Source organism: Kribbella hippodromi (assembly GCF_039531045.1).
Taxonomy (GTDB): domain Bacteria; phylum Actinomycetota; class Actinomycetes; order Propionibacteriales; family Kribbellaceae; genus Kribbella; species Kribbella hippodromi.
Genome location: NZ_BAAAPH010000005.1, coordinates 296143 through 352265, shown reverse-complemented (window position 1 = coordinate 352265; position 56123 = coordinate 296143). Strand labels below are relative to the sequence as shown.

55 protein-coding genes (2 of these 55 only partly in view) are annotated in these 56123 nt (G+C 68.0%); 38 read left to right on the top strand and 17 right to left on the bottom strand.

Translation table 11 applies throughout. From position 1 onward, the window contains the following. Both ABD260_RS10510 and ABD260_RS10505 read right to left on the bottom strand, forming a co-directional pair. Positions 1 to 564, bottom strand: partial view of a dihydrodipicolinate synthase family protein gene (locus ABD260_RS10510; RefSeq protein ID WP_344233205.1) — the 5' portion only. Its footprint begins 384 nt before the window's first position; the window shows 564 of its 948 coding nt (coding positions 1-564); the start codon lies at positions 562 to 564; its stop codon lies off the left edge, out of view. A 14-nt stretch (positions 565 to 578) separates the two neighbouring features. Next, a complete protein-coding gene (locus ABD260_RS10505) occupies positions 579 to 1643 on the bottom strand; it encodes a sialidase family protein (RefSeq protein ID WP_344233204.1) in 1065 nt (354 codons plus the stop codon). A gap of 47 nt (positions 1644 to 1690) precedes the next feature. Here ABD260_RS10505 and ABD260_RS10500 point away from each other — a divergent pair, with 47 nt between their 5' ends. From ABD260_RS10500 to ABD260_RS10480, 5 genes are all read left to right on the top strand, one after another. Then, a complete protein-coding gene (locus tag ABD260_RS10500) occupies positions 1691 to 3319 on the top strand; it encodes a type 2 periplasmic-binding domain-containing protein (RefSeq protein WP_344233203.1) in 1629 nt (542 codons plus the stop codon). Then, the gene (locus ABD260_RS10495) at positions 3320 to 4264 is read left to right on the top strand and encodes an ABC transporter permease (protein ID WP_344233202.1); all 945 of its coding nucleotides are present in this window, start codon (positions 3320 to 3322) and stop codon (positions 4262 to 4264) included. Then, a complete protein-coding gene (locus tag ABD260_RS10490; protein ID WP_344233201.1) occupies positions 4261 to 5163 on the top strand; it encodes a carbohydrate ABC transporter permease in 903 nt (300 codons plus the stop codon). Before ABD260_RS10495 ends, ABD260_RS10490 begins: the two co-directional genes overlap by 4 nt. Positions 5164 to 5272: 109 nt before the next feature. Further along, a complete protein-coding gene (locus tag ABD260_RS10485) occupies positions 5273 to 6067 on the top strand; it encodes a phosphatase PAP2 family protein (RefSeq protein WP_344233200.1) in 795 nt (264 codons plus the stop codon). A 36-nt stretch (positions 6068 to 6103) separates the two neighbouring features. After that, complete coding sequence (locus ABD260_RS10480) at positions 6104 to 8119, top strand: HelD family protein (protein ID WP_344233199.1); 2016 nt, start codon at positions 6104 to 6106, stop codon at positions 8117 to 8119. On the opposite strand, the gene ABD260_RS10475 is transcribed toward ABD260_RS10480, so the two are convergent. From ABD260_RS10475 to ABD260_RS10465, 3 genes are read right to left on the bottom strand one after another with little or no spacing between them, the layout of a single operon-like run. Further along, positions 8105 to 9520: a hypothetical protein gene (locus ABD260_RS10475; RefSeq protein ID WP_344233198.1), complete on the bottom strand. Its 1416-nt coding sequence runs from the start codon at positions 9518 to 9520 to the stop codon at positions 8105 to 8107. The two genes, ABD260_RS10480 and ABD260_RS10475, sit on opposite strands and share 15 nt — an antisense overlap. Beyond that, on the bottom strand, positions 9517 to 10527 hold the full coding sequence (locus ABD260_RS10470) for a hypothetical protein (RefSeq protein WP_344233197.1): 1011 nt from the start codon (positions 10525 to 10527) through the stop codon (positions 9517 to 9519). The genes ABD260_RS10475 and ABD260_RS10470 overlap by 4 nt, the downstream gene beginning before the upstream one ends. Positions 10528 to 10558: 31 nt before the next feature. Continuing rightward, positions 10559 to 11749: an MFS transporter gene (locus ABD260_RS10465; protein WP_344233196.1), complete on the bottom strand. Its 1191-nt coding sequence runs from the start codon at positions 11747 to 11749 to the stop codon at positions 10559 to 10561. A gap of 87 nt (positions 11750 to 11836) precedes the next feature. Between ABD260_RS10465 and ABD260_RS10460 the strand changes: the two genes are divergently transcribed. From ABD260_RS10460 to tuf, 4 genes are all read left to right on the top strand, one after another. After that, complete coding sequence (locus ABD260_RS10460; RefSeq protein WP_344233195.1) at positions 11837 to 12148, top strand: ArsR/SmtB family transcription factor; 312 nt, start codon at positions 11837 to 11839, stop codon at positions 12146 to 12148. Positions 12149 to 12245: 97 nt separating this feature from the next. Then, entirely contained in the window at positions 12246 to 14519 is a 2274-nt protein-coding gene (locus ABD260_RS10455; RefSeq protein WP_344233194.1) for an outer membrane protein assembly factor BamB family protein, read from the top strand. Positions 14520 to 14674: 155 nt separating this feature from the next. Beyond that, positions 14675 to 17074, top strand: a complete 2400-nt coding sequence (locus ABD260_RS10450) for a hypothetical protein (protein ID WP_344233193.1) — start codon at positions 14675 to 14677, stop codon at positions 17072 to 17074. A 294-nt stretch (positions 17075 to 17368) separates the two neighbouring features. Then, a complete protein-coding gene (gene tuf / locus ABD260_RS10445) occupies positions 17369 to 18556 on the top strand; it encodes an elongation factor Tu (protein WP_344233192.1) in 1188 nt (395 codons plus the stop codon). 31 nt (positions 18557 to 18587) lie between these two features. On the opposite strand, the gene ABD260_RS10440 is transcribed toward tuf, so the two are convergent. After that, positions 18588 to 18860 carry a DUF4031 domain-containing protein gene (locus tag ABD260_RS10440; RefSeq protein WP_344233191.1) on the bottom strand — a complete coding sequence of 91 codons (273 nt, stop codon included), beginning with the start codon at positions 18858 to 18860 and terminating at the stop codon, positions 18588 to 18590. Beyond that, the gene (locus tag ABD260_RS10435; RefSeq protein ID WP_344233190.1) at positions 18857 to 19561 is read right to left on the bottom strand and encodes a copper homeostasis protein CutC; all 705 of its coding nucleotides are present in this window, start codon (positions 19559 to 19561) and stop codon (positions 18857 to 18859) included. The genes ABD260_RS10440 and ABD260_RS10435 overlap by 4 nt, the downstream gene beginning before the upstream one ends. A 111-nt stretch (positions 19562 to 19672) precedes the next feature. On the opposite strand from ABD260_RS10435, the gene ABD260_RS10430 reads away from it, so the two are divergent. From ABD260_RS10430 to ABD260_RS10385, 10 genes are all read left to right on the top strand, one after another. Beyond that, a complete protein-coding gene (locus ABD260_RS10430) occupies positions 19673 to 20710 on the top strand; it encodes a LacI family DNA-binding transcriptional regulator (RefSeq protein WP_344233189.1) in 1038 nt (345 codons plus the stop codon). Between the two features lie 74 nt (positions 20711 to 20784). After that, positions 20785 to 21003, top strand: a complete 219-nt coding sequence (locus ABD260_RS10425) for a hypothetical protein (RefSeq protein WP_344233188.1) — start codon at positions 20785 to 20787, stop codon at positions 21001 to 21003. A 132-nt stretch (positions 21004 to 21135) separates the two neighbouring features. Next, the gene (locus ABD260_RS10420) at positions 21136 to 21480 is read left to right on the top strand and encodes a hypothetical protein (protein WP_344233187.1); all 345 of its coding nucleotides are present in this window, start codon (positions 21136 to 21138) and stop codon (positions 21478 to 21480) included. Between the two features lie 91 nt (positions 21481 to 21571). Beyond that, positions 21572 to 21943 carry a hypothetical protein gene (locus ABD260_RS10415; protein ID WP_344233186.1) on the top strand — a complete coding sequence of 124 codons (372 nt, stop codon included), beginning with the start codon at positions 21572 to 21574 and terminating at the stop codon, positions 21941 to 21943. Then, positions 21940 to 22365: a hypothetical protein gene (locus tag ABD260_RS10410; RefSeq protein WP_344233185.1), complete on the top strand. Its 426-nt coding sequence runs from the start codon at positions 21940 to 21942 to the stop codon at positions 22363 to 22365. Before ABD260_RS10415 ends, ABD260_RS10410 begins: the two co-directional genes overlap by 4 nt. After that, entirely contained in the window at positions 22362 to 23897 is a 1536-nt protein-coding gene (locus ABD260_RS10405) for a multicopper oxidase domain-containing protein (RefSeq protein ID WP_344233184.1), read from the top strand. The genes ABD260_RS10410 and ABD260_RS10405 overlap by 4 nt, the downstream gene beginning before the upstream one ends. A 129-nt stretch (positions 23898 to 24026) precedes the next feature. Beyond that, the gene (locus ABD260_RS10400; protein WP_344233183.1) at positions 24027 to 24365 is read left to right on the top strand and encodes an ArsR/SmtB family transcription factor; all 339 of its coding nucleotides are present in this window, start codon (positions 24027 to 24029) and stop codon (positions 24363 to 24365) included. After that, a complete protein-coding gene (locus ABD260_RS10395; protein WP_344233182.1) occupies positions 24362 to 24832 on the top strand; it encodes an SRPBCC domain-containing protein in 471 nt (156 codons plus the stop codon). Before ABD260_RS10400 ends, ABD260_RS10395 begins: the two co-directional genes overlap by 4 nt. A 2-nt stretch (positions 24833 to 24834) precedes the next feature. Continuing rightward, positions 24835 to 25434, top strand: coding sequence for a dihydrofolate reductase family protein (locus tag ABD260_RS10390; protein WP_344233181.1), 600 nt, complete (start codon positions 24835 to 24837; stop codon positions 25432 to 25434). Positions 25435 to 25436: 2 nt separating this feature from the next. Further along, on the top strand, positions 25437 to 26024 hold the full coding sequence (locus tag ABD260_RS10385; protein ID WP_344233180.1) for a dihydrofolate reductase family protein: 588 nt from the start codon (positions 25437 to 25439) through the stop codon (positions 26022 to 26024). 145 nt (positions 26025 to 26169) lie between these two features. Here ABD260_RS10385 and ABD260_RS10380 read toward each other — a convergent pair whose 3' ends face one another. Continuing rightward, complete coding sequence (locus tag ABD260_RS10380) at positions 26170 to 26421, bottom strand: hypothetical protein (RefSeq protein ID WP_344233179.1); 252 nt, start codon at positions 26419 to 26421, stop codon at positions 26170 to 26172. Between the two features lie 115 nt (positions 26422 to 26536). Next, on the bottom strand, positions 26537 to 27211 hold the full coding sequence (locus ABD260_RS10375) for an aminoacyl-tRNA hydrolase (protein ID WP_344233178.1): 675 nt from the start codon (positions 27209 to 27211) through the stop codon (positions 26537 to 26539). 36 nt (positions 27212 to 27247) lie between these two features. Here ABD260_RS10375 and ABD260_RS10370 point away from each other — a divergent pair, with 36 nt between their 5' ends. From ABD260_RS10370 to ABD260_RS10315, 12 genes are all read left to right on the top strand, one after another. Beyond that, complete coding sequence (locus tag ABD260_RS10370) at positions 27248 to 28039, top strand: thymidylate synthase (RefSeq protein WP_344233177.1); 792 nt, start codon at positions 27248 to 27250, stop codon at positions 28037 to 28039. Continuing rightward, a complete protein-coding gene (locus tag ABD260_RS10365; protein WP_344233176.1) occupies positions 28036 to 28491 on the top strand; it encodes a dihydrofolate reductase in 456 nt (151 codons plus the stop codon). The genes ABD260_RS10370 and ABD260_RS10365 overlap by 4 nt, the downstream gene beginning before the upstream one ends. 121 nt (positions 28492 to 28612) lie before the next feature. Next, positions 28613 to 29938 (top strand): toxic anion resistance protein, encoded by a 1326-nt coding sequence (locus ABD260_RS10360; protein WP_344233175.1) that lies wholly within the window; start codon positions 28613 to 28615, stop codon positions 29936 to 29938. Between the two features lie 29 nt (positions 29939 to 29967). Next, entirely contained in the window at positions 29968 to 30588 is a 621-nt protein-coding gene (locus ABD260_RS10355; protein WP_344233174.1) for a hypothetical protein, read from the top strand. Continuing rightward, a complete protein-coding gene (locus tag ABD260_RS10350) occupies positions 30585 to 32030 on the top strand; it encodes an AAA family ATPase (RefSeq protein ID WP_344233173.1) in 1446 nt (481 codons plus the stop codon). The genes ABD260_RS10355 and ABD260_RS10350 overlap by 4 nt, the downstream gene beginning before the upstream one ends. Beyond that, positions 32027 to 33352: a hypothetical protein gene (locus tag ABD260_RS10345; RefSeq protein WP_344233172.1), complete on the top strand. Its 1326-nt coding sequence runs from the start codon at positions 32027 to 32029 to the stop codon at positions 33350 to 33352. The genes ABD260_RS10350 and ABD260_RS10345 overlap by 4 nt, the downstream gene beginning before the upstream one ends. Then, positions 33349 to 34320: a glutamate ABC transporter substrate-binding protein gene (locus ABD260_RS10340; RefSeq protein ID WP_344233171.1), complete on the top strand. Its 972-nt coding sequence runs from the start codon at positions 33349 to 33351 to the stop codon at positions 34318 to 34320. The genes ABD260_RS10345 and ABD260_RS10340 overlap by 4 nt, the downstream gene beginning before the upstream one ends. Continuing rightward, the gene (locus ABD260_RS10335) at positions 34317 to 35432 is read left to right on the top strand and encodes a hypothetical protein (protein WP_344233170.1); all 1116 of its coding nucleotides are present in this window, start codon (positions 34317 to 34319) and stop codon (positions 35430 to 35432) included. Before ABD260_RS10340 ends, ABD260_RS10335 begins: the two co-directional genes overlap by 4 nt. Next, a complete protein-coding gene (locus ABD260_RS10330) occupies positions 35429 to 37795 on the top strand; it encodes a serine/threonine-protein kinase (protein ID WP_344233169.1) in 2367 nt (788 codons plus the stop codon). The genes ABD260_RS10335 and ABD260_RS10330 overlap by 4 nt, the downstream gene beginning before the upstream one ends. Next, positions 37780 to 38844 (top strand): protein phosphatase 2C domain-containing protein, encoded by a 1065-nt coding sequence (locus ABD260_RS10325; RefSeq protein WP_344233168.1) that lies wholly within the window; start codon positions 37780 to 37782, stop codon positions 38842 to 38844. The genes ABD260_RS10330 and ABD260_RS10325 overlap by 16 nt, the downstream gene beginning before the upstream one ends. 33 nt (positions 38845 to 38877) lie before the next feature. Next, the gene (locus ABD260_RS10320; RefSeq protein WP_344233167.1) at positions 38878 to 40155 is read left to right on the top strand and encodes a vWA domain-containing protein; all 1278 of its coding nucleotides are present in this window, start codon (positions 38878 to 38880) and stop codon (positions 40153 to 40155) included. A 536-nt stretch (positions 40156 to 40691) separates the two neighbouring features. After that, positions 40692 to 41180, top strand: coding sequence for an FHA domain-containing protein (locus tag ABD260_RS10315; protein ID WP_344233166.1), 489 nt, complete (start codon positions 40692 to 40694; stop codon positions 41178 to 41180). A gap of 170 nt (positions 41181 to 41350) precedes the next feature. Here the strand turns inward: ABD260_RS10315 and ABD260_RS10310 are convergent, their stop codons facing one another. Both ABD260_RS10310 and ABD260_RS10305 read right to left on the bottom strand, forming a co-directional pair. Then, positions 41351 to 41806 (bottom strand): hypothetical protein, encoded by a 456-nt coding sequence (locus tag ABD260_RS10310; protein WP_344233165.1) that lies wholly within the window; start codon positions 41804 to 41806, stop codon positions 41351 to 41353. A gap of 167 nt (positions 41807 to 41973) precedes the next feature. After that, positions 41974 to 42900: a GNAT family N-acetyltransferase gene (locus tag ABD260_RS10305; RefSeq protein WP_344233164.1), complete on the bottom strand. Its 927-nt coding sequence runs from the start codon at positions 42898 to 42900 to the stop codon at positions 41974 to 41976. 217 nt (positions 42901 to 43117) lie between these two features. Here ABD260_RS10305 and ABD260_RS10300 point away from each other — a divergent pair, with 217 nt between their 5' ends. After that, entirely contained in the window at positions 43118 to 43537 is a 420-nt protein-coding gene (locus tag ABD260_RS10300) for a guanyl-specific ribonuclease (RefSeq protein WP_344233163.1), read from the top strand. 65 nt (positions 43538 to 43602) lie between these two features. Beyond that, positions 43603 to 44634 carry a glycoside hydrolase family 6 protein gene (locus ABD260_RS10295; RefSeq protein ID WP_344233162.1) on the top strand — a complete coding sequence of 344 codons (1032 nt, stop codon included), beginning with the start codon at positions 43603 to 43605 and terminating at the stop codon, positions 44632 to 44634. A 166-nt stretch (positions 44635 to 44800) separates the two neighbouring features. On the opposite strand, the gene groL is transcribed toward ABD260_RS10295, so the two are convergent. The 4 genes from groL to ABD260_RS10275 all read right to left on the bottom strand — a co-directional run bounded on the left by groL (position 44801) and on the right by ABD260_RS10275 (position 48367). Then, positions 44801 to 46426: a chaperonin GroEL gene (gene groL, locus ABD260_RS10290; protein ID WP_344233161.1), complete on the bottom strand. Its 1626-nt coding sequence runs from the start codon at positions 46424 to 46426 to the stop codon at positions 44801 to 44803. Between the two features lie 247 nt (positions 46427 to 46673). Continuing rightward, positions 46674 to 47009 (bottom strand): MmcQ/YjbR family DNA-binding protein, encoded by a 336-nt coding sequence (locus ABD260_RS10285; RefSeq protein ID WP_344233159.1) that lies wholly within the window; start codon positions 47007 to 47009, stop codon positions 46674 to 46676. 39 nt (positions 47010 to 47048) lie between these two features. Further along, positions 47049 to 47879 carry a PASTA domain-containing protein gene (locus tag ABD260_RS10280; RefSeq protein ID WP_344233158.1) on the bottom strand — a complete coding sequence of 277 codons (831 nt, stop codon included), beginning with the start codon at positions 47877 to 47879 and terminating at the stop codon, positions 47049 to 47051. After that, positions 47876 to 48367 carry a SigE family RNA polymerase sigma factor gene (locus ABD260_RS10275; protein ID WP_344233157.1) on the bottom strand — a complete coding sequence of 164 codons (492 nt, stop codon included), beginning with the start codon at positions 48365 to 48367 and terminating at the stop codon, positions 47876 to 47878. Before ABD260_RS10275 ends, ABD260_RS10280 begins: the two co-directional genes overlap by 4 nt. A gap of 129 nt (positions 48368 to 48496) precedes the next feature. On the opposite strand from ABD260_RS10275, the gene ABD260_RS10270 reads away from it, so the two are divergent. Further along, the gene (locus ABD260_RS10270) at positions 48497 to 48844 is read left to right on the top strand and encodes a PspC domain-containing protein (RefSeq protein WP_344233156.1); all 348 of its coding nucleotides are present in this window, start codon (positions 48497 to 48499) and stop codon (positions 48842 to 48844) included. 81 nt (positions 48845 to 48925) lie between these two features. On the opposite strand, the gene ABD260_RS10265 is transcribed toward ABD260_RS10270, so the two are convergent. Next, complete coding sequence (locus ABD260_RS10265; protein WP_344233155.1) at positions 48926 to 49891, bottom strand: glycerophosphodiester phosphodiesterase; 966 nt, start codon at positions 49889 to 49891, stop codon at positions 48926 to 48928. A 133-nt stretch (positions 49892 to 50024) separates the two neighbouring features. On the opposite strand from ABD260_RS10265, the gene ABD260_RS10260 reads away from it, so the two are divergent. Next, complete coding sequence (locus ABD260_RS10260) at positions 50025 to 51782, top strand: ABC transporter ATP-binding protein (RefSeq protein ID WP_344233154.1); 1758 nt, start codon at positions 50025 to 50027, stop codon at positions 51780 to 51782. After that, positions 51779 to 53515, top strand: a complete 1737-nt coding sequence (locus ABD260_RS10255; protein ID WP_344233153.1) for an ABC transporter ATP-binding protein — start codon at positions 51779 to 51781, stop codon at positions 53513 to 53515. Before ABD260_RS10260 ends, ABD260_RS10255 begins: the two co-directional genes overlap by 4 nt. Before the next feature lie 55 nt (positions 53516 to 53570). Here the strand turns inward: ABD260_RS10255 and ABD260_RS10250 are convergent, their stop codons facing one another. Then, a complete protein-coding gene (locus ABD260_RS10250) occupies positions 53571 to 54113 on the bottom strand; it encodes an rRNA adenine N-6-methyltransferase family protein (RefSeq protein ID WP_344233152.1) in 543 nt (180 codons plus the stop codon). Between the two features lie 149 nt (positions 54114 to 54262). Here ABD260_RS10250 and map point away from each other — a divergent pair, with 149 nt between their 5' ends. Then, positions 54263 to 55030 carry a type I methionyl aminopeptidase gene (gene map / locus ABD260_RS10245; RefSeq protein ID WP_344233151.1) on the top strand — a complete coding sequence of 256 codons (768 nt, stop codon included), beginning with the start codon at positions 54263 to 54265 and terminating at the stop codon, positions 55028 to 55030. Between the two features lie 791 nt (positions 55031 to 55821). Next, positions 55822 to 56123, top strand: partial view of a hypothetical protein gene (locus ABD260_RS10240; RefSeq protein WP_344233150.1) — the start only. It continues 670 nt past the right edge of the window; the window shows 302 of its 972 coding nt (coding positions 1-302); it begins with the start codon at positions 55822 to 55824; its stop codon lies off the right edge, out of view.

Genomic DNA, 56123 nt, shown 5'->3' with positions numbered 1-56123 from the left:
ACGCCGCGAGATCACCAGCTGCCGCAGACTGGTCTCCTGCCCCGACGAGTCCTTCACCCCGGCGATCACCCCCTGCTCCCCCAGCGAAAGCATCAGGGACGCGGACAGCTTCGTACCCACCCGGGACGGGATGTCGTACGCATAGATCGCCGTGTCACCGGCCAACGACTTCAGCCGTACGAAGTGCCGCTCGATCTCCGCCGGATGTGTCGCCGCGTAGAACGGCGCCGTCGCCACCAGTGCGTCCACACCTGCCTTCAGTGCAGCCGAAACGTGGGAAGCGACCCGGCCGGTCGATGTGTCGATCACACCAGCCAGCACCGGTACCTGCCCGGCCACCTCCGCGACAGTGGTCTCCAGCACGACCTGTCGTTGTTCGTCGGTCAGGAACGTGCCTTCGCCGGAGGTGCCGAGGACAAACACCCCATCCACACCCCCGGCCAGCTGGTACTGGATCAGCCGGACCAGCGATGCGGTGTCGACGTCGTACTCGGGTGTCAGCGGAGTGACCAGCGGCGGTACGACACCAGTCAAGGGAGCGGGGTTCTGGGCGGGTGCGGTCAAGGGGTCTCCCAACCTCAAAGGGCGAATGTGGCGAAGCGCAGGGTTGCGAAGGACGAGGTCTCACCGGCCTCGTAGAAGATGCCGACCGAGCCGTCGGCGAGCAGTACCAGGTCGGAGTACCCGGCCATGCCTTCGTGCACGACCAGGGCCGGCTTCCACGACGTACCGGCGTCCTCGGACACGAAGACGGTCAGCTCGCGGCGCGACGTCGGGTTCACCGGTGTGGACAACAGCAACCGCCCGTCCGGCAGACAGAGCACACTGCCCTGGATACCCGGTGCGGTGATCTCTGGGATGCCTGCGTACGGCGCATCGAGCGTCTGACCGCCGTCCGACGACCAGGCGTGTACGCGAGCCGGGCCGGTGCCCTGGTGGTTGCGGGCGTTGAAGTACAACCGCCCATCAGGCAGCTCAGCCACTGTGGTCTCGTTGGCGTTGATCTCCGGCCCGTCGTTGCGGTCCACGAAGCCAACCGCCCAGGTACGGCCGCCGTCGTCGCTGTAGATGCAGTGACCGCCGTTAAGCCGGATCAGGTCCTCCACCGGCTCACTGGGTACGTGCGAGTGGTTGGCCGGGACAACCAGCCGCCCCGAGCGCAATGTGATGCCGTGACACGGTCCAGTCGCGTACCAGCCCCAGTCAGCCGGCTTGACCTCCCCACTGATCTCCGCAGTGTCGCTCCAGGTCGCACCGTCATCAGAAGACCGCTGCACGAACACGCGCCGCCCGTCGACCGGATCAGTGCCGCGAGCTAGTGACATCTCCACTGCGTCGGCACCGTTCTGCACGGTCACCAGCACGATGTCCCCGGACAGCGGGTCCAGCAACGGCACCGGGTTGCCGCAGGTCTTGCCGGGCGCTGCGGACACCACCTGCAGGGGCAGCCAGGTCCGGCCGCCGTCGAGGGAGCGCCGCAGCACGATCTCGATCTCGCCGGCGTCACCAGCTCCGTGCAGCCGCCCCTCGGCGAACGCCAGCACCAGCGGACCGTTCGCCAGCACCGAGGGGATGCGGAACGTGTGATAGCCGCTCCCGGCGGGGTCGAAGACGATTTCCGTCGCGCCGACTCTTGAAGACATAGGACGTACTATGTCATGGTGTGGCCCTCCGATGGAAGTGAGGCCTCATGCCAGTCAGCAGAAGATCTTTCCTCGGCGGCGGTCTGGCCGCCGCCGCCGCCGCTGTCGCGGTCACGGGTACGCCGCTGCTGGCGGGGTGCGCGTCGGACAAGAAGAACGCCGCCGCGGCGAACGCGGCCGTCAAGCTGCCCACGTACACGAAGTACGGCGAGATCAAGCCGGACCTGCCGGGTACGGACGTGGTGCTGGACGGCTTCCTGAAGTACCCGGCGAACCCGGTCAAGGCGATCACCGAGGTGCCCGGCGACGGCAAGCCGATCACCTTCATGACCAACATCCCCGGCGCGATCCCGCCGGCCGCCGACCAGAACCAGTTCTGGCAGGAGGTGAACAAGCGCCTCGGCTCCGAACTGCAGATCAGCATGGCGTCCAACGACGAGTACAAGGACAAGTTCGCCACCCGGATCGCCGGCGGTGACCTGCCGGACATCCTGAACATCCCGACCGACACCCCGCAGATCCCCGGCCTGGTGAAGTCCAAGTGCATGGACCTGACCGAGCACCTATCCGGCGATGCCGCGAAGAAGTACCCGTTCCTGGCGAACATCCCGTCCGAGTACTGGAAGGGCTGTGTCTTCAACGGCGCGATCTACGGCGTACCGGTGCCGCGCGGGATGTCGCGTACGTCGCTGGCGCTCTACCGCGAGGACCTGCTCGCCGCGAAGGGCATCAAGAACCCGGCACCGAAGAACTTCCAGGAGTTCTTCGACCTGGCCAAGGAGATGACCGCGCCCAAGCAGAACAAGTGGGCTTGGACCCGGGTGCCGATCTCGACGATCCGGATGATGCTGGGGATCCCCAACGTCTGGAAGCAGGACGGCGGCAAGTTCAGCTCGATGCACGAGCACGAGGCGCAGCAGCAGGCACTGGAGGCCGCGCGCAAGATGGTCGCCGCCGGGGTGATCAATCCGGACGCGTTCAACGACAAGGCGAGCGCCCGCAAGCAGTGGTTCAACGGCGGGATCGCGGCCTTCGACTACGACAGCTTCGTGGCCTGGAACCAGTACTACGCCGACAACACCGGCGATCCGACCTTCGGCGTGAACATGATGGACGTCCCCGGCTTCGACAGCGGGGACGGCAAGCCGTGGATGGGTTCGGCGCTGAACAACGTGACCTCGTTCAGCAAGGACAGCAAGCACTCGGCCGAGACGCTGCTGAAGGTGGCCAACTGGATGGCCGCGCCGTTCGGCACCGAGGAGTACCTGTTCCGCAAGTACGGCGTGGCCGGCCGCCACTACACGCTGCAGGGCACCGACCCGATACCGACCAAGGTCGGCACTGTGGAGACCGGTATCGGCCTGCAGTACATCAGCGACAGCACGCTGGCGCTCTACTGGGCCGGCAAGCCTGACGTACCGCAGAAGCAGCACGCGATCCAGCAGAAGGTCGCGGACCGGCTCGTGTACGACGCCTCGTACGGCCTGTACTCCGACACGTTGTCGAAGAAGCAGGCGCAGCTGAACAAGACCATGCTCGACCTGGAGAACCAGATCGTGCAGGGCAAGAAGCCGGTGTCGGCGTGGGCGGCGGGCGTACAGGACTGGAAGTCCGCCGGTGGCGACAAGATCCGGACCGAGCTCGAGCAGGCTCACGCAGACACGGCAGGGAAGTAGATGCTGCAAAGGACCACGAAGCAGCCGGGGCAGCAGCTCAGTCTGGGCCGGCGGCTGGTACGGGACCGGGTGCTGCTGCTGTTCGCACTACCCGGTACCGCGCTGATCATCGCGTTCCACTACGTGCCGCTGCTCGGCAACGTGATCGCGTTCAAGGACTACCAGCCGTTCCTCGGCATCGGCGGGAGCGACTGGTCCGGCTGGGCGAACTTCAGCGTCATCTTCAACGGCGATCCGGCTTTCCTGCGGGCGCTGAAGAACACGCTGATCCTGACCAGTCTGCAGTCGGTGTTCGTGTTCCCGGCGCCGATCCTGCTCGCTCTGCTGCTGAACTCGTTGTTCTCGGAGCGGATCAAGCGGATCGCGCAGAGCATCCTGTACCTGCCACACTTCATGTCCTGGGTGATCGTGGTCGCGCTGTTCCAGCAGATGCTCGGCGGCAGCGGCCTGCTGAACAACTACCTGCGTTCACATGACCTGACCACGATCAACATCATCGGGAACTCCGAGCTGTTCCACGTACTGCTGACGTCGCAGATCATCTGGAAGGACACCGGGTGGGCAACCATCCTGTTCCTGGCCGCGCTGTCCCAGATCGACTCCCAGCTGTACGAGGCGGCGAGTGTCGACGGTGCGAACCGGATGCGGCAGCTGTGGCACGTCACGCTGCCCGGTCTGCGCGGAATCATCATTCTGCTGTTCATCCTGCGGCTGGGCGACTCACTGACCGTCGGGTTCGAGCAGATCATCCTGCAGCAACAGGCGGTCGGCCGGGACGTCAGTGAAGTACTGGACACGTACGTCTACAACAACGGCGTGCTGGGCGGTGCCTGGGGCGTGGCGGCCGCGGTCGGCCTGGTGAAGGGCGTTGTCGGCGTGATCCTCGTACTGACCGCGAACAAGGTGGCGCACATCTTCGGAGAGCAGGGGGTGTACTCCCGATGAGTCGCAAGATCGTGCCCAGGAGAATTGTTCAGGGCGTACCGATGCCGTCGTGGCCGATGCGCATCTTCAAGGGGCTCGTACTGCTGGTGTTCTGCGCGGTCGTGATCATCCCGTTCGTCGGCGTGATCTCGACCAGCGTGGCACCGAACAAGCAGATCAACGAGTCCGGCGGGCTGGTGCTCTTCCCGAAGTCGGTGAACTTCGCCGCGTACCAGTCGCTGTTCTCCGGCGGCGTGGTCACCAGGGCATTGTTCGTCAGCATCTTCGTGACCGTCATCGGTACGCTGCTCAGCCTGACCGTGTCGTGCCTGCTGGCGTACGCGCTGGCCCGGCCCGGGTTCACCGCCGGACGCCCGATCCTGCTGGTGGTGCTGTTCAGCATGCTGTTCTCCCCCGGCATCATCCCGACGTACCTGACCGTGAAGGGCGTCGGCCTGCTGGACAGCATCTGGGCGCTGATCGTGCCGACGATGATCAGTGCGTTCAACGTGGTCGTGCTGCGGGCGTTCTTCATGAACCTGCCGGCCGAGATCACCGAAAGCGCCCGGATCGACGGTGCGGGTGAGTTGAAGACGTTCTCGTACATCGTGCTGCCGCTGTCCAAAGCCGTACTGTCCGTGATCGGCTTGTTCTACGCCGTGGCGTACTGGAACGCGTTCTTCTCCGCACTGCTCTACCTGAACGACTCCAAGCTCTGGCCGTTGCAGCTGGTGCTCCGGACGTACGTCATCAACGACACCCAGCTGGGGAGCGCCGAACTGGGCACCGAGCTGCTGCCGCCACAGGCCTCGATCCAGATGGCCATCCTGGTGGTGTCGATTGTTCCGATCCTGCTGATCTACCCGTTCCTGCAGCGGCACTTCGCCAAGGGCGTGCTGACCGGCGCCGTGAAGGGCTGATCGCGGTGGCGTGACGGCCAGATCGAACCGTCGCTCGGGGGTTGCCCAGGGCAACGCCAGGGTTGCGCCTGAGTAAAACCTGAGCAAACGGCGAGTACCGTCGAAAGCTATGGGGACGCAGGCGCTGGAGCCGGTGGGGCTGGGTGGGGAAACTGAACAAGGACAGAGCAGGTCACAGGTCGTCTGGCGGGTATTGCGGGAAGCAGTACTGCTGGCGACCTTGTTCCTGATCTACAGCTTGGGCAGACAGATCGCGGCCCGGCACACCGGGTCGGCGTTCGACCACGCCCACGAGGTGCTGTCGCTCCAGAGCTGGCTGCACCTGCCGGACGAGGCGTCGGTCCAGCAGTGGGCGATGCAGTTCCCCCAACTGCTCAAGAGCGCCAACGTGTACTACGCGAGTGTGCACGCCCCGCTCACCGCGATCGTGCTGCTCTGGCTGAGCATCTGGCGGCCGAAGGCGTACCCGCAGGTCCGGTGGACGATGGTGTCACTGACCGCGCTCGCCACGGTGGGGCACATCGTGTTCCCGCTGGCGCCGCCGCGGATGCTGCCCGGGTTCGTCGACACCGGCCTGCTGTACGACCAGTCCGTCTACGGCCCGGACAGCTCCGGTGGCCCGGTGAACCAGTTCGCCGCCATGCCGAGTCTGCATGTCGGGTGGGCCGCGCTGATCGCGCTGTCGATGATCCTGATCACCCGTTCGCGGTGGCGCTGGTTGTGGCTGCTGCACCCGCTCATCACCTTCGGTGTGGTCGTGGTGACCGCCAACCACTACTGGCTCGACGGGATCGTCGCCCTGCTCCTGCTGGCGGCCAGCCTGCCGTTCCTGCTCCGGCCGGGGCTGCGCGCTTATCGGCCACTGACCCGTAATTCGGTTCCACCGCGCAGGGTGCTCAAGTAACGTGGCTGGGCTCCCCTACTCGCCGGAGGTTTCAGCATGCCCTCAGACACGTCCGACACCCTTCAGAACGAGAAGGACTATCTGAAGACCTCCCGGGCGGCGCTGGCGCTGATGCGGGAGAAGACCGGCGCGCTGGAGATCCACAGCGCGGACCGGGTCAACCAGGAGTTCCTGCAGGCCGCCATCTTCCGGCGGATGAAGGAGCTGGAGGACGACCCGGACGTACCGCTGTTCTTCGGGCGGCTGGACTACCTGGAGCCGACCGAGGAGACGTTCCACATCGGCCGGCGGCACGTCAACGACGCGCTGGGCGAGCCGCTGGTGGTGGACTGGCGCGCGGACATCTCGGTGCCGTTCTACCGGGCCAGCAAGACCGAGCCGATGGGCGTCGGCGTACGCCGCCGGTTCGGCTTCACGCACGGCGAGATGACCGCGTTCGAGGACGAGGACCTGACCGCTAGCGGTGCGGCCGACCAGCACAGCGACATCCTTGATGCTGAGATCGAGCGTCCCCGGTCCGGTCCGATGCGCGACATCGTCGCCACCATCCAGCCGGAGCAGGATGTGATCGTCCGGGCCGGTGTCGACGAGACGATCTGCGTCCAGGGCGCGCCCGGTACCGGAAAGACCGCGGTCGGCCTGCACCGCGCGGCGTACCTGCTCTATGCGTACCGCGACCAGCTCAGCCGGGCCGGCGTACTGGTAGTCGGTCCGAACGCCAGCTTCCTGCGGTACATCGGCGACGTACTCCCCGCGCTGGGTGAGATCGAGGCGAAGCAGACGACTGTCGAGGAGATGGTCGCGCGGGTCAAGATCGCCGGACCGGGACCGGCGCCGGTCGACGTCCTCAAGGGCGATGCGCGGATGGCCGACGTACTGCACCGTGCTGTCTGGTCGCACGTGAGGCTGCCGGACGAGTCGCTGGTCGTACCACGTGGTGCGCACCGCTGGCGAGTCGCGGCGTACCAGGCGGAGGAGCTGGTGAGCGAGCTGCGCAACCGCGGCATCCGGTACGGCGCCGGTCGCGCGATGCTTCCGCAACGGCTGGCGCATGCGGTGCTGTTGCGGATGGAGGCAGCGGGTGACTCACCGGACGACCGCGTACAAGACTCGGTCGCGCGCAGCCGTCCGGTGAAGCAGTACGCCGATGCGCTGTGGCCGGCTGTCGATCCGGCCAAGCTGCTGTTCCAGCTGTTCACGGACCGCGCGCTGCTGGCCGTACACGCCGACGGCATCCTCACTGACGAAGAGCAGGCGCTGCTGAGCTGGGACAAAGTGCCGCGCTCGGCCGGCGCGGCGAAGTGGTCAGTGGCCGATGCGACGCTGATCGACGAGATCGCCGACCTGGTCGACCGTACGCCGTCGCTCGGCCATGTCGTACTGGATGAAGCGCAGGACCTGTCCGCGATGCAGCTACGAGCAGTGGGGCGGCGCTGCTCGACCGGGTCGATGACTGTCCTCGGTGACATCGCCCAGGGCACCACACCGTGGGCCACACCGTCCTGGGACGACGCCCTGAAGCACCTGGGCAAGACCAGCGCGCACACCGAGGAGCTGACCGCCGGCTTCCGCGTACCGGGCCAGGTGATCGAGTACGCGGCCCGTCTCCTTCCGACGATCGCACCGCACCTCAAGCCGCCGACGGCAGTACGGCGGGCCCGTGGTGAACTCACCATCACCCGCGTACCTGACAGCCTCGCTGCAGCGGTCAGTGCGGTTCACGAGGTGTCGGAACGGCTCGGCTCGATCGGCCTCATCGTTCCGGATGCACTTGTCCCCGCGACCCGAAAGGCGTTGCAGTGCGAGGCAATCGCGTTCTCCGTACTCGGTGACGAGGACGACGTGGACGCGCACCTGGATGTAGTACCGGCGTCCCTGGCCAAGGGCCTGGAGTTCGACCACGTAGTACTGGTGGAGCCGGCCGGCATCGTCGCCGGTGAGGCGGACGAACGAACCGGCCTCCGCCGGCTGTACGTCTGCCTGACCCGTGCGGTCACCTCACTGGCGGTAGTACACAGCGAGGACCTGCCCGCCGTACTAGAAACCGCGTGAGCCGCCGGACCGGCGTGACGAGCGCCGGGACGAGCCGCCACCGCTGGAGCGCGTCCGCGACGACCAGGAGCCGCGCCGATTCGAGCTGCCGTACCAGCCGCCGCCGGCGTCGTTGCCGGAGCCGCTGCTGGACGAGGTGGCCCAGTCACCGACCGAGTTGCCGATACTCGAGCTGAACCGGCTGAAGCGTGCACCGGCCCGGCGGGAGCGCCAGCGCGATCGCATCTCGTCGCCGCGGCGACGGAAGTCCGAGTCGGGGAACCACCACTGGCTGCCGTCACCACGTGACCAGTAGCCGTCCACGTACGCGGCCAGGTCGTCGGCGTACTCCCAGTACGGCCGCTCGATCTGCCAGCCCTTCACCATCCGGATCTCGGGCTTGGCTCCGGCCTCGTCGCGCTGCTTGCAGGCCGCACAGACACTGACCGGGCGCACGGCACCTTCTTCCGGCTTCCAGTCCACCTCCGTCGTACTGGGGCCGTGCCGCGGGTCGAAGAAGCACGGTGCCGTCGGCTCCGGGATCGGCTTGCCGGCGCGAACGGCGTCCAGGCAGACCAACCCGTAGCGAGCTGAGCCCAGCAAGGTGGTCACCGCCTCGACGTCCTTGTCGCCCTTGGCCTCGTCGAGCCGATGCCGGGCCTTCTCAACGGTGTCGAGCACGTCCTTGGACAGTTTGGACTGCTGCGCATCCGAGGTCGTCGGCAGTGCGGAGACCTGCTCGGAGAGCGCGATGATCTCCTCGTTCAGCAGGGGCTTCACGACGCTCAGGTGGGACTTCTCGTCCTGCCGGCGGGCTCTGCGGGCGCCCAGCGTGCTGATGCCGTACCAGAGACCGAACACGCCGGCCGCGGCACCGGCGTAGGGCGCCGCGTCGACGTAGTACGGCTTGTCCACGACCTGCGCCCGCTGGATGAACCGTTCGAGCATCGACTCGTAGTCGGGTGCGCAGCAGTCCACCGCCTGGTCGACCGCGTCACCCACGTGGTACGTCGGTCCTTTGTCGGCGCGCTGAACAGCATGGAACCCACGGCCCGCGCTCTCCGAGGTCGCGTCGACCAGGACGGCGTACACGCCTTCGACCCCGACCCGGTCGTACAACTGGTCGGCGATCTCCTCACCGTCCCAGGCGAGGTTCACGTAGTACCGGTTGTCGGACAAGTTGATCGAGGCCGCGGGGATGACCGCGATCCGGATCGGCGCGGCCGCGCGCTTCGCCGCCGCGTCGAGACGAGCAGCCTCCGTGCCGGTCAGGCCTTTCACCGCCGGGTCGACCCAGACCCCCGGATCACCAAGGTGGCCGGCGACGGTGTTCAGGTAGCCCCCCGGATCAGTGGCGTGCGCCGGCAGCGCAGGCAAGGCCCACAGCATGACGATCGCCAGTGCACCGAGCAGACGCTTCATCGAGCCCCTCCCGAGAGCCGGTCCTGGCAGGCGGTACACACCGGAACTTCTCGGGCCCGCCCGCCGGGTGGCGTGTACATCCAGTCGGTCACGGACGTGCCGTGCGCGGGGTCGAAGAAGCAGGCGGCTCGCCGCGCCGGAGCGGGCGTGCCGGCAACCGCGGCCTGCGCGCAGGCCAACCGCCAGCGCCCGTACTCGACCGTGGCACGAACCGCACGCAGCTCGTCGTCGTCCGGTTCGCCGTCGACCACGCGGCCCGCATCCGCATACGCGTCCAGTGCCGCCTGTACGTCCGCCGTGGTGTTCACGCCCTCCAGACGCACGTCAGCGGAATCCAGTTCCTCGCCGAAGCGCGTCACGTCCTCACGCGCGGCGGCCCGGCGCTCCGCCAACGAGTCGACTTCGTCGGGCAGTACGTCGTACGACGGCCGGTACAACGCCGGACCGCTGTCCTTGGCCGGACGGGTCCGCCACCAGCGCAGCACCAGTACGCCAACGACCAGAAGCACTGCCACTGTCACCACTGGCCACAACCAGCCAGGAGGTCCGCTGGACGGCTTCGGTACGTCGAGCCGATCCAGTACGCCGTTGAGTGTGCCGACCGGATCGGATCGGCTGTGCTTGCCCAGCTCGTCGGTGAGGATGCCGGCGATCGGAGTGTCGTCGCCGACCGCACTCCCCCACGTGATCGCACCGCCGAACACCACCAGGTAGATCCCGTCGGCGCCCTGCGCGTCCACAAGCTTGTCCACGTACCTGTGGGCAGCCGTACTGAGGTCAGTGCCACCGTCGTTGAGTACGGCAGCCGGCACGACAGCGATGTGAATCGCCGGGTCGTGCCCGTTCACCCGGTCGGCCAGTGCGGCGGCGTCCTTGTCCGGTACCAGTGACCGCTGCGTCGTATCGACGTACACCGGTGAGTTCTTCCAGCCGTCGATGACAGCAGTGGGGTCACTGGCACCGAGCAGGGTCGAGGCGAGCAGCAGCACGCCGGCAAGCAGGGGCATGGGCAGAAGCCTGCCCTACTACTGGTCCTCGTCAGTCAGCAGTGGCGGTGACGTAGATGCCCTCGTCGCGCTCGAGTTCCTCGACCTGCTGGAGGTTGGAGTCGCGCCAGAGCAGGTAGACCAGGCCGACCACGACTAGGGACAGTGCGGAGGCCAGCACCGGCAAGTACCCGACGCCGAGGGTCTGGATGACCAGTCCGCCGACTACTGCGGACAGTCCGGCGCCCAGGTAGATGGCGGATGCGTTCAGCGAGATCAGCAGGCCACCACCGAGCTCCATGAGCAGACTCTGGATCGGTGGGTTGAAGGCCCAGGTCAGCATGCCCCAGACGACCAGTGCGGCTCCAGCACCTACTGCCGTCGTCAGAGTGACGTCCAGCGTGGCCAGCACGACGGTGATGGCGGCCATCAGTACGAAGAGCGTGCGCAGGCTGCCGAACTTGTCGGTGATCCGTCCACCGAGGAAGTTGCCGATAACTGCGCCGACGCCGTACAGCAGGAGCAGGAGGCTGGTGACGTTGCCGGTCAGTCCGGCGGTGTGCTTCAGCAGCGGCACGATGTAGATGTACACGGTGAAAGCTGCCAGGACAGCAAGGACCGTCATCGCGAGGATGATCTGCACGCGGCGGTCGGTCACGCCGGCGAAGCGTTCGCGCAGGCTGACGACCGGCGGCGCTTCCACCTTCGGCAGCACGCCCCGCTCGGCGATGGCGACCAGTACGGCGACTGCGCTGATGAGCGCGAACACGCCCTTGTAGCCGAGCGTCGGGCCGAGCAGTGTGCCCGCCGGTACGCCCAGTACAAGTGCGAACGTCAGACCGCCGAAGACGATCGCGACCGCGCGCCCACGCTTCTCGGGCGGCATCAGACTGGTGGCGAACAGCGTGGCCGCCGGGGTGTACACGGCGGCGCCGAACGCGGCCACGATCCGGCCGGCGATCAGGATCGGGTAGTTCACGGCCAGCGCAGCGATCAGGTTGCCCAGTGCGGCGAGCACGAGCGCGGCGATCAGGAGGGTACGGCGCTCCCAGCGGCCGGTCAGCGTGGACAGGATCGGCGCGCCGATCGCGTACGACAGGGAGAACGCGGTGGCGAGCTGGCCCGCGGCGGTCAGCGAGACGTGCAGCTCGGAGCTGACGTCGGGCAGTACACCGGACACGACGTACGCGCTGGTGCCGACCGCGAACGCACCGGCACCGAGCAGGTAGATCCGTGCGGACATCGGAGACCTTCCGGACGAAGTCAGTAATTCGACCGTCATCGTACTACGAAGATCATCGAACTTCGACGGGCGTCGTATTATGAATTCATGGCCACCAAAGTCCTCCCGCAGCCGGAGCGGGAAGAGATCCGGGTCGAGTCGGTGCTGCAGGCGCTGGGCGAGCCGGTCCGGCTGACGATCGTGCGTGCGCTGGCCGCCAATCCGGCCGGGGTGTGCTGCGGCGAGATCGAGCTCCCGGTCACTGCCTCCACCCGCGCGCACCACCTGCGCATCCTGCGCGAAGCCGGCGTGCTGTCCACCCACACCGACGGCACCAAGCGGATCAGCATCCTCCGGCGCGAGGACCTGGAAGCGCTCTACCCGGGCCTGATCACCGGCATCCTGTCCGCCAAGCAGTAGTCAGTCGCATACAGTGGGTGAAGCCGCACACCAACCGCAAGGTGGTGGTGGGGTGATCGTGGGCTGGTTGTAGAGGTGCTGCTGGCAAACTGATGCAGTGGTGGAACTCCGGGCGCGGTGGGATGACCTGCTGCCCGGCTCTGCCTCTCTCGCGGACGACCTGGTCGCCAGGTACGTCGAGCGCAACCGGCGCGCGTACCGCGACCAGTACCTCGGTGTGGTCCTGACAGCACTCGATTCACTCATCCAGCTGTCCACTGACCCGACCAGCGTCCGGCTCGCGGCCTGGTTCCACCGCGCGGTCCACGACGCAGGCGGCACACCGGCCGAAGACGCCGAGGCGTCGGCGCACCTGGCCGAACAGTTGCTCCCGCAGTACGGCGTACCGTCGATCCGGATCGCCGAAGTGGTCCGGTTGATCCGCCTCACCGGCGACCTGGCCACACCGCCACCAGACGCGTACGCGCCACCGCGCCGCGATGCCAACGGCGACGTCCTGCTCGACGCCGTCAACGCCATCCTCGCCGCCGACCCCAGCCGGTACGCAGTACATACAGCCGAGGTACGGCGTGATGCCAGCGACCGCAAAGGAGCGATGGAGCACCGGTACGACGAGGTACGCGAACTGCTCGACGGCCACCTGTACCGAACCCAACTGGCGCGGCAGCGGCTCGGACCAGTCGCCCGCGTCAATCTGGAAACCGAACTCGCCGGACTGGACACCGAGCTCCCCGCACCGTGGCGCGGATGGCAGCAAGCAGCACTGACCGCTGCCGCAACCTTCACTGCGATAGCAGCAGCCGTTGTGGCGATTGCCGCATCAGGTGCTTCCTGGCAGATCCCAGCCGCGCAGGACGAAGTCGGCTGGCCAACTGTTGCACTGGCGGTCCTCTCGTTCTTCAGCGCACCTGTGCTGTTCCGCTGCGCCCGCAGCGCCAGTCAGCGCGCCCGTCTGATCGCCGGCACCGTGCTGGCGATCTCCGTGACCGGACTGCTCATCGCCTGGGCTCAGGTACCTACGACCAACGCAGTTGTCGGCGTGGGCCTCCGCATACCGCTCCTGATCTCCGCACTGCTCCTACTACTTGCAGCCGCTGCGGCCGCACTGGTCGCCTCACTGCTCCGCACCAAGACCGTTCGCTATCTCCCAGCGCGCAACCTCGGCCAACAGCTCGCCTGGCTCGCCGTACCGATCGCAGTGGCCCTTGTCCTGCTACTGCTCATCCAGCCGCTGTCACGTGGCTACGTACTGGGCGCCAACGAACGAGTCGAAGGGGCACCGCGCAGTGCCGGCAAGTCCAGTCCGTCCGTACTCAACGGCACGGTCGCGTGGGTCAGTGACTCCGTCCTGGGCACTGGCGCCGAGGAGGCGATCGGCACCCGGTACGGGATTGCCGTACCCCGTCCAGGTGGTGTGGTCCAGATGCTCGATGCAGCGACCGGTGCACTCCGCTGGCGCTACAGCCGCTCTGACTCCGACGAGAAACCAGTGATCGCGGCAACCGGCAACGGCGACTACGTCCTGGCGCAGTTCTCCGATGTGGGCTACTTGCTGCTCGATGCGAACACAGGTCGCCGCAAGGCCGCGTGGCCGAGCCATACCCGCGACCGCTTCATCCAGCAGTCGCAGCCGCTACTGACCGGCGAACGCTCCGGCAAGCTGCATGGCGTCGACCCGGACGGCCACGAGCGCTGGACCTTCGAACCGGGTGCCTGCACCGAGGTGGGTGCGGTCGCCACCGCCGAGACCGTCCTCAGCTTCGTCAGCCACACCTGCGACGACAAACCCGACGAGCTGACCGCACTGGACGTCCAGTCCGGCAAGACGCTCTGGACCAAGACAGCAGTGGACACCTACCGGCGGCCGGTCGTCGTGGCCGGTCTGGTGGTCGTGGCGGAGCCAGGTGGTGACTCCGACTCCCCGGTTGCCCTGACCGCGATCGAGCCCCGGACCGGCGACGTCCGCTGGCGCTGGGCCGTGCCGAAGGCCTGGGCGTGCCGGACCCTGCTGAATGCCGCCGGCAAGTACCTGATCGTCGTCGACTGCCCGGGCGCCAGCACCCAGGAGAGCCGCAAGACCGTCGTGACCGCAATCGACGCCAACACCGGACAGACCAGCTGGCAGACAGTTGCACCGGTCAGTCCGCGGGAGAAGGTCGCCGTGACCGCGGACGGCCGGGTGGTCTCGCTGAGCCGCGCCGCCGCGGGCTCCGGCTCCGGCTCCGGCCCCGGCTGCGTCGCGAACGTGATCAGCCGGGCCGGGTTCCGGCAGGTCCGGCTGCCCACCGGGATCGTCTGCGGCCGCGATCCGCGCGCCATCGGCAGCCTGCTCCTGACCTCCGGACCGGACACCGTGATCGCACTGCGCTAGTGACATTGCGTAGCCGGGACCTCTCACAACTCGTTCGCCGGTCTCGGAGTGTGACGTGCACCGCAGGTCGCGAAGCGGTCAGGTGACGAGCCGATATCGCTTTGGCCACGACCCTCTCCAAGACCACCGAATCGTTCGTTTCAGGCTCCCCACCGATGTCAGACTCCATAGCCATGGACCTGCGCGACCAGTGGAATCGCCTGCTGCCGCACGCGCAGCCGTTGGGCGACGACCTGCTGGCTCGTTACGCAGAGCAACATCGTCATTATCACGACCAGCAGCACCTGACCGAGGTCCTGGCGACCGTCGACGAGCTGGCCGAGTACGCCGAGGACGCCGACACGGTCCGGCTGGCGGCCTGGTTCCACGACGCGATCTACGACCCGCAGGCCGACCCCGGTGAGAACGAGGAAGTCTCGGCCCAGCTGGCCGAGCTCGAGCTGGCCGCCGCGGGCCTCCCGGCCGATCAGGTCGCGGAGATCGGCCGCCTGGTCCGGCTGACCGCGAAGCACGACTGCGCTCCGGACGACCACAACGGCGCCGTACTGTGCGACGCCGACCTCCGGATCCTGAGCCTTGCGCAGGCGCGGTACGACGAGTACGCCGCCGGCATCCGCGCCGAGTACGCGCATGTCGCCGACCGGGACTTCGCCCGCGGCCGGATGTCGTTCCTGCAGAGCCTGGGCGAAACCGATCTGTATGTGACCCCGCGCGGGCACGAGGAGTGGGAACGACCAGCCAGGGAGAACCTGGCCCGGGAGGTCGATTCGCTGGGCCCTAGAGCGGCCCGGAGGATCGGCGGGCTGATCCCGGTCATCTACTTCGGTGCCGCCCTGGGCGCAGTTGTCGCGTCCTCCGTTCTGCTCGGGCGTGGCCTCGGTGCCGCCGCCAAATGGCCGGTGGAGTCGTCCGACGTGGGCGGTTATCCGGTGTGGGCGCCGATCGCTGGTACCGCACTGGCAGCCGGACTGACTTGTGCATGGTTCCGGCGGGCGCAGCAGCGGCTGGTCACCATCCCGGCCATCGTCTTCGCAGTGGTTGGCCTGATCGCGATCGGTGTGTGCTGGTGGCGCTGGCCGGCGGCGCAGCCCGGTGCGGCGATGTCGGAACGCTGGCCGTACCTACTGCTTGCATCAGTTGCCCTAGTACTTGCCGGTGCGCTGTTGGCCTTGGCTAGACGGTTGCGGCTCGCTCCGCCGTACGCCCAGGCACCTCCACGGTGGCTGGGCGTTGGTGCGACTGCCGTGTGTGGCGCGCTGCTGGCGTGGATCGTGGTGTCGGCCGGGGAGCCGTTCGTGCAGGCCCGCTTGGAGACTGCCAACACGGTCAGTACGACCACCACGATTGAGCCGACCCAGCTACCAGTACAGCTCGACGGAACGCTGGCCTGGAGCCGTGAGGTACCAGCAACCGGAGCCATCACCGGTACGGCAGGTGGAGTCGCTGAACTGCGGTCCGACGGCGTAGTGATGTCTGATGCCGCTACTGGTCAGATCCGTTGGCGTTACTCCCGGGCGGATGTCCAGGACGCCGCCTCCAGTGGCGTGAAGGGCCTGCTGGTGTCGCAGGACGGTCGTACGATCGCGGCGCACCTGCCCCGCTCGCAGTACCGCGAACCCGCGGGCATCGACCTACCCACGTACGCCGTGCTGGATGCGGTCAGCGGGAAGGTACTGACCGAGGTCCACACCGACGGGACCGCACTGGCGGTCGACGAGAACCAGCTGCTCGTGGCAGAAGGCAACTTCGTCGTAGCGCATGGCGTGAGCAGTCCGACGCACTGGCGAGCACAGGTGCGCTGCAACGTGACCCAGGGCGTACTGGTTGGCGACCAAGCCGTAGTAGTCGACGCCTGCGCGGGCAACGGCGCCGACGTACGCGGACTGGACGTCAAAACCGGTGCCCAGCGCTGGGAAGTCGATCTGGGCAACCGGATCGACCTGAGCGCGGAGCTGGACCCGTCTACCTGGGTCGGTGAGCTGGTAGCCGTACCGGACACCCGGGAAGTGTCTGGGCTGATCTGGACCGGTGCGGCCGGCGGAACGCTGTACCAGTGGTCAGTGGACGTCAGCGAAGGCCGCATCATCTGGACCACGCCCGTACCAGGCACACCGCGCCCGCGACTCGGTGCATCGTCCTGTGACGCACAGCTGGCGGCAACGCACGCTTCACTCGTACTCATCACGTGTCGCAATGGCAACGACCCCGGGCAGCCGCAGACGTACGACGTGTCGTCGTCGAGCCCTGCGGACGGGACTCCGCAGTGGCACCACCTGCTGCCGGTACCGCCGAAGCTGCAGCAACCGGAGTACCCGCGTAACGGGTTCGGGCTGCTGCCGGACGGCCGCGTGGTCACGCTGATGCCGCAGCCCAACGGCAGCTGCTCCCCCGTGATGATCGGTACTACCGGTGTGCAAGCGCGGCAGATCCTGCCCAGTACGAACGCGGAGCCGGTGGTGAAGTCCGAGGACGTCACCTGCGACAAGCCGGCCGTCACGGTCGCCGCGGCCCGGCCGGTCTTCTCCGACGGCTCCCGCCTGTTCGCGTTGAACTAGCACTCGGGAATCAAGTTGCCGTCGGCGACGTTGATGCCTACCGTGATCCGCATGTTCCGCGTGGTTTTCGAGTTCGACCTGTCAGGCACCGGCCTGACGGGCGCTCCCACGTGGGCCGCGTCAGCTGATTCAGCCACTTTCGCCGGCACGCGAATCTGACCCTCCTCCTGCAGCGCAGGACCCGCGGAGGAGGGTGGTCGCTCACCGGCCCCCTCCCTGCGGGTGACAGCCGCGGAGGGCAGCCCGGAGGGTCCTGGCTCACAGCGAATCTTCTGACTGCAAAGGAAAATCCTCATGGCCAAGAGCCAGTTCGTGCGGACCAAGCCGCACCTCAACATCGGGACGATGGGTCACGTCGACCACGGCAAGACCACGCTGACCGCGGCGATCACCAAGGTGCTCGCGGAGCGCGACCCGAGTGTGAACCGCTTCGTCGCCTTCGACGGCATCGACCGTGCGCCGGAGGAGATGCAGCGCGGGATCACGATCAACATCTCGCACGTCGAGTACGAGACCGCGACCCGGCACTACGCGCACGTGGACATGCCGGGGCACGCCGACTACGTGAAGAACATGATCACCGGCGCCGCCCAGGTGGACGCCGCGATCCTGGTCGTCTCCGCGCAGGACGGCGCCATGCCGCAGACCCGTGAGCACGTACTGCTCGCGCAACGGGTCGGCGTGCCGTACCTGGTGGTCGCGCTGAACAAGGCGGACACCGTCGACGACCCGGAGCTGCTCGACCTGGTCGAGCTGGAGGTCCGGGAACTGCTGGCGGAGTACGGCTTCCCCGGTGACGACGTACCGGCGGTCCGGGTGTCCGGGCTGAAGGCGCTGGAAGGCGACCCGAAGTGGACTGCCGCGATCGGTGAACTGCTGGACGCGGTGGACAGCTACGTACCGGTGCCGGACCGCGAGCTGGGCGAGCCGTTCTTGATGCCGATCGAGAACGTCCTCACCATCAGCGGCCGCGGCACCGTGGTCACCGGTGCGGTCGAGCGTGGTTCGCTGAAGCTCGGCGACCAGGTCGAGGTGGTCGGCCTCGGCCCGACCGTGACCACCACGGCGATCGGTCTGGAGACGTTCGGCAAGTCGCTGGAGTCCGCGGACGCGGGCGACAACGCGGCGGTGCTGCTGCGTGGCGTGAAGCGCGACGAAGTCCGTCGCGGCCAGGTCGTGGCGCTGCCGGGCAGCGTGCAACCGCACCGGAAGTTCCGGGCCACCCTGCACGCGCTGTCGACCGCCGAAGGTGGCCGGCACACGCCGTTCGCCGCGGACTACCGGCCGCAGTTCTACTTCCGCACGACCGACGTGTCCGGTGGCATCGACCTGGGTGAGATCAACCTGGTGATGCCGGGCGACTCGATCGAGCTGACCGTGGAGCTGGAGAAGCCGATCGCGATGAACGTCGGCCTCGGGTTCGCCGTCCGCGAGGGCGGCCACACCGTCGCCGCGGGCACCGTGACCGACCTGCTCGACTGAAGGACTGCCGGCTTGAAGAACAGCCCCCGACTCAAGGTTTTTGGGTCGGGGGCTGTTTGCGGTGCCGGAGTCCGGCAGCGATCAGCCGGCGTACCAGCTCCCGGCTGGACACCGGTACGGCACCAGCGGCAATCAGGTCGTCGTACCGGTCACTGGGTACGTCGTAGTGGTCCCGATCGAATCCACGCGCCGGAATGCCGGCCGCCTTCGCGAACGCGTGCAGCTCCTCGTGGGACTCGTCACTGACCAGGTGCGACCAGACTCGGTTCCAGGCCGGCCAGGCGGGCGGGTCGATCAGGATCATTCGCGCGCATCCTGGGCATCGAGCAGATTGCGCCACGATCGGACGAAGCGCGAGTTCACGTACGCCTTCGTCCACGAACCGTCCTGGCGTACCGACGTGCCGACGTGGAAGCGCCGTACGCCACTCTGGAACAGCCACGGCACATGCTCCGGCTGTAGTCCACCACCGGCCATCATCACACTGGCCACGGCGGGGTCCTCTTTGGCCAGCTTGCACAGGTCGTCCAGGCCGTGGCTGACACCGATAGAGGAGCCTGCGGTCAGTACACAGTCGAGGCCGGGCAGGCTGCGCAGTGCCCGCCAAGCCGGCTGCTGCTCCAGTACTGCATCGATCGCCCGGTGGAATGTCCACGGCGTACCGGCGAACGTACTGACCAATGCGCCGACCGAGTCGACGTCCACCTGGTTGTCGGGCGTCAGGAACCCCAGTACGAAGCCGTCCGCTCCGGCTGACAAGTAGGACTGCGCCATCGCGGTCAGGCGGTTCAGGTCGGCGCCGTTGGTGGTGAACGAGTTCTCCAGGCGCAACATCACCCGCAACGGCAGGTCGGTGACCCGCCGGATCGCACTGACGGTCGATACCGACGGGCACAAACCGTCCGCCTCCATCGAGGCGCACAGCTCCAGCCGGTCCGCCCCACCCTCCTGCGCCGCCTCCGCGTCCGCCGGATGCAACGCAATGATCTCCAGCAACGAACCCATGCAGGACATCCTCTCGCACCTTCACGGAATTCGCCTTGCACTCGGCGGCGGGCTTCTGTATCGTTTTTCTAGATCGATTTAGAAGAACGATTCAGATGAGGCGGGAGCGGGATGGCCGGAGTGACGCTGAAGACCGTGGCCAAGGCCGTCGGCGTGTCGCCGTCGACCGTCTCCAACGCGTACAACAAACCCGACCAGCTGTCCGTCGCGCTCCGCGAGCGGATCCTGGCCACCGCGCACGAGCTCGGGTACGCCGGGCCGGACGCGGCGGCGCGGGCACTGCGCAGTGGCAAGGCCGGTGCGGTCGGGGTGCTGTTCACCGACAAGCTGGCCTACGCCTTCTCGGACCCGTACGCGGTCGGCTTCCTGGCCGGGCTGGCCGAGGTCGCCGAGGAATTCGCCACCAGCCTGCTGCTGATGCCGCTCAGCTCGACGGACATCACCGGCGGCAGCAACGCCGTGCAGCAGGCGGCGATCGACGCGGCGGCGATCTTCTGCGTACCGGGCGGTCACCCGGCGCTGGAGATCCTCGACAACCGCGGCATCCCGGCGGTGTCCACCGACCGCGGTGACCACCCGTCGCTGTCCTGGGTCGCGATCGACGAGCTGGAAGCAGCCGCGCAACTGGGCGAGCACCTGGCCCGGCTCGGCCACAAGGAAGTCGTCGTCCTGGTCGACAACGCCCAGGCGGCCGGCGGCCGGCCGGTCGAGCTGACCCTGGACGAGGTCGGTTACACCGACTGCGAGCTGCGGATTCGCGGCCTGCAGAAGTCGATGCCGGACGCCCGGCTGCGGATCGTCTCCGGCGGCCACAACGCGATCGCGTCCGGGCGGCGCAGCGCGGAGTACGTGCTCGACTCGCAGGACCGGCCGACCGCGATCGTCGGGCTCAGCGACGTCCAGGCACTCGGCGCACTGGAAGCGATGAAGGTCCGCGGGCTGACGCCGGGACGGGATCTGACCCTGGCCGGGTTCGACGACATCCCGGCCGCGGAGGCGGTCGGACTGACCACGGTCCGGCAGCCGATCAAGGACAAGGGACGCGCCGTCGGGCGCATCCTGCTCGACCCGGCCACCACCGAACGCCAACTGCTGCTGCCGACCCAGCTGATCGTCCGGTCCAGCAGCGGGCCCGCGCCCAAGCGCTGACAACCACACACAACTTCCCTGGGACCACTCGGTTCCCGGGGCGATCAACCACGCTCTCCGGAGGGAGCAGAACCATGACGTACTTCATTGCCGGCAACACCGCTGTCGAGAACGCCCGCACCCTCGCCCAGTCGGCGCTGCCGAACGCTCCCCAGCAGGAGTACGAGCCGCCGCGCCGCCCGCTCGCGGTCCGCGCCCGCCTCGGCGCCGTCCTGCGCACCGCCGCCGCCCACGAACTCCGCCTCGCCAACCGCCTGGACCCCACCCCCACCTGCCAAACCGCCACCAGCTGACAAGAGTGGATATCCATCCGCGTGGTGGGTTCTCCACCGTTACACCAGTGGAGAACCCACAACAGCAGTGGATATCCGGCTCTTGTGAGTGGGCGTGGGTTTTGTCGGTGGGGTCTGGCAGGCTGATGGGCGATGAGTGAGCCAGGGGTTTTGCTGACTGCCCGGGCGCTGGTGCTGCACGACCTCGCCACCCGGGGGTTCAACGATCCCGTGATGGTGTCCTGTCTCGAGGATGCGGTCGCGGGACGGCAGTGGTGGCTGGATCAGTGGCCGGACGGCGCGGAGCACATCGCCGGGCTGGTCGCGCAGGACGTGCAGGACCGGCTGGTCGATTCGGGCATCCGCTGGCCGCGGTGTACGGCCTGCGACGACCTTCAGGATCACGAGCTCCGGATCGAGCCGGAGCTCGGCCCCGACCCGCACTGGGTCTGCGAACGCGCCGGCATCACCGTCGCACCCCTGGGGCGGCTGACCTGAGACCAGTTGCCGTAGCCCGGGGCCGCCTGAGCTGAGACCAGGGTCATACCTGATTGCTCTACATGTAGCCAGACTACTATTGTCTGTCTACATGAAGTCGTTGACCTTGCTCCGCGCGACCGCCGGGGTCCATGCGGTGGCGATCTGTCTGCAGCCGGTGTTCGCCGGCGTGTACCTGAACGGATCGCCGGCCGGGATGCGGATGCACGAGCCGACCGGTCTGGCCCTGGCCTTCCTCGGCCTGTTCCAGGTGGTGGCGGCCACGATCTGGTGGCGATCCGGCGGCCGCTGGACGGCGCCCGCGGTCAGCCTGCTGATCCTGGCCGGCGAGGTAGGACAGATCGCGATGGGCTACAGCCGTCAGCTCGCCGTCCATGTCCCGCTCGGCATCGCGCTGGTCGGCGCCACGGTCGTGTTCGCGTTCTGGATCAACAACCGCGCCCGCAAGGCGGTGCCGGCATGACCGCGATCACCGCGCCGGCCAAGGTACGGCGGCCGCGCGCCAGTTTGCAGTTGCTCCGGATCACACTGATCCTCCACGCTCTCCTGATCATCGTGCAGCCGATCGCGGCCGGGTACTTCCTGGCCGGCAACGTCGACGCCATAACCACACACAGCGCGATCGGTGGATCGGTCTGGATGATCGCGTTCGTCCAGATCGCCGTCGCGGCCTGCTACACGCTGGCCGGTGGCGGCCGGCTTTGGCCGCTGATCGCGTCCGCGGTGCTGATGGTCGCCGAGTTCGTCCAGCTCACCTTCGGCTACCTGCAGAACTTCGCCGTCCACATCCCGCTCGGCACCGCGATCGTGACCGCAGTGCTGTGGATGACGGTCTGGTCGTTCCGGTCCACCGCACGCCTGAGCCGCCGGGAGGCGAAGCGATGAAGATGTCCCGCCGTGGGTTCCTGGCCGTCGCCGGCAGCACCGGCGCCGCCCTGACCCTGACCAGCTGCGGCCAGGAGGCCAGCCCGGCCCAGGCCGGCGAACTCCTGCGCAGCAAGGCGAAACTCCCCGAGCCCTTCCAGGTCCCGCTGCCGATCCCACCGGTGAAGAAGCCGATTCGTTCCGACGCGAAGGCCGATTACTACCAGGTGGTCCAGCGCAAGGCGAGCCTCGAGATCCTGCCCGGTCTCAAGACCGAGGTGATGGGGTACGACGGCCTCCTCCCCGGACCGACCTTCGACGTACGCAGTGGCCGCACCGCGATCGTGGAGCAGATCAACCAACTCGATGTATCGACAGTCGTCCACCTGCACGGCGGCCACACGCCCGCGCCGAGTGACGGCTGGCCGCTCGACCTCATCATGCCGGCCAACGGGCAGCACGGCGGCCATCACATGGAGGGCATGGAGGGCATGGAAGGCGGTGACACGACGATGGGACGGCGTACGTACACGTACCCGAATGCCCAACGCGCCGCCACGCTCTGGTACCACGACCACACCATGGACTACACCGCTCCCCGGGTGTACCGCGGACTGTTCGGCCTGCACATCATCCGGGACGAGGAGGAGGACAAGCTCCCACTGCCCAAGGGCGATCGGGAGATCCCGCTGATCATCGCGGACCGCGCCTTCGACGCGGACGGGTCGTTCTTGTACCCGGCTTTGAAGGACGGTCCGGGCGTCGAGTCCAAGTACATGGAGGGTGTCGTCGCCGATGTCACCTTGGTGAACGGGGCGCCCTGGCCGGTGCATGAGGTGGATGCGGTGCGGTACCGGTTCCGCGTACTCAATGCCAGCAATGCACGCCGGTACGAGCTCGGGTTCGACAAAGGGCCGGCGACCTTCGTGCAGATCGGCAGCGACGGCGGTTTGCTGGACAAGCCGATCGAGCACCAGACGCTGGTGGTCGCGCCGGCCGAGCGGTTCGACGTGGTGGTGGACTTCTCGCAGTACCGGCCTGGCGATGAAGTGACCGTGGTCAACCGGCTGGACGGCAACGCGAACGTGATGCGCTTCAAGATCGCGCGAAAGGCGGCCGACGACACGCGGATCCCGGCGACGTTGTCCACGTACGCGGTGACGCCCCGCCCGAACGGTGTCGTCCGCCGCGAATGGCGCTTCCGCCGTGGCGACGCCGGTAGCCATCGGGGCTGGACGATCAACGGCAAGGCGTTCGACCCGAAGGTCATGCAGGCACAGGTGAAACTGGATCAGTACGAGATCTGGACGTTCGTGACCGACGTGCACCATCCCGTCCACGTCCACCTGGCGCCGTTCCAGGTCCTGACCCGCGGCGGTCAGTCGAAGCTCTCGGAGTTCGACCACGGCTGGAAGGACACCGTCGACATCCGGCCCGCCGAGGTGGTCGAGGTGCTGGTCAAGTTCAGCGCCCACAAAGGCAAGTACCTGATCCACTGCCACAACCTCGAACACGAGGACATGGCGATGATGGCCGGCTTCGAAACCATCTAGCCGTTAGCGAACCAGCTCGGACCGGCACCACTCGGGTGTCGGTCCGAGCTGCTTTTCCGGGGCTTGACGGGCCTGTCTGCGAATGACTATATTCAACACATCGGTTGATCAATGGAATGGTTGATAAAGATGATGGTTGATGATGGTCAGCTCGACCGGGCGTTCGCGGCGCTGGCCGACCCCGTTCGGCGGGCGATGGTCGCGCGGCTGTCCCGCGGGCCGGCCACGGTCAACGAGCTGGCCGAACCGTTCCCGATCACCAAGCAGGCGGTGTCGCGGCACATCCAGGTGCTGGAGACCGCCGGGCTGATCACCCGGACCCGGGACGGCCAGCGCCGCCCGTGCCACCTGGTGCCGGCCGCCCTCGAAGCACTGACGAGCTGGATCGACGAGTACCGGCTCGAAACCGAACGGCGCTTCCGCCGGATGGACGCGCTGCTGAACACCGTGAAGGAGCAGGACCAATGAGCGAGACAGTGATCAACACCCCCGCCGGTACACCGTTCGTGGAGGTGACCCGGGAGTTCGCGGCGACGCCGGCCCAGCTGTTCCGGATCGTCACCGACCGGGACCTGGTCGCCCAGTGGCTCGGCCCGCGGGACCTGGACGCGACGGTCGAGGAGTACGACGTGCGCCCCGGCGGCAAGTACCGGTACATCCACCGCGACGACCAGGGCGAGTACGCGTTCCGTGGCGTCTTCCACACCGTGGAGCAGGACAAGCTGATCATCCAGACCTTCGAATGGGAAGGCGCGCCGGGCGAGGTCTGCCTGGAGAAGATGACGCTCGAGCCGGCCGGAGACGGCGTCCGGCTGCATCAGCAGTCCGTGTTCCCGTCGGTCGGCGCGCGGGACCAGTCGATCGAGTACGGCATGGAGAGCGGCATCAACGACTCCATGGACCGCCTCGCCGAACTGCTCGCCAAGGAGAACTGATCATGAGCCAGGTCATCGTCGACATCTCGGTGTCCGTGGACGGGTACGTCACCGGGCCGAATGTTGCTCACGACAACGGACTCGGTGACGGCGGCGAAGCTCTGCACACCTGGGTTTTCCAGGGCACGGACGCCGATCAGAAGGTCCTGGACGACGCGTTCAAGGCAACCGGAGCAGTGGTCCAGGGGCGTACCTTGTTCGACATCATCGACGGTCCGCACGGATGGAGCGACGAGATGGGGTACGGCGCCAAGCCGACCGGTGAAGCGAACGCACCCATCTTCGTCGTCACCCATTCCGCTCCGGAACAGACCCGGCTCGGTGATCGGTTCCGCTTCGTCGGGAGTCCGGCGGAGGCCGTCGCGCAGGCGCTGGAAGTTGCCGATGGCAAGGATGTTTCGGTGATGGGCGGCGGGCAGATCTGCCACCAGGTGCTGGCCGCCGGCCTGGCCGACGTGCTGCGGCTGCATGTCGCGCCGGTGGTCCTCGGCGCCGGGACCCGGCTGTTCCCGGCGGATGCGGCGCCCGGGTACGCGCTCGAGCTGATCGATGCGGTGTCGACGCCGGCCGCGCAGCACCTCACGTATCGGGTGGTGAAGTAGTCATGGGTGATGTCATTGTTTCCGCGGTGGTGTCGCTAGACGGGTTCGTCGCGGACACCGAGGATCAGGTCGGGCCGTTGTTCGACTGGTACAACAACGGTCCGGTCGAGGTGTACGGGACCGATCCGGACCGGCCGTTTCAGATGAGCCAGGCGAGTGCCGATTTCGCCCGGTCGATCTGGCCGAACGTCGCGGTGTGCGTCGCCGGGCGGCGGCTGTTCGACCTCACGGACGGGTGGCGCGGCGTACCGCCGGTGGGCGAGCACATCGTGATCATCACGCACGAGCCGCCGACGGACTGGGCGTACCCCGGAACGCCGCTGCACTTCACCCGCAGTGTCGAGGAAGGCATCGCCAAGGCGCGCGAACTGGCCGGAGACCGCGACATCTCGGTCTCCGCCGGCAACCTCACCGGTCAGCTCCTCACCCTCGGCCTGGCCGACGTGCTGTCCCTGCAGGTCGTCCCGGTCGTCTTCGGCACCGGCCGCCCCTTCTTCGGCGACTACACCGGCGACCAGATCCTGTTCGACAACCCCCAAGTAGTCGAAGGCAACCGGGTAACCCACCTGCACTACAGAATCACCCGATAACCCCCACACCTGGCCAGCCCACGACGAACCGCGACACCCCACCCCCGATCTTTCCCTTTAGACCACGACGAAGCGCTCCCCCCACCCCCGATCTTTCCCTTTAGACCACGACGAAGCCTGCTCCCCCCACCCCCGATCTTTCCCTTTAGACCACGACGAAGCGTGCGAGCAGCTTGTCCTTGCTCGTCTCGTAGTCGCCGTCGGAGATCGCCTCGCTCTCGCGGAGCGCTTGCAGTTGCTCGAGTGCCATCGCGATCCCCACCCCTCGGTCGCGGAGATCCGACGGGCTGTCGGCGAGGTACGACCCGGCCGAGGTTGCCGTGTCGATCGACAGGCGGAGGCTCTCCACGGACACCCGCAACTTGCGCAGTTCTTCGACCAGCTCGGTCTCTGTCATCTGTACCCCATCGCTCCGTGAGCCGCGGTCCGGCCCGACCCTCCCAGTCAGCCAAATCCACGCCCGGGCGGCAATCGGGGATCGGCCTAACCCGTACCCCAGCCGTCCCTGACTCTCACCGAAGCCGCGGATGATCCGCGACCACCGTGCGCGAACCCGGAGCGACCTCGGTGAAACCGGCGTCCTGCACGACCGGCAGCCCGCTGGCGAGGAGTTGCGTCCAGCGAGCGCGGTCGGCGCGGCGGACGGCGAGGGTGAAGTCGGTCGACGACCACTCCTTCCGAGCCTGATCCGGCAACGCCCACCAAGCGAGTTGTGCAGCGTGACCGCACTGCGCCATCGCCTTCCCACTGGACATCTCCAGGTCCGGGTTCACCCACAACACCGGCACCCCGGCCGCCACCACGGGCAGTTCTTCCGCGTCCTCGAAGTCCGTCCCGCTCACCTGCAACTTCGCCAGCTCCGCCGGTACCGCATCCACAGTGGTCGGCGGAAACACCCGCACCTGCGCCGCAGCATCCGGCGACTCGGCACCCGCGCCGGTACCGGACATGGTGATCCCCGGCACATTCTCCGTACGCCGCCACTCCGCTCCGCGGGCGCGCTTGACGATCTTGCGGATCTGATGGTCCTGCCAGTCCGTCATCGCCTCGGCCCACTCCCCTTCGCCGGCCGAGCGCTCGTCGGCAAGGATCGCGAGTACGGCACGCGCCGCCGTCTCCAGCGCATCGGTCTGCGCCGGCCGCGCGTTCTTCTCGACCCGAACCACCATCGTCAGTACGTGTTCCACACCGAGAGTTTGCCAGTGTCGATGTAGGTTGGCGGCATGCAGCAGTACCTGGATCTTCTGAGGCATGTGCTGGACAACGGGACGGAGAAGGGGGACCGGACCGGGACCGGCACGCTGAGTGTGTTCGGGCACCAGTCGCGGTACGACCTCTCGGCCGGCTTCCCGGCGGTGACCACGAAGAAGCTGCACCTGCGGTCGGTGATCGGGGAGCTGATCTGGTTCCTCAGCGGCTCCACGAACATCAAGTGGCTGCACGAGAACAACATCTCGATCTGGGACGAGTGGGCCGACGCGGACGGTGAGCTCGGGCCGGTGTACGGCTACCAGTGGCGCTCCTGGCCGACCCCGGACGGCCGCCACGTCGACCAGATCGCGGCCGTGATCGAGTCGATCAAGAATAACCCGGACTCGCGCCGGCACATCGTGAACGCGTGGAACGTCGCGGACGTCGACGAGATGGCGCTGCCGCCGTGCCACACGATGTTCCAGTTCTACGTCGCGGACGGCCGGCTGTCGTGCCAGCTGTACCAGCGGTCGGCCGACATCTTCTTGGGCGTCCCGTTCAACATCGCCTCGTACGCGCTGCTCACGCACATGGTCGCGCAGCAGACCGGGCTCGAAGTTGGTGACTTCGTCCACACGCTCGGCGACGCGCACCTGTACCTGAACCACCTCGACCAGGCCCGCCTCCAGCTCACCCGCGAGCCCCGGCCGCTGCCGACGCTGAACCTCCGGCACCGGGACGCGATCGACGCGTACGAGATCGCGGACGTGGAGCTCGTCGGGTACGACCCGCATCCGGGAATCAAGGCGCCGATCGCGGTATGAGCGTCATCCTGATTGCCGCGGTCGGACAGAACGGTGTGATCGGGCGGGACAACGACCTGCCCTGGCGCATCCGCGAGGACCTGCAGCGGTTCAAGCAGCTCACCCTCGGCCACACGCTTGTGATGGGCCGCAAAACGTATGACTCGATCGGCCGCCCACTCCCCGGCCGCCGCACCGTCGTCGTCACCCGCCAGCCCGACTGGTCCGCCGAAGGCGTCTCTGTCGCCCACTCCCTGGACGAGGCGCTGGCGTACGACGGCACGCTCTACGTGGCCGGCGGCGGCGAAATCTACCGCCAGGCCCTCTCCCACGCCGACACCCTCGAACTCACCGAAGTAGCCCAGTCCCCAGCCGGCGACGTCACGTTCCCACCCATCGATCCGTCAGCCTGGACCGAAACCAGCCGCGATGCTCACGATGGGTTCACGTTCGTATCCTTCCGTCGCAGCTAACAACGAGTAGCTAACGACTGGGGCACGGGGACCGGGAACCGCGTAGATTGTGTGCGCGTCACGGAGGAGACAGGCGCGGGCGGAGGGGACGGCTCGCGGAGGCCACCGGAGGGGAACGACGATGACCGAAGCAGACAACACGCCTGGTACGCCGGGCGCGACACCGCCGGGCGCCGCACCAGTAGCCGCCGCACAGCCGGGCGCTGCAGCCGCGGCGCCGGCCGCCGCGCAGGCGGTTTCTCCGTTACAGCCGCCGACGGCTACCGCTCCCGGGCTGATACTGACCGCGCCGCCGCCGTCACAGCCGGTTGCGAGCACCGCCGCGCCGACGATGGCACCGGCCGTGGACGCGGCCGCGTTGCCGGGCCTGGACACCAAGGTCGACACCTTCCTGAACGCGCTGATGGCCGCGGAGCCGCGGTCGCCGGAGTTCGCGGCGAAGGCGAGCGACGTACGCAGCATGGGTGACGTCGACATCCGCGCCGCCGCCGAGAGCTCGAACCGGTTGCTGCAGTCCCCGGTGCGGGCCTTGCAGAGCGGTGGCCTGTCCGAGGGCTCGACCGTCGGCAAGACCCTGCTCGAGTTGCGCCGCACGGTCGAGGATCTGGACCCGAAGGAAGCGACCGGCCCGAAGAAGCTGCTCGGGATGATCCCGTTCGGCGACAAGATCGAGGACTACTTCCGCAAGTACCAGAGCGCGCAGAGCCACCTCGAAGGCATCCTGCACAGCCTGCGCAACGGCCAGGACGAGCTCGGCAAGGACAACGCCGCGCTGAACCTGGAGAAGCAGAACCTCTGGGACGCGATGACCCGGCTGAACCAGTACGTGTACGTCGCCGAGCGCCTGGACGCGCGACTGTCCGCCGCGATCGCGGAACTCGACGTGACGAACCCGGAGAAGGCGAAGGCGTTCCGCGAGGACGTGCTGTTCTACGTCCGGCAGAAGCACCAGGACCTGCTGACCCAGCTCGCGGTCTCGATCCAGAACTACCTGGCCATCGACATCGTGATCAAGAACAACATCGAGCTGATCAAGGGCGTCGACCGCGCCTCCACGACCACGGTGTCGGCGCTGCGTACGGCCGTGATCGTGGCGCAGGCGCTTGGCAACCAGAAGCTCGTCCTCGACCAGATCACCGCGCTGAACAGCACCACCAGCGGCATGATCGAGCGCACCTCGCAGATGCTCAAGGACAACTCGGTGGCGATCCAGCAGCAGGCGGCGTCGGCGACGATCGGGCTGCCGCAGCTGCAGGCCGCGTTCGCGAACATCTACGCGACGATGGACGCGATCGACACGTTCAAGAGCGAGGCGCTGGACAACATGGCCGCGACGATCGGCACGCTGGAGAACGAGGTGACCAAGTCGCGTTCGTACCTGGACCGGGTCGCGCAGCAGAACCAGCAGGTCGTCCACGGCAGCCTTGATCTCGACCTCGGTCGCTGATCCACGTTCCGGTACTGGGGGAGAACTGCATGGCGCTCGGTGCCATCCTTGCGAGACTGACTAGTTTCGCGCGGCTGACCGGCCGCAAGGAGGAGCCCGAGCCTGCCCCGGTGCCGGGTCCGCCGACCACCGACGATCTGCTCGCGGCGCTCGTACGCGTCGAGGAGCTGGTCGCGGGTGGTGCCGTACCTGCCGTGGTCGCGTCGCGGGTCGGGCGGGTCGTTCGGGTGGTTCGGGAGACGATCCCGCGGTTGGGGAATCTTGGTGGGAGTGCGCAGGCGTACTCGGTGATGGCGACGGCGACGGACTACTTGCCGGAGGCAATCGGCGGGTACCTGCGGCTGCCGCGCCAGTGGGCGGACACGCGGCCGGTGGACCGTGGGAAGACTTCGCTGATGATCTTGATCGACCAGCTGGATCTGCTGGCGGCGACGATGGACAAGGTGTTCGACGCGGTGAACCGGGCCGACGCGGCGGCGCTGATCGCGCACGGGAGATTTCTGCAGGAGAAGTTCGGCACGGGGTCGACGGGTGGAGCTCTCGCCCTCGGCCCGACCGCGTCGACGCCGGCGCCGGGTGCGGCGCCGGGTGCTGGATCGGGTGGAGCGGGTGGGCCGTTGGTGCCGCCGCCTGGGCGGGGAGGGTCGTGAGCGGCGTGGGGGATAGTTCTTTGCGGGACGCGTTGGCGGGCTTGGTGGGGGTTGCGGGGCGGGCTGGGGTTGGTGCGGAACTGGCTCGGGGCGAGGCGCTGGCGTTGGCTGCCGCGGTGGCGGAGTCGGCGCCTGGTGCGGCTGGTGACTGGAGCACGGTTGTCGACGGAGCGTCGGTTCAGGACTTCTTCGATGCTGCCGTGCGTGGACGTCGGTGGCGTGGGGCGCCCACCGCCGTACTGAGTGAGCTGATCGCGGCGGGTTCGCCGGAACGGGTTGCGTACGCGCGGGCGCTGGCCGAGGTCGCGTCAGCAGCCTGCACTCTCGGCGAACCGACCATGCGCGTGGTGGGGAATGCATCTGTGGCGGCTGCCGCACAACTACAAGCAGCAGGAGCTCAACCGGCACAGCTCGGCGCGGCACCGGCTACGCCGGCACCGCGCCGAGGAGAAGAAAAGACGGCTGACCCACAAGGCCGTGGCGGGACTGAGCAGGCGGGGCAGGCGGCTGTGGTTGCGCCCGAGAAGTCTGTTGAGGAATTGCTTGCGGAGCTTGATGGGCTGACTGGGCTTGGGCGGGTCAAGCGGGAAGTGCATCGGCAGGTTGCGGTTTTGCGGGTGGAGAAGTTGCGGGTCGAGGCTGGGCTGAAGAGTCCGACGATCACGCGGCATCTGGTGTTCGTGGGGAATCCGGGGACCGGGAAGACGACCGTCGCGCGGCTGGTGAGTGGGATCTACAAAGCGCTCGGCCTGCTGTCGAAGGGACAGCTGGTTGAGGTTGATCGGTCCGAGTTGGTCGCGGGGTACCTCGGGCAGACCGCCACCAAGACCGCCGAGGTAGTCGAGTCAGCGGCGGGTGGAGTGCTGTTCATCGACGAGGCGTACAGCCTGACCGCGGGTGACAACGGCGCCGATCAGTACGGGCGGGAGGCGGTCGACACTCTGGTCAAGGAAATGGAGGACCGCCGCGACGACCTGGTGGTGATCGTCGCCGGGTATCCGGAACCGATGCGGACGTTCATCGCGGCGAACCCGGGTCTGGCCAGCCGGTTCCGGACCACGATCGAGTTCGAGAACTATGCGGATGACGAGCTGACCGAGATCCTCACCGGGCTCGCGACGGCAGCCGACTACGAGCTGGTGCCGGCGGCGGTGGAGGCGTTTCAGGAGATTCTCGCGGAGACGCCGCGGGACAGTTCGTTCGGCAACGGGCGGTTCGCGCGGAACGTACTCGAGGCCGCGATCGGCCGGCAGGCCTGGCGGCTGCGCGATGTGACGGCACCGACCACCGATCAGCTGCGTCAGATCCTCCCAGCGGACCTGACCGAAGAACCTGAAGCCGAACGACCCGAACCCGAGCAGCCTGGGGCCGAGCAATCGGAGGACGGGCGAGCCGAAGCCGGGCAGGACAGCGACCAGACGGAACAAGGAGAAACGGCGTGACCCAGACGCAGAGTGCGCCGCCCGCGACCTGGTCGCCGGCCGCGCCAGCTGGTACGGCGGTCCAGCCGCCTGCCCCGAGCCCCGCGCGGCGCGGTGCGGTCGCGCAGTGGTTCGACGGTACGCCGGGCCGGATGCGCGCGTTCCTGATCCTGGCCGCGGCGGTGAGTGTGGTTTTCGGTCTCGCCGCCGCGCAAGGTTTCCAGCAGTCCGACGGCGCCCTTCAGCGCGCACAGGACAACGCCGCCCAGTTGGTCCGCATCCAGGCGATCCACACCAACCTGGTCAGCGCGAACGCCGACGCGACCAACGCCTTCCTGGTCGGCGGCCTGGAACCACCGACACAGCGCCAGCACTTCGTCGACTCGCTCGCGGCGGCCGCCGGCCTGATCGCCGAGGCCGCGACCGCGCAACCGGCCGACCGCGACGCCCTCGGCGCGCTGAACAAGACCCTGATCACCTACGAAGGCCTGATCGAGCAGGCCCGCGCGAACAACCGCCAAGGTCTGCCGATCGGTTCCCAGTACCTCAAGGACGCGAACTCGGTGCTCCAGGACGACTCGCTCCCGCTGGTGAAAGCCCTGGTCGACGCGAACGAGAAGCGCGTCGGCACCGAGTTCGACGGCGTCGGGTACGGGACGATCTGGGTGATCGCCGGCGGCGTACTCACCCTGCTGATCTTCGCGATCACGCTGCGCTGGCTGGCCCGCCGTACGCACCGCTATGTCAACGTCCCGATCGCGGCCGGCGGCGTACTCGTGCTGCTCACCACGGTCATCGGCGGCGTACTCCTGGCCGGCGCGTCGAGCGCCGCGAACGACACCCAGCAAGGCGCGTACGACCGGACGGTCGGACTGTCCCGCGCCCGGATCGCCGCGTACGACGCCCGCTCGAACGAAAGCCTGACGCTGATCGCCCGCGGTTCAGGCGACAGCTACGACAACGCCTACAACACGTCGGCCGGCCAGGTGGACGAGCAACTCCGCAAGCTCGCGGGCACGGACAACGAGCTGCAGGGCCTGTGGGGCGATTACAAGAACATCCACGACAAGCTGCGGACGACCGACGCCAAGGAGGGCGACTGGGAGAGCGCGGTCGCGATGGCGATCGGCCACGACCCGAAGTTCAACGCCGTGGATGCGTTCAGGCAGTTCGACAGCACGTCCGATCAGCATTTGCAGGACGCGAGTAGCGCGGTGCAGAGCAAGCTCGGCGATGCGCGGACCGGTTTGGCGGCGCTCGGCTGGGTCGGACTGGCTGTAGGGATCGCCGCGGCCCTGCTGGTCGCGTGGGGCATGTCGCAGCGACTGGAGGAGTACCGATGAAGAAGCTGATCCCGATCGCCGCCGCCACCGCGCTTCTGCTCACCGCCTGCGGCACCGGCAACTACACCGCCACCCAGCTCCCGCCCGCGCCGGCGCCGACCACCTCGTCGGCCGCGCCCGTGCCGACCGAGTCCTGCGACAAGACCAATGAACTGGCGTCTTATGCGCCGGACGGACCGTTGCCGGCACCGCTGCACATGCCGGCCGGCTCGACTATGGAACGCATCCAGAAGCGCGGCCGGCTGATCGCCGGCGTCTCGGCGGACAGCCTGCACCTCGGCTCGCGGAACCCGATCACCGGCCAGATCGAGGGTTTCGACATCGACATGATCAACGCGGTCGCGGACGCGATCTTCGGTCCGCCCGCGGCGGGTCAGCCGCACAAGGTCGAGTTCCGGGTGATCTCCAGCCCGCAGCGCATCCCCGTCCTGCAGCAGAATCTGGTCGACATCGTCGCCCGGAACATCACGATCAACTGCGCGCGCTGGAAGCAGATCGCGTTCTCGGCCGAGTACTACAAGTCCGGCCAGAAGACGCTCGTTCAGCGCGACTCGAAGGCCACAAAGCTCGCCGAGCTGTCCGATCAGACGATCTGCGCGCCGGCCGGTTCGACCAGCCTGGACAACCTGAAGAAGGCGAACCCGAAGATCAAGCCGATCACCGCGGACTCCGACACCGGATGCCTGGTGCTGTTCCAGCAGGGCAAGGCAGCCGGGATCAGTGGTGACGACACCGTGCTGGCCGGTGACGCCGCCCAGGACCCGTACGCGAAGGTGCTCACCGAGCGGATCAGCGATGAGCCGTACGGGCTGGGGATCAACAAGGGCAACATCGAGTTCGTGAAGTTCGTCAACGGCGTACTGGAGAAGATCAAGGCGGACGGGACCTGGATGGGTTCGTACAACAAGTGGCTCAAGCCCGACCTGGGCAGCTTGCCGGCTCCTCCGGCCGCGGTCTACGGCCGATGACAGTGCGTACGCCGACGGTCTCGGCGCCACCGCCGCCGGGGCGAATGGGGAGCAGCGTTCCGGCGACGGAGCTGCTTGCCTTCCTGACCGCGCTCGGCGAGTGGCGGGACCGGCGGAAGGCAGAGCTGGACGAGCTCGACGCCGCCGCGTTGCATTCGCCGGACGCCGATGCGCTGAGCGCGGATGTGGTGCTCAGCATGACCGTCTGGAAGGCGGTTTCGGACCGGTACGAGCTGATCCTGGTCACCTGGGACTCGGGCCGGGTCGGTGCGCAGGAGACCGAGCGGATCTCCGCGCTGATCTGGGGCGGGCTGGACGCGGGCGGCACCGGCGGATCGCTCGCGGTTTCGTTGCCCGAGGCATGCAAATTGTCAGACGCGCTGGCGTCCAGCTTGCGCGCCAAGCTCGCGCTCGAGCCCGGCGACGCCGATCTGGCCGCGCGGCTGCGCCGGTTGCGCGCGGACGTGGAGCGGATCAGCGACCTGGCCAAACAGGAGCCCGCGAACGTACGCAACCAAGCGCTCGCCGAGCATCACGACCTGGATCGCCGGCTGACAGACCTTGCCGAACGCAACAAACGTGGCGCGGACATCGGTGGTCTGATCGGCCCGCTGGAGCTGGCGACCGCGAAGGCCGAGCGGGACCTGATCGTCGGCGCGGCGACTCGCAAAGAACGTGCGGCGGACGTCGCTCGCGCGCGTACACTCCGGTCCGAGCTGGAAGCGCAGGGTACGGCGGTACGCGCGCTGGCCGACAAGGCGGTTGCCGCTGTCACACCAGCGCCACGGCTTGGCGTACCGGATGTGACCGCGCTTGGACCGGTGCCGAACACGCCGGCCGAACTGACCCAGTACCTGACACGGTTGGATGCGGTCCGGCGCGCGCTCGGGCAGGCGCAGGCGGCGTACGGCGCGGCGCTCGAACGGCGAGACGAACTGACCCAGCTGCTGGACGCCTATCAGGTGAAGGCGGCCAGTGTTGCTCCCGGCAACGAAGATCTCGCCGAGCTGTACCGGCGCGGCCGAGCGGTGATCGAGGCGGAGCCGGCCGACCTGGCCCGCCTCGGTGCACTGGTAGCGGCCTACCAGGCCTACCTGGAAGGGACGAAATGACGACCACCACCGCATGCACCCAGCCTGGCTGCACCGGCTCCATCCTGGACGGCTACTGCGACGTCTGCGGCTCCCCGGCGGCCTCCTCGGCACCAGCCGCGGCCTCGGCACCTGCAGCGGCACCTGCTGCTGTGACCGGGGCTTGCACGCAGCCCGGGTGCACGGGGACGTACGCGGACGGGTACTGCGACGTGTGCGGCTCGCCGGCGACGGAGCGTACCGAAGCGCCCGATCCCGACCCGATCAGCTCGGTGTCGACCGTCTCGCGCGCGTCCAACCGCCTGGCCTCGACGCCGCTCGGTTCGGCCCGCGCCGCCCAGGCCGGCTCGAAGCTGACCCGCAAGCTGGGGACGTCGTCCACCCGGCTGCGCGGCGCGCGGCTCGGCGCCGGCCTCACCAGCGTGCCGTCGATCCCCGCGATCGACGCCAGCACGGCAATCCTGGCCAACCCGATGGTGCCGGAGGACCGCCGGAACTGCCCGAGCTGCGGCAACGAGGTCGGCCGGTCGCGCAACGGTCAGCCCGGCCGGACCGAAGGGTTCTGCCCGAAGTGCCGCAGCCGGTTCTCGTTCGCGCCGAAGCTGCACGCGGGTGATCTGGTCGGCGGGCAGTACGAGGTGGCCGGCTGTCTCGCGCACGGTGGTTTCGGCTGGATCTACCTGGCCCAGGACCGGAACGTGTCCGACCGCTGGGTGGTGCTGAAGGGCCTGCTGAACTCCGAGGACCCGGACGCCGTCGCGGCCGCGATCGCGGAGCAGCAGTTCCTGGCCCGGGTCGAGCATCCGCTGATCGTCGAGATCTACAACTTCGTCACCCATGACGGCGCCGGGTACATCGTGATGGAGTACGTCGGCGGTACGTCGCTGAAGACGCTGCTCAAACAGCGGATGGCGGCCAACCACGGCCAGTACGACGCGCTGCCGATCGACCAGGCGATCGCGTACCTGCTGGAGATCCTGCCCGCGTTCTCGTACTTGCACGATCTCGGTCTGGTGTACTGCGACTTCAAGCCGGACAACATCATCCAGGTCGGTGACGCGGTCAAGCTGATCGACCTCGGCGGGGTCCGGCGGATCGACGACCTGGACTCGGCGATCTACGGAACGGTCGGTTTCCAGGCGCCCGAGGTGGCCGAGGTCGGTACGTCGATTGCCTCCGACATCTACACGCTCGGCCGGACGCTGTGCGTGCTGGCGATGGAGTTCCGCGGGTACCAGGGCCGGTACGTGGACTCGCTGCCGCCGGTCGGTGAGGTGCCGCTGTTCCAGCAGTACGACTCGGTGTACCGGCTGCTGGCCAAGGCGTGCGCGCCGGACCCAGCGGACCGGTTCCAGTCAGCGGACGAGTTCCGCGTACAGCTCCTCGGCGTACTGCGTGAGGTGGTGGCGGACAAGCAAGGGGTCAAGGCGGCTCAGCACTCCGCGTCCTCATTGCTGTTCGGTACGCCCGGTGACAAAGCGGCCGGCCTTGGTGACGCGGCTGCACCGTGGCAACAGCTGCCGTCGCTCGTACCTGATGAGAGCGACAAGATGGCCGGCTGGCTCAAGACCGTCAGCGTGCCGGACGCGGACAAGCGGCTGGAGCTGCTGATCGATGCGCCGGAGCAGTCGCCGCAGACACTGCTAGAGGTAGCAGCGGCTGCCCTGGAGGTTGGACCCGAGCGGTACGACCTGGTGGACACTGCGGTGTCTGACCTACTCAACGACGACCCGTGGGAGTGGCGAGCAGTCTGGATGGCCGGGCTGGTCGCACTGGCGCGTGGTGACTCGGCAGCAGCGCAGTCCGCGTTCAACGCCGTGTACGGGCAGGTGCCGGGTGAGCTGGGGCCGAAACTGGCGCTGGCGATCGCCTGTGAGCACAGCAACGAGTACGACGTGGCCGAGGGCCTGTACCTGACCTGTGCGCGTACGGACGCCAACTACATCGCGCCATCCGCCTTCGGGCTCGCAACCATCCGTACCCAGCGCAATGACCTGGACGGAGCGCTCGGTGCACTCGACCTGGTACCGAGGACCAGCGGCGCATACGTACGGGCGCGTCGCCAGCGAGCCGGACTGCTGGCAGGATCGGGTCGTGGCCTCCCCGCGCTCGCTCAGGCGATGGACAGCATCGCCACGCTGACCATCGATCCGGTCGACCGGGCCAACCTGGCCGCTAACGTGTTCCAAACCGCACTTGCGGAGGTGCGGCAGTCCGGTCCGCAGGAAGCAGTCCGGATCGACGGGCGGCCGGCCACCGAGCCTGCCCTGCGGGACGGGCTGGAGGCCACCTACCGGTTGCTGGCCGGCCAGGCCGGCACCCGAGCGGAACGGGTCGCCCTGGTCGACCTGGCCAACGAGGTTCGAGGATGGACGTTGCGATGACGAGTACGACCGAGACGGTCTGCCCCAGCTGTGGCGGGCCGGTGTCCGAGGCCGATCGCTTCTGCGAGGCCTGCGGCGCCGAGCTCCACCCCGGCACCGGCCCGAGCACTCCGGCGCTGGACACCGACACCGAGCCGACTGTTGAGCTCACCGCGGCTGTGGTGAACGCTGCCGGCCCGTGCCTCTCGTGTGGTGGCACTGTCGGACCGGACGGGTACTGCGAGACCTGTGGGACCAAAGCGGCCAAGCCTCGTGACCACTTCGAGGAGCAGCCCGCGGCCTGGGTAGCTGGTGTCTGCGACCGGGGCATCCGGCACAGCCGCAACGAGGACGCCATGGCAATCGCCGCGGACGAGACACCGGGCAGCCGGGCGCTGCTGGTGGTGTGCGACGGCGTCAGCTCGTCCATGGACTCCGACGTAGCCTCACTGGCCGCTGCACGGGTAGCACGTGAGGTACTGCAGGCCGGACATGCTCAGGGCCTCGGGACCGACTCGTCCCGTGGCAGTGCGATCGCCTCCCGGCTGAAGGCTGCTGCCGATGCGGCCAGTGATGCGGTCATCGACTCGACCAGCCCGGACAGTCCGAACCCAGCGTCCTGCACGTTCGTTGCGGCCGTGCTGGAGGACGGGCTGCTGGTAGCAGGCAACATCGGGGACAGCCGCGCGTACTGGTTCCCGGACGGTGGTGAAGCGGTCGGACTGACCACTGACGACTCGTGGGCGGCCGAGCTGATCGCTACCGGGATCTCCCGCGCGGAGGCCGAGTCCGGCCCGCACGCGCACGCGATCACCCGCTGGCTCGGCAAGGACGCACCAGACCACACGCCACGGACCACGACTCTGCACGTGACCGGCCCGGGCTGGCTGCTGGTCTGCTCGGACGGTCTGTGGAACTACTGCTCCGAGGCGGCACCGCTGGCCGACCTGGTACGTCAGACAGCTGCGGGCACCGGTGGCGAACCCAGAGCCACCGCGTCCGCGCTGGTCGACTGGGCCAACGCCCAAGGCGGCCAGGACAACATCACCGTCGCGCTCGCGCGCATCTGAAGCTCAGCAAACACCCTGCGATAGGAACCCGAAATGGCCGACTTCACCGCCACCGTCTACCAGAACGAGTTCCTGCCCGACGGCGGGACCGACGTACACGCCATCGTCACGGTGAACTGCGCCGGCGCCGGCGCGGCCGGGCAGTCCGGCAGCGGCGACGCCGGCGAGATCATCATCGTCGACACCTCCGGCTCGATGGGGCGCGACGGCGTCCAGGCCGCCGCGTACGCCGCGCAGACCGCGCTCGACCAGATCCTCGACGGCGTCTGGTTCGCGGTCATCTCCGGCAACGACCGGGCCCAGCTGGCGTTCCCGCCGTCGGCGGAGCCGGTGATGGTGAAGATGGACCCGTACACCCGGCAGGCGGCCAAGGACGCGGTCTCCCGGTTCTACGCCGACGGCGGGACCGCGATGGGTACCTGGCTGCGGCTGGCGTCGCGGGTGTTCGCGACCGTGCCGTCGCTGACGCAGAAGCACGCGATCCTGCTCACCGACGGCGAGAACCAGCACGAGACGCCGGAGGCGCTGACCCAGGCGATCGAGTCCGTGACCGGTCAGTTCCAGTGCGACACGCGCGGGGTGGGCGTGGCTTGGCAGGTCGACGAGGTACGGCGGATCGCGCAGGCACTGCTCGGTACCGTCGACATCATCCCGGCACCGAACCAGCTCGCCGAGGAGTTCTCCAAGCTGATCCAGAACGCGATGAGTCGTGGGGTGGCGCAGGCCGATCTGCGCGTGTGGGCACCGCAAGGGGCGGAGGTGCTGTTCGTACGGCAGGTCGCGCCGACCGTGGAGGACCTGACTTCGCGGCGTACGGTGATCAACCCGTTGACCGGCTCGTACCCGACCGGTTCCTGGGGTGACGAGTCGCGGGACTACCACGTGGCGATCCGGTTGGCGGCCAAGGCGATCGGGCAGGAGCAGCTGGCGGCGCGGGTGCAGCTCGTACTGGGTGACAACGTCGTCGCGCAGGGTCTGGTGAAGGCGCTGTGGTCGGCCGATGACGCGCTGACCACGCGGATCAGTCCGGAGGTCGCGCACTACACCGGGCAGACCGAGCTGGCGCAGGCGATCCAGGACGGTTTGGCTGCCAAAGCCGCTGGTGACACGGCTACCGCGACCACCAAACTCGGGCGTGCGGTGCAGCTCGCCGCGGCCACCGGGAACGAGGAGGCCACCACCCGGTTGCGCAAGGTTGTCGACATCGACGACCAGGAAACGGGTACGGTGCGGCTCAAGCGCACCATCGAGAAGGCCGACGAAATGGCCCTCGACACCGCCTCCACCAAGACCACCCGGGTGAGGAAATGACAGCGACCTGTCCCAGCGGACACCCCACCACCTCAACCGACTACTGCGACGTCTGCGGCCTCCCCCTCCCAGACCCCAACACCCCCACCGCCGGAACCACCACCACCCCCGGCGCAGTCCCCCCACCCGCCGGCACAACACCCCCGCCGTACGGCACCGGAGCCAGCGCACTACCCCCACCCGCCGGCACCACTCCCGGAAGTGCAGCCGCCGGCACCACCCCACCCGGAAGCGCCGCCGCCGGCACCACCCCTCCGGCTGGTGCAGCGCCCGGAAGCACACCACCCGCGTACGCCCCGGGCAGCACCACCCCTCCGGCTGGTGCAGTGCCTGGAAGCACATCACCTGCGTACGCCCCGGCTGCACCGTCCGGACCCGGCGCGGCCACTCCACCCCCTCCCGGAAGTGCAGGTGCTGGAGCCGCCGCGTCGGCTCCCGTACCTGCTGGTGGGCAGTTGTGCCCCAACTGTTCTGAGGCAGCATCTGTCGACGCTCTGTTCTGCGAGAACTGCGGGTACGACTTCACCACCGGCACCATGCCGCGCCCGGCCGCACCGCTCGACCTGCCCGGCGCACCGGCACCCGCACCAGCTGCCCCACAAGCAGCAATCGGTGAGTGGGTAGTAGAGCGCTGGGTAGACCCCGACTGGTACGCGGTCCAACAGAGCGAAGACCCGTGCCCCTCCCCCGGCCTCCCCGCCGTCATCGCACTCAACGGGAAGAGCCTGCTCGTCGGCCGCCCGTCCCGTAGTCGCGGTATCGACCCGGAGATCGACTGCGGCGACGACACCGGCGTCAGCCGCCGTCAAGCGCAGCTGACCACCGACGGCCAGCGCTGGTGGGTAGAGGACCTGCAGTCCTCCAACGGCACGTACGTCGCCTCCGCCGCCGGCCCCCTCCCCGACACCCCGATCATCCCCGGCCAGCGCCAGGAACTGAACCCCGACGACCGCATCTACGTCGGCGCCTGGACCCGCCTGGTCGTCCGCAAATCCACCCCCGAAGAACAATCCGGCCAGGCCTAACCCCCGGAGCCTTCCCTCTCGACCCCCGGAGTCGTCCCTCTCGACCCCCCCCGGAGCCTTCCCTCTCGACCCCCGGAGTCGTCCCTCTCGCCTGCGGGGTCAGCCCCTCACTTGCAGGGTTGGCCCCTCAAAATCCCGGGGGCCAACCCACCATCTGAGGGGTCAGCCCCTCAACCGCGACCCGGTTGCAGGTGCGTCCAGCTCGGCGCCGGGCGGAAGCACAGCCACTCGATCGCCGCCGACCCGGCCACGATCGGGATCGCCCACGCCCACGGGTGATTCGGCAGTGCGACCGCCGCGATCCCCGTCCACAACGCGATCCACCCACCGCCGTACCCGCGCAGCACCCCGCGGTACCAAAGTCCACCAGGCGCTTCCGCCGCACGTTGCCCCAAGTACACGAACAAGTACGTGGCGATGGCGATCGGGCCGAAGTACCAGAGCCGCCCCCAGTCGTACGGCACCATCACCAGCGCGGTCAGGCACACCAGCGCGATCGTCCAGTGATACACCTCGCCGGCCCAGTTCAACCGCCGCCGGCGCAGCGTCAGCACGATCGCGAGCGGCCCGAAGAGCACCGCGAACACCCCCACCACGACATGCACGATCAGCGCGACGTCACGCATTGCCGCGACTCCTCGATCCCCCCAGCCCAGCTGACATGTCAGGGAGCATAGGGCTCGAGGAGTCACGCGTCTCTACCTCAGCACCGCGCCCGTCTCCGGCTCAGCGCAGCGCTCGTCTCCGGCTCGGCGCCGCCGGCCTTCAGCTCAGCGCCGCGCCGGTCTCCGGCTCAGGCCTGCGGGAACGACAGCACCCGCCGGACCGCGAACTTCCGGTATCCCTGCCGTTCGAAGCTCTTCGCCATCGGCACGTTGCCGAAGTCCGTATCGGCGCGGATCTGCTCCGCGTCCGCAAGCTGATGCGTGAGCTCGGCCAGCAAATCGTCGATCAACCCCTTGCCCCGGTGCTCAGGCACAACCCCGAGGTACCCGACCACCGGACCACCCGCATTCGCCGACGGCATCTCGAACCCAACCAGCTCGCCGGCCTCGTCGTACGCGAGCCGCCAGAGCGTACGGTCACCAGGCATCGACTTGTAGATCGCCAGCTCTTCCCGCGCCGCCGCCTCGACGCCGACCCGCGCGATCTCCCGGGCCGTCGCGGCGTCCAGACTGCCCGCACTGACCTGCATGAACACCTTGACGAACGCCTCGTCGTCAGCCGGTTCGAAGCGCAGTCGCGTGGACCGCTTCGGCAACCCGTACTCGGGTTTCCACTCGTACCGCAGCCGGTCGGTCACCTCGGTCAACCCAGCCGCGACAGCTGCCCGCGTACGCTGATCGAGCGCCGCGACGGCCTCCGGATCGTTCTCCCAGTCGCTGTCCAGGAAGAAGTGGTACTCCGGCGGTTCGGCATCGGCCGGACGCGTTGTCAGCACATGCTCGATCAGCGCGGTCCACACCGGTACCGGGTCGCCGTCGCCGGCGTAGTACAGGCCATCGATGCTGTACGGGTGCTCTTCGCCGGGCATGCCCCACCAGATGGCGAGCGCCTGGATGCTGCCGTTCTCCTCGACGACCCAGCTCCAGTCGTGCCGGTAGTAGCCGGCGGCAACATACTCGTTGAACCGGTCGAAGGTGACGGTGTTGACGGACTGCTGCTCGATCAGAGCTGTGATGGTGTCGAGGTCGGCCTCGACGGTGTTGCGGATGGTCACGAATCCTCCAGCAGGAGGCGCGGGGGTCCGCTCAGTGCGAGCTGGCGGAGCGGGCCGGGCGCGCCGGGAAACAAGTCGGTGTACGCATCGGTCGCTCCTTCCACTCCGGAATCGTTCTCGCCGGGCGAGACTTTAATCCGCGCCAGGGGTCATAGTCCACCTGTTATTCACAGTTGGGATGACCCGTCACCGGCCTCGGCGGAGGATCCTCAGCGGTATGAGAACCCTCATCGCTGCCGTGACCCTGGCGACCACCGTCGCCTTCGGTTCCACGGCCTACGCCGCCCCCACCGCCCACCCCGCTCACAGTGCTGTCCAGCCCACGTCGTCGTCCATCCGCGCGATCGACACCTGTGCACTCAGCTCGCTGCCGTCGCAGGCCTCCGACACCCTCAAGCTCATCCACTCCGGCGGACCGTTCCCGTACCGCCAGGACGGCACCGTCTTCTCGAACCGGGAGGGCATCCTGCCGAGTCAATCGTCGGGGTACTACCACGAGTACACCGTGAAGACGCCGGGTTCGCCTGACCGTGGCGCCCGCCGGCTGATCGGTGGCGGCGCGAAGACCACGCCCGTGCACGTGTACTACACCGGCGACCACTACGCCTCGTTCTGCGAGGTCGACGAGAACAGCTGATCCACTGGCGGTAATGTCGTCGGCACGTTGAGTGATCACTTCTTGGACGGAAGGACGCTGCACCGATGCCGACTTCGCGCCTGCCGCACCGGACCGCGCGTTCGCTGACGGCCGGCCTGTTGCTGACCGCCGCCCTGCTCGCCTTCGGCCGGCCCACACCCGGACTGGCCGAAGCCGGACTGCCTGGAACCGGACTGGCCGGAGGTGAGCGGGCAACTGCTGGGCCGGCCGAGGCGAGTGGCGACCCGTTGAAGCTGACGAACGGGCTGTACGTCGATCCGGCCTCAGCCGCCGCCGCGTACGCGCGCCGCCACCCGGAGGACACCGCCCTTGCGTCGAAGATCGCGAGCCGACCATCGGCGCGATGGATCGGGAGCTGGAGCGGCGATGCGAAGGCGGCGGTCACGGCGTACACGACCGCGGCTGACCGGGCCGGGAAACTGCCGGTGCTGGTGACCGACAACCTGCCCGGCCGGCAGTGCGGGATCGGCGGCGGGGCAGCGACCGACGCCGCGTACCGGAACTGGATCACCGCGGTCTCGGACGGGATCGGCGCCCGGCCGGCGATCGTCGTCCTCGAACCGAACGCGCTCGCACGACTCGACTGTTACCCGGCGGCGCAGTGGGACGGGCGGATCGCGATGCTCAAGTACGCGGTGGGGCTGCTCGCCGCGAAGAACCCGAACACCTGGGCGTACCTCGATGCCGGCGCCGTCAGCTCCGCCGATCCGAAGGAGATCGCCCGCCGCCTCCGCCTCGCCGATGTCGGCAAGATCCGTGGTTTCGCACTGAACACGGCGGACTACTTCAGTACCGAACAGTCCACCGCCCGGGGCAACCAGATCCTCGCCGCGCTCGGCGGCGGTACGCACTTCGTGATCGACACCAGCCGCAACGGCAACGGCTCCGACGGCAGCGCCTGCAACCCACCCGCCCGCAAACTCGGCGCCCCACCCGCGGCAGCCCCCGCCCCCACCGACCTGCACCTCTGGCTCCGCACCCCCGGCGAATCCGACGGCCCCTGCGGCCTCACCCCCACCCTCCCCACCCGCACCTTCTCCCCCCTCCTCGCCCACCACCTCATCACCGGCACCTGACCGCCACCCCACAACAAGAGTGGATATCCACCGCTCTTGTGGGTCCTCCACCCGTATACCGGTGGAGAACCCACCACGCCGGTGGATATCCACTCTTGTGGTGCGGCGGGCATGCAAAAGGTCCCGGGCCGTGGGGCCCGGGACCTTTTGCTGTCGGACTACTGGATCAGAAGTCCATGCCGCCCATGTCGGGCGCGCCGCCCGGAGCGGCCGGAGCCTTCTCCGGCTTGTCGGCGATGACGGCCTCGGTGGTGAGGAACAGGGCCGCGATGGACGCCGCGTTCTGCAGCGCCGAGCGCGTCACCTTGGCCGGGTCGATGATGCCGGTGGCGATCAGGTCCACGTACTCACCGGTCGCGGCGTTCAGACCGTGACCCGGCTCGAGGTTGCGAACCTTCTCCACCACGACGCCACCCTCGAGGCCGGCGTTCACGGCGATCTGCTTCAGCGGGGCCTCGACGGCCTGGCGCACGATCTGCGCACCGGTCGCCTCGTCACCCTCGAGCTCCAGCTTCTCGAACGCCGCCACGGACGCCTGCAGCAGCGCGACGCCACCACCGGCGACGATGCCCTCCTCGACGGCCGCCTTCGCGTTGCGAACGGCGTCCTCGATGCGGTGCTTGCGCTCCTTCAGCTCGACCTCGGTGGCCGCGCCGACCTTGATCACCGCAACGCCACCGGCCAGCTTGGCCAGCCGCTCCTGCAGCTTCTCGCGGTCGTAGTCGGAGTCCGACTTCTCGATCTCGGCCCGGATCTGGTTCACCCGGCCGGCGATCTGGTCCGCGTCGCCCTCGCCCTCGACGATGGTCGTCTCGTCCTTGGTGACGACGATCTTGCGGGCCTGGCCGAGCAGCTCCAGATCGACCGAGTCCAGCTTCAGACCGACCTCCTCGGAGATCACCTCGCCGCCGGTGAGGACGGCGATGTCGACCAGCATGGCCTTGCGGCGGTCACCGAAGCCCGGCGCCTTGACGGCGACGGCCTTGAAGGTGCCCTTGATCTTGTTGACGACCAGGGTGGCCAGCGCCTCGCCCTCGATGTCCTCGGCGATGATGGCCAGCGGCTTGCCGGTCTGCATGACCTTCTCCAGCACCGGGACCAGGTCCTTGATGCTCGAGATCTTGCTGTTCACGATCAGGATGTACGGGTCGTCGAGGACCGCTTCCATCCGCTCCGTGTCGGTCACGAAGTACGGCGAGATGTAGCCCTTGTCGAAGCGCATACCCTCGGTGAGCTCGAGCTCGAGGCCGAAGGTGTTGCTCTCCTCGACGGTGATGACGCCTTCCTTGCCGACCTTGTCCATCGCCTCGGCGATGATCTGGCCGACCTGGTTGTCCGCCGCCGAGATGGACGCGGTCGACGCGATCTGCTCGCGGGTCTCGACGTCCTTGGCCAGCTTGAGCAGCTGCTCGCTGACCGCCTCGGTGGCCTTCTCGATGCCCTTCTTCAGGCCCATCGGGTTGGCGCCGGCGGCGACGTTGCGCAGCCCCTCGCGGACGAGGGCCTGGGCCAGCACGGTGGCGGTGGTCGTACCGTCACCCGCGACGTCGTCGGTCTTCTTGGCAACTTCCTTGACGAGCTCGGCCCCGATCTTCTCGTACGGGTCCTCGAGCTCGATCTCCTTGGCGATGGAGACGCCGTCGTTGGTGATCGTGGGGGCGCCCCACTTCTTCTCCAGCACGACGTTGCGGCCCTTCGGGCCGAGCGTCACCTTGACGGCGTCGGCGAGGGTGTTCATTCCCCGCTCGAGGCCGCGGCGCGCCTCTTCATCGAAAGCAATCAGCTTGGGCATTCTCCGCGAGTCCTCCCGCGTCGAGTCTTTGTGGTTCAGCCGGCTCCGATGCCCGCGACGGACGGCACCAGGTCGCGACGCTCATGTCCCGCCACGCTCCGGCACCTCATCGAGGCCGTCTTCTTGCGCACACTCCGGCGAGCCGAGCAGTTATCACTCTCACCCGTGGAGTGCTAACCAAGTATTAGCACTCGCCCCACCCGAGTGCAAGCCAGCCCCCAACCCAACCCCGGCGCGGGCCGCCCCGTCACGCGGTCAGCTGGGCGATCAGGTACTTGGGGGCGGTCAGCCGCCAGGCTTCGGTGATGAGTTCCTGGAGCTCGTCCGGATCGGCCTTGGCCAGGTCGATCTCCAGCCAGGCGAAGCGGCCGCCGGCCCAGGACGGGGTGAAGACGTCCGGATTCTCCGCGACCAGCGCCTCCTGCTCCTCGCGGAGCGCCTTCAGGTGCATCCGGACCTGATCCTGGGACAGGTACGCGAAGCTCTTGTTGCGGACCTTGAAGACCGGCTGCCCGGCCCAGCCCTCGTGCTCCTCCGCCCCCGGCAGACCATTCATCACCTTCACCACCGCCGCCACGTCCATACCCGGGACGCTAACCACCCCCACCGACAGTTTCCGGGCTCAGCCGGCCACAGTCATTGTCACCGTCGAGCCAGGCCGCAGCATCGTGCCCGGAGCGGGCGAGACACCGAGGATCGTTCCGCGCGGGTAGCCGGGCGATTTCCGCGACTCGTACTTCGCCTTCAGGCCGAGCGCGAGCAGCTCCGCGGCGTACGCCTGGCTCTCCAGCTTCGGCGCCTTGAGGTCGAGCACCTGATAACCGGGTACGCCGGCCTGGTCCTTCACGATCCGGATCGACGCCAGCAGTCGATCGACCTCCGCGGCACCGGTCGACGACTCAGCCCGGAACCAGACGCCCATCGACCGGATCACTACGGTTCCCGTACAGGTCCGCACTGACGACTGGGGCTGCGCCACCAAACAGACACCCCGCTGCCGTTCGGCGCGTACGCCGTCGATGATGAACGTCTCGTCGGCCTGGAATTCCGTACTGGGTGGGTCGTTGTGCACCGCGACGCTCTCGAGCCCGCTGCGACGGTAGGCGAAGCAGCACCGCGCGGCACTGGGATCGTCGATCTGTACGGTGTCCTGCTGCGGCGTACCGCACATGCTGCGGTTGGTGGGCCAGTCGGCCGGTACGGCGATCGCAGCATGCCCGAAGCCGACCAACCGGGTCGGCGGGGCAGCGGGAGCAACAGAGGCACGGGAGCCAAGCTGCACACCCACGCCGATCACAACAGCAGCGGCAACCACCACGGCCGTACCGCATGCTCCCAGCATGCGACGGCGCCGCCGGCGGGCACCTGTGTGTAGCGCCGCTAGTGGGGGCGCGCTGACAGCAGTCCGGTCGGCGGTGCGCTCCAGGAGCTGGGTCAGGTTCGATTCGTTCATTGGGATGCTCGCAGTTCTGCCAGATGTGAGTCCTTCGCCAGGGCCTTCACCGCACGGGACAGCCGGCTTTTGACGGTGCCGGTCGCCACACCGAGCGCTGATGCCATCTGCTGCTCACTCAAGTGCGCGTAGTACCGCAGGACGACAGCAGTGCGCTGGTCTGCCGGTAGCCGGTCGAGTGCCCGCATCACTGCATCGGTGTCGTCCACGACAGCCGTCTCGTCAGCACCAGCAGTCTCCGGAAGGGTCGCGGACGGCAGCTCACCGTGCCAGCGGCGCTTCCGCGCGGAGCGGAAGCAGTTGATCAGTACGCGGTGTACGTACGCATCCCGGTCCTCAGCCACCCGCACCCGGTTCCACTTGAGCAGACAGCGCTCCAGGGCCGTCTGGACCAGGTCCTCGGCCTCGGCCGGTCTGCACCCGAACAGAACCGCCGACCGGACCAGTGTGGGCCAGCGTGCGGTGACGTACTCAGCGAAGTCGTCCATGTCCCTCCTCACCCCTAGAGACAGGCTCGTGGGTCGTGGGGCTTCCACGGAAGTCGTCAGGGGCGGGTCAGGGGTGGGTCGGTGCCGATCCGGATGTGGTGCGGGGTGCTCAGACGGGACAGTAGAGCCATGACGAACTCCAACGCACCGTTCCAGAACCTCTCCGGCAAGATCCTCCGGCGGTCCGCCAACCAGCGGATGCTCTCGGGTGTCTCCGGTGGCATCGCCGAGTACCTGAACGTCGACGTGACGCTGGTACGGCTCGGCTGGGTCGGCCTGACGCTGATCACCGGTGGTGCCGCCATGATCGGGTACGCGGTCGCCTGGATCGTGATTCCCGAGTCCGACGGCAAGGCCGTGTGGCAGAACGTTCAGCAGTCGGTCAACCACCCGCAGAACACGACCGAGAACGACATCGCCTCCCGCATCTACGACGACACCAGCAACAACACCGGCACCAAGCCCCCGGCGGCGTGACAACCACTGCGCCGGCACCAGGCGCAGCACCCCTAGCCACCCAGGCGGGGTGACCACAGCAAGCGGTCACCCCGCTGCGGCTCACACGTTGAGCGCAGCGCTTCGCAGCACAGCGACAGCCTGATCAGGGTGGTCAGCGAAGATGCCCTGTAGCCCCAGTGCGGCGAACCGGGTGACTTCAGTAGCGAAATCAGTAGCAGTAGGCAGGAAGCGCCGCTCCGCCCGGAACGTCCACGCCTGTACGGCCAGTCCGGCGCGATGTGCCTGATCGACCAGTCGGGTCGGCTCCCCCAGACACCCGTCAGCAGTACGCGGAATCACCAGGTCCTTGTGCAGTGCGAGCACCTGCGCGTACGTGGCGATCTCCCGCAGGCCGGACGGTGCCATGAGATCGGCGTACGAGCGGCCGTCACCAGTACGCAGGAAGTCGTTCGGCGCGCTCTCCGAGTCGATCAGCTGCACCAGCGGTACCCGTGCCATCACCGCCAGCCGACGCAGACTGGTCGGTTCGAACGACTGCACCATGATCTCGTCCGCGCGTAGCCCCAGCGCCACGATCCGCTCGGCCAGCAACTCCTCCAGAGGCAGACCGAGCCGCCGGAAGTACGCCGGGTGCTTGAGCTCGGGGATGACCCCGATCGGCCGCCCGAGCCGCGCCGACTCGCGCCGGGCCAGCGCCACCACCTCGTCGAAGGTCGGTACCTCCTCCAGCCCGTCGTACGCCGTGTTGCTCGCCCGCAGCGCCGGCATCCGCTCCTTGGCCCGCAGCGTCCGCAGCTCCGCGTACGTGAAGTCCTCCACGAACCAGCCGGTAACCGCGGTACCGTCGACGATCTTGGTGATCTTCCGGTCCGCGAACACCGGGTGATCGGCCACGTCGGTCGTACTGGAGATCTCGTTCTCGTGCCGGCAGACCAGGACGCCGTCCAGCGTGGCGACCAGGTCCGGCTCCAGGTAGTCGGCGCCCTGCACCGCTGCCAGCCGGTAGGCGGCCGATGTGTGTTCCGGGCGGTAGCCACTCGCTCCCCGATGCGCGATCACCAACATGATTCCAGGACAGGGGCCGCAGATTGCCCGGCGGGAACCCGTTGCCCAACGCAAGGTGAAGCTCTACCGACCGTCACCGTCACGACTAATTCGCATGCGAACTGTCCGTGCCGAGACCTAGCCTGAGGAGGCCATGAGACAACTCCCGCTCGCCTATCCCGGCGTCCCGAACCATCGCTCGCCGGCCCGCTACCTGTGGTGGGTCGCCCGCGGGCAGGCCCGCACGCTCATCGGCGGGATGGCCTTCGGCATCCTGTGGATGGGCGCGCAGGCGTTCATCCCGGCGATCCTCGGCCGGGCCATCGACGAGGGCGTCGCGGCCGGCGACGGCAAGCGGTTGCTGCAGTGGACCGCCCTGCTGTTCGCGGTCGGCGTGGTGCAGGCGGTCGCCGGCATCATGCGGCACCGGTTCGCGGTCACCAACTGGCTCACCGCCGCGTACCGGACGGTTCAGGTGATCACCCGGAAGTCCGCGGACCTGGGTGCGACGCTGCCGAAGCACCTGGCCACCGGAGAGGTGGTCAGCGTCGGCGCGGGCGACCTGTCGTACATCGGCAACCTGATGGAGATCTCGGCCCGGTTCGCGGGCTCGATCGTGGCGTTCTTCGTGGTCGCGGTGATCCTGCTGTCGTCGTCGCCCGTGCTCGGCCTGGTGGTGCTGATCGGTGTACCGGTGATGCTCTTCTGCCTCGGCCCGATGCTCCGGCCGCTGCACCGGCGCCAGTCCGCCCAGCGCGAGGCGGTCGGCGAGCTGAACTCGCTGGGTTCCGACATCGTCGCCGGTCTGCGCGTGCTGCGCGGCATCGGCGGCGAGGAGTCGTTCTCCCGGCGGTATCGGACCGAGTCACAGCAGGTCCGGAAGGCTGGTGTGCGGGTAGCCGGCATCCAGTCGGTGCTGGACGCCGCCCAGGTGCTGCTACCGGGCATCTTCGTCGTGCTGGTGGTCGGCCTGGGCGCGCACTTCGCTCTGCGCGGCCAGCTCAGCCCGGGGTCGCTGGTCGCCTTCTACGGGTACGCAACGTTCTTGGTGCTGCCGCTCCGGACAGCAACCGAGTTCGCCAACCAGCTCATGCGCGGTCTGGTCGCGGCCGGTCGAGTGAATCGGGTGCTGAGGCTCAAGCCGGACATCACCGAGCCGGAGCAGCCAGTGCGGCTGCCGGAAGCCGGTGACCTGGTCGATCCGGTGTCCGGCGTACGTGCACGGGACGGTCTGCTCACGGCGATCGTCTCCGCCGAGCCGGACAGCTATGCAGTGCTGGCCGATCGCCTGGGTCGCTACGACGACTCCAGCGAAGTTCGGTACGGCGGTGTGACGCTGGCCAGTGCGACACGCGCTGACGTACGGGAGCGGATCCTGGTGAGTGACACCAGCTCCCAGCTGTTCACCGGCCCGCTGCGTACTGAGCTGGACCCGGCGGGCCGACGCACTGACGAGGAACTGCTGACAGCGATGCGTACGGCGTCCGCCGAGGATGTACTAGTTGCCCTGCCGGACGGACTGGACTCAGAGGTCGAGGAGAAGGGCCGCTCGTTCTCCGGTGGACAACGGCAACGACTGGTGCTCGTCCGCGCTCTCCTTGCTGACCCGTCTGTACTGGTGCTGGTCGAGCCGACGTCAGCTGTCGACGCCCACACCGAGGCGCGGATCGCGGAGCGGTTGCGAGAGCACCGGGCCGGCCGCAGCACGGTGGTACTGACCGCCAGCCCCCTGCTGCTGGACCGGGTTGACGAGGTGATCTTCGTCGACGGCGGACGGGTGGCAGCGGTCGGCGGGCACCGCGAGCTGCTCGACGCCAACCCGCGGTACCGCCGGACCGTGACCCGCCAGACCGAAGACGAGACAGCAGACCAGGCAGCAGACCAGAGCAAGGAAGAGGAGGCCCTGCGATGAGACAGATCCTGCCCGTCGCCGGGCCGGCCGAGATCCGGCGGCATGCACGCCGGCTGGCGCGACGGCATCCGCGTACGCTGCTGGCCGCCATGCTGCTGCACGCGCTAGCGGCGGTGAGCGGTCTGGCGGCGCCGCGACTGATCGGTGACCTGGTCCAGAACGTGCAGCACGGCACGACCGCCGCCAAGGTCAACCTGGTCATCGCGGTGATCGCCGTCTTCATCGTCGCGCAGTCGCTGCTGACGCGATGGGCGCGGTTCAAGTCGTTCGCGCTGGGCGAGCAGGTGCTGGCCGAGCTGCGGGAGGAGTTCGTCGACAACGCGCTCGCCCTGCCGATCGGCACAGTCGAGCGAGCCGGTACGGGTGACCTGCTGTCGCGGACGTCGCGGGACGTCGACACGCTGTCGCGGACGGTGCGGTTCGCCGTACCGGAGACGATCATCGCGTTCGTCACCGTGATCTTCACGGCGGTTGCGACGCTGCTGGTCGGTGTCTGGGTGCTGGTGCCGCTGGTGGCGATGGTTCCGTTGCTCTGGCTGAGTACGAAGTGGTACTTGCGGCGCGCCAAGGACGGTTACCTGCGGGAGAACGCGGCGTACGCGCAGATGACCAGTTCGCTCGCCGAGACGGTCGAAGGGGCACGGACGGTCGAGGCGCTGCGGCGGTTCGACGATCGCGTACGTCGTGGCGACGCGGACATCCGCGGCTCGTACAACGCCGAGCGGTACACGCTGTTCCTGCGCACGGTGTACTTCCCGGCCGCCGAGCTGGGGTACCTGGTGCCCGTGGTCGGCACGCTGCTCTTCGGCGGCTGGCTGCACATCAACGGCCACGTTTCACTCGGCGCGGTGACAGCTGCTGTTCTGTACGTGAATCAGCTGATCGACCCGGTTGACCGACTGCTCTCCTGGCTGGACGAGCTCCAGTCCGGTGGTGCGGCGTTCGCGCGACTGCTGGGAATCAGCGATGTACCGGACGACCGCACACCCTCTGGCCGTACGCCCGATGGTGAGCTGGTTGAAGCACGTGACGTCCGGTTCTCGTACGTGGACGGGCGGGACGTACTGCACGGTGTCGATCTCACCATCGCACCAGGCGAACGGATCGCCATGGTCGGACCGTCCGGTGCGGGTAAGTCGACGCTGGGCCGACTGGTTGCCGGAATCCATCCGCCACGCACTGGTTCGGTGACAGTGGGCGGCGTGGGGATGACGGACCTGCCACTGGATGAGCTGCGTAAGCAGGTTGCTCTGGTGACGCAGGAGCACCACGTCTTCGTTGGCACGCTGCGGGACAACCTGTCGATGGCACGTCCGTCGGCGACAGACGACGAGCTACTCGACGCCCTCAGTGCAGTGGATGCCCGCGAGTGGGCCGAGGCGCTGCCTGATGGTCTGGACACCAGAGTGGGTTCGGGGCAGCTGTCACTGACGCCCGCGCAGGCGCAGCAGCTCGCACTGGCTCGGTTGGTGCTGGCTGATCCGCACACGCTCGTACTGGACGAGGCGACGTCGCTGATCGACCCACGGGCCGCACGGCACATGGAGCGCTCCCTGGCCGGCGTACTGGAGGGGCGGACTGTCATCGCGATCGCGCACCGGTTGTACACCGCGCACGACGCGGACCGGGTCGCGGTAGTGGAGGACGGGCGCATCTCGGAGCTCGGTAGTCATGACGAGTTGGTGGCGCGCAAAGGCTCGTACGCCGCGCTGTGGAACTCCTGGCACGGCTGAGACACGCAGAACCCCCTGCCGGTCACCTCTGACCGGCAGGGGGTTCGCTCCGTTTTCAGCGTTTGCGCAGTACCAGGACTGCTGAGTCGACATGTGGAGGCGGGGTGAATGCCTTGCGGGGAAGGCGAAGCCCGATCGAAGGGTCGTAGTGACGGAACCACCGGTTCGCGCCCGGAGCATCGCCGCGTACCCACCGATTCGCCACCTGCCGCTGCAGCACGAGATCCGCTGACACCAGGCGGGTACCCGGCGCCAGCAGGCGCTTCAGCAACAAGGTGGAGATGTTGTACGGCGGACTCGACACCACCCGGAACGGCCGCGACGGCAACCGAAGGTCACCGGCATCGGCGCGGACCACCGTCACCGGTTCGTCCGCGAACCGCCGGCGCAACCGGTCGGCCCGGCCGGGGTGGAGTTCGACAGCGATGACCCGTGCACCGGCCCGGACCAGCGGCGCGGTCAGCGCGCCCAGTCCGGCTCCGACGTCGAGGACGAGTTCGCCGGGTTCGACCCCGGCGGCGTCCACGACGCGTTGGGCCCAGCGACTATCGAGCGGATGCCATCCCCAGGCACCCCTCGCCTGCCCGGAGGCGGGCACGACGGACCATCACGAAGTACGTAATCATGCGCCGACCCTAAACGGCCGGACAGTGTGGGCTCAAAGCATTTTTCCGCGTACCCGTGGTGATCGTCGCCGGACCGGCGTGATAGAAGTACCGGTATAACTATCCCAGGAGTCGAGGCATCATGGTCGAGTTGAAAACGCCCGCGCAGATCGAACAGATGCGGGCCGCCGGGCGGGTGGTCGCCAACGCACTGGCGGCAGTGAAGAAGGCAGCCGCCGTCGGCGTCTCGTTGCTGGAGCTCGACGAGGTCGCGCGGGACGTGCTGCGTTCGGCCGGTGCGGTCTCGACGTTCGACGGGTACCAGCCCGGGTTCGCGCCGGCGCCGTTCCGGGGCGTGATCTGTACGTCGGTGAACGACGCCGTACTGCACGGGTTGCCGTCCGATCTTCGCTTGCAGGACGGCGATCTGCTCAACGTCGACTGTGGTGCTTCCGTCGACGGCTGGTGCGCCGACGCCGCGACCAGCTTCTGCGTCGGTACGCCCCGGCCCGCCGACCTGGAGCTGATCGCCACCACCGAGCGAGCGCTCGCCGCCGGCATCGCGGCCGCGGTCGACGGCGGCCGGATCACCGACATCGGCGCCGCGATCGGCCACATCGGCACCCAAGCCGGCCTCGGCACCAACCTCGACTTCGGCGGCCACGGCATCGGCCGCCGCATGCACGAAGACCCCCACCTCGCCAACGGCGGCCGCCCCGGCCGCGGCCTCAAACTCCGCACCGGCCACGTCTTCGCCATCGAACCCTGGTTCTGGACCGGCCCCAGCTCCACCTACCGCATCGACCCCGACGGCTGGACCCTCCGCTCCACCGACCAATCCCGAGGCGCCCACGCCGAACACACCGTCGCCATCACCCCCACCGGCCCCCAAATCCTCACCCTCCCCTGACCGACCCTTGCCAACAGCAACCACCCGAACGTTCCCCTGCGCTCACCCCCGGGTACGCGCTGGTGCACGCACTTGCCTCCTCGACCAACAACTGACTGTGGTCACCGCATCACCGCCTGCAGTACGGTGCTGACTGACCCAGTCCCTTCGGAGAGGCGCCGGCCATGAGCGAACTACGCCCAAGACCCAGCGCCCCCGACCCGCCACACCCCAATCACGACCACCCCACCAACCCCCAACCCACCCTTGACGAACGAGCCGACCACGCCACCCACACTGACGACACCATCGCCAGGCTGGCCTACACGTCACCCCGCAGATCACCCGAACCTGAACCGCACCACCCGGGCGACCGTCGGCACCCACGTACGCCGAACGCAGACTCACCCGAACCACCAAACAAACCAGAACACCCCAGGCCAAACACCCCCGAAGCCACCCGCGAGACTCACCACGACCGCCCCCACCCCCACCTACCACCAAAGCTCTATGCCCAGATGGCAGCCAACGCGGTCTTCTCCCGCGACGGCTGGGGCCAACCACCGCAAGACGCCACAAACACCCAGCCAGACGCCGACGCGGCACTCCGATCAGACGCCAAGACAGACGTCGCGGCCCGTCCAGGCAGCGAGACAGATGCTGGTGTGGCGGCCCGACCAAGCACCAAAGCACCGTCCGAAGTGGCCGTCCGACGAGACGAAGATGCTGAGGCACCCGACCGAGCAGACGCCGGGACCGACCGCCGTCGAGCTCCGGAGAGCGGGGGCGCCAGTGCGGACAGTCCAGCGGACGTGGTGGCAGACAAGGGCGTGCACGACCGGACAGACGCCGCACCAGATCACAGCCCGGACAGCCAAGCGGACACCGAGACAGACCGGCCGAACGACACCGAGCGAGAACGCCACCAAGACACTCACGACACCCGGCCAGGTCCTCCACCGGCAAACCGGCCCGACGGGGCGCTCACGGCACTCACTGAAGACCCCCGCGAAGGCGCCGACATCCCCATCAGACAAGGCGACTCCAGCACCGAACAGGCCGACCATCCGCCACCCACAGCACACCCGAACTCCGATGCCGACACTCTCGAGGG

Coding starts and splice junctions, on each gene's coding strand:
- ABD260_RS10490 (WP_344233201.1), top strand. CDS start 4,261: ATGAGTCGCAAGATCGTGCCCAGGAGAATTGTTCAGGGCGTACCGATG.
- ABD260_RS10410 (WP_344233185.1), top strand. CDS start 21,940: ATGACCGCGATCACCGCGCCGGCCAAGGTACGGCGGCCGCGCGCCAGT.
- ABD260_RS10440 (WP_344233191.1), bottom strand. CDS start 18,860: ATGATCCTGATCGACCCGCCCGCCTGGCCGGCCTGGAACCGAGTCTGG.
- ABD260_RS10495 (WP_344233202.1), top strand. CDS start 3,320: ATGCTGCAAAGGACCACGAAGCAGCCGGGGCAGCAGCTCAGTCTGGGC.
- ABD260_RS10320 (WP_344233167.1), top strand. CDS start 38,878: ATGGCCGACTTCACCGCCACCGTCTACCAGAACGAGTTCCTGCCCGAC.
- ABD260_RS10270 (WP_344233156.1), top strand. CDS start 48,497: ATGACGAACTCCAACGCACCGTTCCAGAACCTCTCCGGCAAGATCCTC.
- ABD260_RS10485 (WP_344233200.1), top strand. CDS start 5,273: ATGGGGACGCAGGCGCTGGAGCCGGTGGGGCTGGGTGGGGAAACTGAA.
- groL (WP_344233161.1), bottom strand. CDS start 46,426: ATGCCCAAGCTGATTGCTTTCGATGAAGAGGCGCGCCGCGGCCTCGAG.
- ABD260_RS10315 (WP_344233166.1), top strand. CDS start 40,692: ATGCCGCGCCCGGCCGCACCGCTCGACCTGCCCGGCGCACCGGCACCC.
- map (WP_344233151.1), top strand. CDS start 54,263: ATGGTCGAGTTGAAAACGCCCGCGCAGATCGAACAGATGCGGGCCGCC.
- ABD260_RS10390 (WP_344233181.1), top strand. CDS start 24,835: ATGAGCCAGGTCATCGTCGACATCTCGGTGTCCGTGGACGGGTACGTC.
- ABD260_RS10500 (WP_344233203.1), top strand. CDS start 1,691: ATGCCAGTCAGCAGAAGATCTTTCCTCGGCGGCGGTCTGGCCGCCGCC.
- ABD260_RS10405 (WP_344233184.1), top strand. CDS start 22,362: ATGAAGATGTCCCGCCGTGGGTTCCTGGCCGTCGCCGGCAGCACCGGC.
- tuf (WP_344233192.1), top strand. CDS start 17,369: ATGGCCAAGAGCCAGTTCGTGCGGACCAAGCCGCACCTCAACATCGGG.
- ABD260_RS10430 (WP_344233189.1), top strand. CDS start 19,673: ATGGCCGGAGTGACGCTGAAGACCGTGGCCAAGGCCGTCGGCGTGTCG.
- ABD260_RS10310 (WP_344233165.1), bottom strand. CDS start 41,806: ATGCGTGACGTCGCGCTGATCGTGCATGTCGTGGTGGGGGTGTTCGCG.
- ABD260_RS10480 (WP_344233199.1), top strand. CDS start 6,104: ATGCCCTCAGACACGTCCGACACCCTTCAGAACGAGAAGGACTATCTG.
- ABD260_RS10385 (WP_344233180.1), top strand. CDS start 25,437: ATGGGTGATGTCATTGTTTCCGCGGTGGTGTCGCTAGACGGGTTCGTC.
- ABD260_RS10465 (WP_344233196.1), bottom strand. CDS start 11,749: ATGTCCGCACGGATCTACCTGCTCGGTGCCGGTGCGTTCGCGGTCGGC.
- ABD260_RS10275 (WP_344233157.1), bottom strand. CDS start 48,367: ATGGACGACTTCGCTGAGTACGTCACCGCACGCTGGCCCACACTGGTC.
- ABD260_RS10325 (WP_344233168.1), top strand. CDS start 37,780: ATGGACGTTGCGATGACGAGTACGACCGAGACGGTCTGCCCCAGCTGT.
- ABD260_RS10340 (WP_344233171.1), top strand. CDS start 33,349: ATGAAGAAGCTGATCCCGATCGCCGCCGCCACCGCGCTTCTGCTCACC.
- ABD260_RS10470 (WP_344233197.1), bottom strand. CDS start 10,527: ATGCCCCTGCTTGCCGGCGTGCTGCTGCTCGCCTCGACCCTGCTCGGT.
- ABD260_RS10300 (WP_344233163.1), top strand. CDS start 43,118: ATGAGAACCCTCATCGCTGCCGTGACCCTGGCGACCACCGTCGCCTTC.
- ABD260_RS10505 (WP_344233204.1), bottom strand. CDS start 1,643: ATGTCTTCAAGAGTCGGCGCGACGGAAATCGTCTTCGACCCCGCCGGG.
- ABD260_RS10255 (WP_344233153.1), top strand. CDS start 51,779: ATGAGACAGATCCTGCCCGTCGCCGGGCCGGCCGAGATCCGGCGGCAT.
- ABD260_RS10355 (WP_344233174.1), top strand. CDS start 29,968: ATGGCGCTCGGTGCCATCCTTGCGAGACTGACTAGTTTCGCGCGGCTG.
- ABD260_RS10370 (WP_344233177.1), top strand. CDS start 27,248: ATGCAGCAGTACCTGGATCTTCTGAGGCATGTGCTGGACAACGGGACG.
- ABD260_RS10365 (WP_344233176.1), top strand. CDS start 28,036: ATGAGCGTCATCCTGATTGCCGCGGTCGGACAGAACGGTGTGATCGGG.
- ABD260_RS10475 (WP_344233198.1), bottom strand. CDS start 9,520: ATGAAGCGTCTGCTCGGTGCACTGGCGATCGTCATGCTGTGGGCCTTG.
- ABD260_RS10415 (WP_344233186.1), top strand. CDS start 21,572: ATGAAGTCGTTGACCTTGCTCCGCGCGACCGCCGGGGTCCATGCGGTG.
- ABD260_RS10435 (WP_344233190.1), bottom strand. CDS start 19,561: ATGGGTTCGTTGCTGGAGATCATTGCGTTGCATCCGGCGGACGCGGAG.
- ABD260_RS10330 (WP_344233169.1), top strand. CDS start 35,429: ATGACGACCACCACCGCATGCACCCAGCCTGGCTGCACCGGCTCCATC.
- ABD260_RS10335 (WP_344233170.1), top strand. CDS start 34,317: ATGACAGTGCGTACGCCGACGGTCTCGGCGCCACCGCCGCCGGGGCGA.
- ABD260_RS10425 (WP_344233188.1), top strand. CDS start 20,785: ATGACGTACTTCATTGCCGGCAACACCGCTGTCGAGAACGCCCGCACC.
- ABD260_RS10265 (WP_344233155.1), bottom strand. CDS start 49,891: ATGTTGGTGATCGCGCATCGGGGAGCGAGTGGCTACCGCCCGGAACAC.
- ABD260_RS10450 (WP_344233193.1), top strand. CDS start 14,675: ATGTCAGACTCCATAGCCATGGACCTGCGCGACCAGTGGAATCGCCTG.
- ABD260_RS10260 (WP_344233154.1), top strand. CDS start 50,025: ATGAGACAACTCCCGCTCGCCTATCCCGGCGTCCCGAACCATCGCTCG.
- ABD260_RS10295 (WP_344233162.1), top strand. CDS start 43,603: ATGCCGACTTCGCGCCTGCCGCACCGGACCGCGCGTTCGCTGACGGCC.
- ABD260_RS10280 (WP_344233158.1), bottom strand. CDS start 47,879: ATGAACGAATCGAACCTGACCCAGCTCCTGGAGCGCACCGCCGACCGG.
- ABD260_RS10395 (WP_344233182.1), top strand. CDS start 24,362: ATGAGCGAGACAGTGATCAACACCCCCGCCGGTACACCGTTCGTGGAG.
- ABD260_RS10400 (WP_344233183.1), top strand. CDS start 24,027: ATGATGGTTGATGATGGTCAGCTCGACCGGGCGTTCGCGGCGCTGGCC.
- ABD260_RS10285 (WP_344233159.1), bottom strand. CDS start 47,009: ATGGACGTGGCGGCGGTGGTGAAGGTGATGAATGGTCTGCCGGGGGCG.
- ABD260_RS10380 (WP_344233179.1), bottom strand. CDS start 26,421: ATGACAGAGACCGAGCTGGTCGAAGAACTGCGCAAGTTGCGGGTGTCC.
- ABD260_RS10420 (WP_344233187.1), top strand. CDS start 21,136: ATGAGTGAGCCAGGGGTTTTGCTGACTGCCCGGGCGCTGGTGCTGCAC.
- ABD260_RS10360 (WP_344233175.1), top strand. CDS start 28,613: ATGACCGAAGCAGACAACACGCCTGGTACGCCGGGCGCGACACCGCCG.
- ABD260_RS10460 (WP_344233195.1), top strand. CDS start 11,837: ATGGCCACCAAAGTCCTCCCGCAGCCGGAGCGGGAAGAGATCCGGGTC.